Annotated in this window: 51 protein-coding genes, 1 tRNA gene, 2 pseudogenes and 1 riboswitch (2 of these 55 cut by a window edge); of the genes and pseudogenes, 39 read left to right on the top strand and 15 right to left on the bottom strand. The window is 37.0% G+C overall.

What is annotated here, in order from left to right:
• Nucleotides 1-580: the 5' portion of a response regulator transcription factor gene (locus JIN86_RS18810; protein ID WP_004228171.1), read on the bottom strand. Its footprint begins 152 nt before the window's first position; 580 of the gene's 732 nt are visible here — the first part of the coding sequence; its start codon is at nt 578-580; its stop codon lies off the left edge, out of view.
• A 130-nt stretch (nt 581-710) separates the two neighbouring features.
• Here JIN86_RS18810 and JIN86_RS18805 point away from each other — a divergent pair, with 130 nt between their 5' ends.
• Both JIN86_RS18805 and JIN86_RS18800 read left to right on the top strand, forming a co-directional pair.
• The gene (locus JIN86_RS18805) at nt 711-2,171 is read left to right on the top strand and encodes an amidase (RefSeq protein WP_004228173.1); all 1,461 of its coding nucleotides are present in this window, start codon (nt 711-713) and stop codon (nt 2,169-2,171) included.
• A gap of 134 nt (nt 2,172-2,305) precedes the next feature.
• Nucleotides 2,306-3,567: pseudogene (locus tag JIN86_RS18800) on the top strand (MFS transporter).
• Between the two features lie 71 nt (nt 3,568-3,638).
• Here the strand turns inward: JIN86_RS18800 and JIN86_RS18795 are convergent.
• Together JIN86_RS18795 and JIN86_RS18790 are read right to left on the bottom strand one after the other, a co-directional pair.
• The gene (locus tag JIN86_RS18795; protein WP_004228176.1) at nt 3,639-4,079 is read right to left on the bottom strand and encodes a cell wall hydrolase; all 441 of its coding nucleotides are present in this window, start codon (nt 4,077-4,079) and stop codon (nt 3,639-3,641) included.
• Between the two features lie 132 nt (nt 4,080-4,211).
• Nucleotides 4,212-4,766, bottom strand: a complete 555-nt coding sequence (locus JIN86_RS18790; RefSeq protein WP_004228177.1) for an ECF transporter S component — start codon at nt 4,764-4,766, stop codon at nt 4,212-4,214.
• Between the two features lie 178 nt (nt 4,767-4,944).
• Here JIN86_RS18790 and JIN86_RS18785 point away from each other — a divergent pair, with 178 nt between their 5' ends.
• The gene (locus JIN86_RS18785) at nt 4,945-5,793 is read left to right on the top strand and encodes a pyridoxamine kinase (protein ID WP_202342616.1); all 849 of its coding nucleotides are present in this window, start codon (nt 4,945-4,947) and stop codon (nt 5,791-5,793) included.
• Nucleotides 5,794-5,827: 34 nt separating this feature from the next.
• On the opposite strand, the gene JIN86_RS18780 is transcribed toward JIN86_RS18785, so the two are convergent.
• The gene (locus JIN86_RS18780) at nt 5,828-6,373 is read right to left on the bottom strand and encodes a DinB family protein (RefSeq protein WP_202342584.1); all 546 of its coding nucleotides are present in this window, start codon (nt 6,371-6,373) and stop codon (nt 5,828-5,830) included.
• Nucleotides 6,374-6,481: 108 nt separating this feature from the next.
• On the opposite strand from JIN86_RS18780, the gene JIN86_RS18775 reads away from it, so the two are divergent.
• A complete protein-coding gene (locus JIN86_RS18775; RefSeq protein WP_202342583.1) occupies nt 6,482-6,979 on the top strand; it encodes a GNAT family N-acetyltransferase in 498 nt (165 codons plus the stop codon).
• 973 nt (nt 6,980-7,952) lie between these two features.
• On the opposite strand, the gene JIN86_RS18770 is transcribed toward JIN86_RS18775, so the two are convergent.
• The 5 genes from JIN86_RS18770 to JIN86_RS18750 all read right to left on the bottom strand — a co-directional run bounded on the left by JIN86_RS18770 (nt 7,953) and on the right by JIN86_RS18750 (nt 11,842).
• A complete protein-coding gene (locus JIN86_RS18770; RefSeq protein WP_202342582.1) occupies nt 7,953-8,876 on the bottom strand; it encodes a S8 family peptidase in 924 nt (307 codons plus the stop codon).
• 510 nt (nt 8,877-9,386) lie between these two features.
• Nucleotides 9,387-10,067, bottom strand: a complete 681-nt coding sequence (locus JIN86_RS18765; protein WP_016993734.1) for a hypothetical protein — start codon at nt 10,065-10,067, stop codon at nt 9,387-9,389.
• A gap of 1,295 nt (nt 10,068-11,362) precedes the next feature.
• Entirely contained in the window at nt 11,363-11,551 is a 189-nt protein-coding gene (locus tag JIN86_RS18760; protein ID WP_202342581.1) for a hypothetical protein, read from the bottom strand.
• 5 nt (nt 11,552-11,556) lie between these two features.
• Nucleotides 11,557-11,730 (bottom strand): YvrJ family protein, encoded by a 174-nt coding sequence (locus JIN86_RS18755; protein ID WP_016993736.1) that lies wholly within the window; start codon nt 11,728-11,730, stop codon nt 11,557-11,559.
• 41 nt (nt 11,731-11,771) lie between these two features.
• Nucleotides 11,772-11,842 (bottom strand) — tRNA-Cys (locus tag JIN86_RS18750).
• Nucleotides 11,843-11,974: 132 nt separating this feature from the next.
• Between JIN86_RS18750 and JIN86_RS18745 the strand changes: the two genes are divergently transcribed.
• The 3 genes from JIN86_RS18745 to JIN86_RS18735 all read left to right on the top strand — a co-directional run bounded on the left by JIN86_RS18745 (nt 11,975) and on the right by JIN86_RS18735 (nt 13,156).
• Nucleotides 11,975-12,217: a glutaredoxin family protein gene (locus JIN86_RS18745; protein WP_202342580.1), complete on the top strand. Its 243-nt coding sequence runs from the start codon at nt 11,975-11,977 to the stop codon at nt 12,215-12,217.
• Between the two features lie 144 nt (nt 12,218-12,361).
• Nucleotides 12,362-12,952: a sigma-70 family RNA polymerase sigma factor gene (locus tag JIN86_RS18740; RefSeq protein ID WP_202342579.1), complete on the top strand. Its 591-nt coding sequence runs from the start codon at nt 12,362-12,364 to the stop codon at nt 12,950-12,952.
• Nucleotides 12,953-12,955: 3 nt separating this feature from the next.
• Nucleotides 12,956-13,156 carry a hypothetical protein gene (locus JIN86_RS18735; protein ID WP_202342578.1) on the top strand — a complete coding sequence of 67 codons (201 nt, stop codon included), beginning with the start codon at nt 12,956-12,958 and terminating at the stop codon, nt 13,154-13,156.
• 193 nt (nt 13,157-13,349) lie between these two features.
• Here JIN86_RS18735 and JIN86_RS18730 read toward each other — a convergent pair whose 3' ends face one another.
• Nucleotides 13,350-14,249, bottom strand: a complete 900-nt coding sequence (locus tag JIN86_RS18730; protein ID WP_202342577.1) for a 3-hydroxyacyl-CoA dehydrogenase — start codon at nt 14,247-14,249, stop codon at nt 13,350-13,352.
• 435 nt (nt 14,250-14,684) lie between these two features.
• On the opposite strand from JIN86_RS18730, the gene JIN86_RS18725 reads away from it, so the two are divergent.
• Nucleotides 14,685-15,746 (top strand): S-layer homology domain-containing protein, encoded by a 1,062-nt coding sequence (locus JIN86_RS18725; protein WP_202342576.1) that lies wholly within the window; start codon nt 14,685-14,687, stop codon nt 15,744-15,746.
• Nucleotides 15,747-15,786: 40 nt separating this feature from the next.
• Here the strand turns inward: JIN86_RS18725 and JIN86_RS18720 are convergent, their stop codons facing one another.
• Complete coding sequence (locus JIN86_RS18720; protein ID WP_237497361.1) at nt 15,787-16,473, bottom strand: ZIP family metal transporter; 687 nt, start codon at nt 16,471-16,473, stop codon at nt 15,787-15,789.
• A gap of 207 nt (nt 16,474-16,680) precedes the next feature.
• Here JIN86_RS18720 and JIN86_RS23995 point away from each other — a divergent pair.
• From JIN86_RS23995 to JIN86_RS18710, 3 genes and pseudogenes are all read left to right on the top strand, one after another.
• Nucleotides 16,681-16,897, top strand: a pseudogene (locus JIN86_RS23995) (glutathione-dependent formaldehyde dehydrogenase); the annotation flags it as partial.
• 236 nt (nt 16,898-17,133) lie between these two features.
• Complete coding sequence (locus JIN86_RS18715; RefSeq protein ID WP_202342574.1) at nt 17,134-18,822, top strand: FAD-dependent oxidoreductase; 1,689 nt, start codon at nt 17,134-17,136, stop codon at nt 18,820-18,822.
• 133 nt (nt 18,823-18,955) lie between these two features.
• Nucleotides 18,956-20,569 carry a GNAT family N-acetyltransferase gene (locus tag JIN86_RS18710; RefSeq protein ID WP_009373119.1) on the top strand — a complete coding sequence of 538 codons (1,614 nt, stop codon included), beginning with the start codon at nt 18,956-18,958 and terminating at the stop codon, nt 20,567-20,569.
• Between the two features lie 39 nt (nt 20,570-20,608).
• Here JIN86_RS18710 and JIN86_RS18705 read toward each other — a convergent pair whose 3' ends face one another.
• Nucleotides 20,609-21,226, bottom strand: a complete 618-nt coding sequence (locus tag JIN86_RS18705; RefSeq protein ID WP_202342573.1) for a 3-ketosteroid-delta-1-dehydrogenase — start codon at nt 21,224-21,226, stop codon at nt 20,609-20,611.
• A 224-nt stretch (nt 21,227-21,450) separates the two neighbouring features.
• On the opposite strand from JIN86_RS18705, the gene JIN86_RS18700 reads away from it, so the two are divergent.
• From JIN86_RS18700 to JIN86_RS18660, 9 genes are all read left to right on the top strand, one after another.
• On the top strand, nt 21,451-23,052 hold the full coding sequence (locus JIN86_RS18700; protein WP_232735608.1) for a Na/Pi cotransporter family protein: 1,602 nt from the start codon (nt 21,451-21,453) through the stop codon (nt 23,050-23,052).
• Nucleotides 23,053-23,120: 68 nt separating this feature from the next.
• Nucleotides 23,121-23,570 (top strand): SACOL1771 family peroxiredoxin, encoded by a 450-nt coding sequence (locus tag JIN86_RS18695; protein WP_009373118.1) that lies wholly within the window; start codon nt 23,121-23,123, stop codon nt 23,568-23,570.
• 141 nt (nt 23,571-23,711) lie between these two features.
• Complete coding sequence (locus JIN86_RS18690; protein ID WP_004228197.1) at nt 23,712-24,347, top strand: sugar transferase; 636 nt, start codon at nt 23,712-23,714, stop codon at nt 24,345-24,347.
• 10 nt (nt 24,348-24,357) lie between these two features.
• Nucleotides 24,358-25,488, top strand: coding sequence for a glycosyltransferase family 4 protein (locus tag JIN86_RS18685; protein WP_004228198.1), 1,131 nt, complete (start codon nt 24,358-24,360; stop codon nt 25,486-25,488).
• A 1-nt stretch (nt 25,489) separates the two neighbouring features.
• Nucleotides 25,490-27,163, top strand: a complete 1,674-nt coding sequence (locus JIN86_RS18680; protein ID WP_202342572.1) for a GNAT family N-acetyltransferase — start codon at nt 25,490-25,492, stop codon at nt 27,161-27,163.
• Nucleotides 27,144-27,890 (top strand): hypothetical protein, encoded by a 747-nt coding sequence (locus JIN86_RS18675; protein WP_237497356.1) that lies wholly within the window; start codon nt 27,144-27,146, stop codon nt 27,888-27,890. The genes JIN86_RS18680 and JIN86_RS18675 overlap by 20 nt, the downstream gene beginning before the upstream one ends.
• A gap of 4 nt (nt 27,891-27,894) precedes the next feature.
• On the top strand, nt 27,895-28,887 hold the full coding sequence (locus JIN86_RS18670; protein WP_004228203.1) for a polysaccharide deacetylase family protein: 993 nt from the start codon (nt 27,895-27,897) through the stop codon (nt 28,885-28,887).
• 456 nt (nt 28,888-29,343) lie between these two features.
• Nucleotides 29,344-30,330: an agmatinase family protein gene (locus tag JIN86_RS18665; protein ID WP_004228205.1), complete on the top strand. Its 987-nt coding sequence runs from the start codon at nt 29,344-29,346 to the stop codon at nt 30,328-30,330.
• Between the two features lie 115 nt (nt 30,331-30,445).
• Nucleotides 30,446-31,333 (top strand): 5'-3' exonuclease, encoded by an 888-nt coding sequence (locus tag JIN86_RS18660; protein WP_004228212.1) that lies wholly within the window; start codon nt 30,446-30,448, stop codon nt 31,331-31,333.
• Between the two features lie 89 nt (nt 31,334-31,422).
• Here the strand turns inward: JIN86_RS18660 and JIN86_RS18655 are convergent, their stop codons facing one another.
• Complete coding sequence (locus tag JIN86_RS18655) at nt 31,423-31,926, bottom strand: C39 family peptidase (RefSeq protein ID WP_009373110.1); 504 nt, start codon at nt 31,924-31,926, stop codon at nt 31,423-31,425.
• 56 nt (nt 31,927-31,982) lie between these two features.
• Nucleotides 31,983-32,327, bottom strand: a complete 345-nt coding sequence (locus tag JIN86_RS18650) for a thioredoxin family protein (protein WP_081456917.1) — start codon at nt 32,325-32,327, stop codon at nt 31,983-31,985.
• Nucleotides 32,328-32,680: 353 nt separating this feature from the next.
• On the opposite strand from JIN86_RS18650, the gene JIN86_RS18645 reads away from it, so the two are divergent.
• The 14 genes from JIN86_RS18645 (at nt 32,681) to JIN86_RS18580 (ending at nt 49,510) form a co-directional block, all read left to right on the top strand.
• Nucleotides 32,681-35,065, top strand: a complete 2,385-nt coding sequence (locus tag JIN86_RS18645) for a 3-hydroxyacyl-CoA dehydrogenase/enoyl-CoA hydratase family protein (RefSeq protein WP_009371998.1) — start codon at nt 32,681-32,683, stop codon at nt 35,063-35,065.
• Between the two features lie 49 nt (nt 35,066-35,114).
• Entirely contained in the window at nt 35,115-36,287 is a 1,173-nt protein-coding gene (locus JIN86_RS18640) for an acetyl-CoA C-acetyltransferase (RefSeq protein ID WP_202342571.1), read from the top strand.
• Nucleotides 36,288-36,413: 126 nt separating this feature from the next.
• Nucleotides 36,414-38,198, top strand: a complete 1,785-nt coding sequence (locus JIN86_RS18635; RefSeq protein WP_202342570.1) for an acyl-CoA dehydrogenase family protein — start codon at nt 36,414-36,416, stop codon at nt 38,196-38,198.
• A 180-nt stretch (nt 38,199-38,378) separates the two neighbouring features.
• Nucleotides 38,379-38,735, top strand: a complete 357-nt coding sequence (locus JIN86_RS18630) for an arsenate reductase family protein (RefSeq protein ID WP_004228225.1) — start codon at nt 38,379-38,381, stop codon at nt 38,733-38,735.
• Between the two features lie 81 nt (nt 38,736-38,816).
• Entirely contained in the window at nt 38,817-39,197 is a 381-nt protein-coding gene (gene gcvH / locus JIN86_RS18625) for a glycine cleavage system protein GcvH (RefSeq protein ID WP_004228227.1), read from the top strand.
• A gap of 91 nt (nt 39,198-39,288) precedes the next feature.
• On the top strand, nt 39,289-39,630 hold the full coding sequence (locus JIN86_RS18620; RefSeq protein WP_004228229.1) for a toprim domain-containing protein: 342 nt from the start codon (nt 39,289-39,291) through the stop codon (nt 39,628-39,630).
• A gap of 14 nt (nt 39,631-39,644) precedes the next feature.
• Nucleotides 39,645-39,956 carry a thioredoxin family protein gene (locus tag JIN86_RS18615; RefSeq protein WP_004228230.1) on the top strand — a complete coding sequence of 104 codons (312 nt, stop codon included), beginning with the start codon at nt 39,645-39,647 and terminating at the stop codon, nt 39,954-39,956.
• A 56-nt stretch (nt 39,957-40,012) separates the two neighbouring features.
• A riboswitch (SAM riboswitch) is annotated at nt 40,013-40,116 on the top strand.
• A gap of 82 nt (nt 40,117-40,198) precedes the next feature.
• A complete protein-coding gene (locus JIN86_RS18610) occupies nt 40,199-41,227 on the top strand; it encodes a methionine ABC transporter ATP-binding protein (protein ID WP_004228232.1) in 1,029 nt (342 codons plus the stop codon).
• Nucleotides 41,217-41,885, top strand: a complete 669-nt coding sequence (locus tag JIN86_RS18605; protein WP_202342569.1) for a methionine ABC transporter permease — start codon at nt 41,217-41,219, stop codon at nt 41,883-41,885. The genes JIN86_RS18610 and JIN86_RS18605 overlap by 11 nt, the downstream gene beginning before the upstream one ends.
• A 68-nt stretch (nt 41,886-41,953) precedes the next feature.
• Nucleotides 41,954-42,805 (top strand): MetQ/NlpA family ABC transporter substrate-binding protein, encoded by an 852-nt coding sequence (locus JIN86_RS18600; RefSeq protein ID WP_004228236.1) that lies wholly within the window; start codon nt 41,954-41,956, stop codon nt 42,803-42,805.
• Between the two features lie 206 nt (nt 42,806-43,011).
• The gene (locus JIN86_RS18595) at nt 43,012-43,872 is read left to right on the top strand and encodes a response regulator (RefSeq protein WP_202342568.1); all 861 of its coding nucleotides are present in this window, start codon (nt 43,012-43,014) and stop codon (nt 43,870-43,872) included.
• Entirely contained in the window at nt 43,869-44,912 is a 1,044-nt protein-coding gene (locus tag JIN86_RS18590) for a HEAT repeat domain-containing protein (protein ID WP_004228238.1), read from the top strand. The genes JIN86_RS18595 and JIN86_RS18590 overlap by 4 nt, the downstream gene beginning before the upstream one ends.
• Nucleotides 44,913-46,334, top strand: a complete 1,422-nt coding sequence (locus tag JIN86_RS18585; protein WP_004228239.1) for a glycosyltransferase family 2 protein — start codon at nt 44,913-44,915, stop codon at nt 46,332-46,334.
• Complete coding sequence (locus tag JIN86_RS18580) at nt 46,331-49,510, top strand: hypothetical protein (RefSeq protein WP_202342567.1); 3,180 nt, start codon at nt 46,331-46,333, stop codon at nt 49,508-49,510. The genes JIN86_RS18585 and JIN86_RS18580 overlap by 4 nt, the downstream gene beginning before the upstream one ends.
• Nucleotides 49,511-49,548: 38 nt before the next feature.
• Here JIN86_RS18580 and gltC read toward each other — a convergent pair whose 3' ends face one another.
• Nucleotides 49,549-50,451: a glutamate biosynthesis transcriptional regulator GltC gene (gltC, locus tag JIN86_RS18575; protein ID WP_004228242.1), complete on the bottom strand. Its 903-nt coding sequence runs from the start codon at nt 50,449-50,451 to the stop codon at nt 49,549-49,551.
• Nucleotides 50,452-50,606: 155 nt separating this feature from the next.
• Between gltC and JIN86_RS18570 the strand changes: the two genes are divergently transcribed.
• The 5 genes from JIN86_RS18570 to JIN86_RS18550 all read left to right on the top strand — a co-directional run.
• The gene (locus tag JIN86_RS18570; protein ID WP_202342566.1) at nt 50,607-53,552 is read left to right on the top strand and encodes a histidine kinase; all 2,946 of its coding nucleotides are present in this window, start codon (nt 50,607-50,609) and stop codon (nt 53,550-53,552) included.
• Nucleotides 53,524-54,288 carry a response regulator gene (locus tag JIN86_RS18565; RefSeq protein WP_004228246.1) on the top strand — a complete coding sequence of 255 codons (765 nt, stop codon included), beginning with the start codon at nt 53,524-53,526 and terminating at the stop codon, nt 54,286-54,288. The genes JIN86_RS18570 and JIN86_RS18565 overlap by 29 nt, the downstream gene beginning before the upstream one ends.
• A 477-nt stretch (nt 54,289-54,765) precedes the next feature.
• Nucleotides 54,766-55,545: a Fe-S cluster assembly ATPase SufC gene (gene sufC, locus JIN86_RS18560; RefSeq protein ID WP_004228249.1), complete on the top strand. Its 780-nt coding sequence runs from the start codon at nt 54,766-54,768 to the stop codon at nt 55,543-55,545.
• Nucleotides 55,546-55,563: 18 nt separating this feature from the next.
• Nucleotides 55,564-56,871, top strand: coding sequence for a Fe-S cluster assembly protein SufD (sufD, locus tag JIN86_RS18555; protein WP_004228250.1), 1,308 nt, complete (start codon nt 55,564-55,566; stop codon nt 56,869-56,871).
• Nucleotides 56,871-57,671, top strand: the 5' portion of a protein-coding gene (locus JIN86_RS18550) for a cysteine desulfurase (RefSeq protein ID WP_202342565.1). 429 nt of this gene lie beyond the right edge of the window; only the first 801 of its 1,230 coding nucleotides appear in the window; it begins with the start codon at nt 56,871-56,873; its stop codon lies beyond the right edge, outside the window. The genes sufD and JIN86_RS18550 overlap by 1 nt, the downstream gene beginning before the upstream one ends.

Below are 57,671 nucleotides of genomic sequence, written 5' to 3'. Positions count from 1 at the left end.
ATACAAACTTTAAAACTTCTCGTTCTCGATCTGTCATTTCCAACACGATGGAGGGCTGTGAAAAGTGATGTAAGGAATACATATTTTCGATATTTCTTTTCAAATATACTAACTTTAAAATATCTTTTTCATTAAATAGCTTCTCTCCTGTTTTCCTTAAAAAGCCAATAACGGCTACGAGCCTATTGTCTATCCTCAAATACATGGCCATTTCATCTTCATAGCGATTTTCTTTCAAAAATACTTCTTTATAGTGGGTTTGTTTTTGCAGGCACATCACTTCATTCCTACTCATTAGCTGAATGGAAGGCTGTGTATTTATATTTTGGGGGTGCAATGGATCAAAGTTTTTATATCTTTGTAAATAGTCATTAATCGTGTGACGCTCTATATTAAAAAGCACAGGGGCGGTTAGCTCATTATTTGCTATTTCCCAAAATAACATATGGTGATAGCCGAGATGCTGACTAATTGTTTGCAATAGTTCATGTTTAAAACCTTCATTGCTTTGTTTCACATTCATATTCGAAATATGATAGCTTGCTTTAAGAATGTTTTCTAAATCATTTTCTAAAAACATGAAAACACCTCGTTTCTCTATTATGCATTTATATTCTACTTAAAACAGAATTATCCTTTCGGGTAATATCTTAAATTTAGAATATTCAGTACATTATAGTTGCAAGATTACTACTATACGAGGTGATAATATGAATTTACAAGAGTATGCATCCTATGACGGTATTGGGTTGGCAGAGCTAGTAAAATCAAAGGAGGTAACACCACAGGAGTTAAAGGAGCTAGCGTTAGAAGGAATAAAAAAAGTCAATCCATCCATTAATGCAGTTGTTAGTGTGTTAGAAGAGCAGGCTGACAAGGCAATTGAAAAGGTTGATGAAAATGCGCCGTTTGCAGGTGTTCCGTTTTTAATTAAAGAGCTTGTGCTACATGCAGAGGGTGTTTCGCATAGTATGGGGAGTCGTATTGGAGAAAATACGGTTATACCCGTCGATAGTGAATTAATGGCGCGTTTTAGAAAGGCTGGCTTGATTTTAGCAGGGACTACGACAACGCCTGAGTTTGGCTATAATGCAGCGACTGAAGCGGTTATTTATGGTGCAACGCGCAATCCGTGGAATTTAACTCATAGTCCAGGCGGTTCGAGTGGTGGGTCAGCAGCGGCTGTTGCAAGTGGTATTGTGCCAATCGCTCATGCCAATGATGGTGGAGGTTCTATTCGTATCCCCGCTTCCTGTAGTGGGTTAGTGGGATTAAAGCCAACACGGGGAAGAGTTCCAGCTGGTCCATTCAATAGCGAGCCTTTAAATGGTATTGCCATTGAGTTCGCTGTGACGCGTACAATTCGTGATACAGCGGTGCTATTGGATCAAGTAGCAGGCCCGGACTTAGGGAGCTATTCCAAATTAGAAGTAACACATGCACCGTATGGACAACTTATCCAGGAAACAGTGCGCCCGCTAAAAATTGCTTGGACAACTGAAACAAATTCTGGGGCATTTGTCGATCCGGAATGTATAGAAGCGGTTCATAAAACAGTTCAAGTATTAAAAGAACTAGGACACGAGGTAGTAGAGGCGCGTCCGAAATATGAACAAGCATCATTCACAAAGGCGACGGTTGCTATTTGGACAGCGAATATTTATCACATGATTAAGGGGGCTGCAGCGGGAACTGGTAAGGCAGTTTCTCCAGACTATATTGAAGCCGCCATTTGGAAATGCTATGAATATGGTGGTCAATTAAAGGCGGCTGATTTATTAGAAGCTATTCATACAAATGCAGTCGTTTCACGTCAAGTAGCAGGCTTCTTTGAAGACTATGATATTTTATTGAGTCCAACTATTGGCACACTTCCTGCTAAAATTGGTGAGTTAAATGCCAACAATCCTAACATTTCGGCTGTTGAATGGACAGAGCAAATTTTCACGTATGCACCGTTTACAAATTTATTCAATGCTACAGGTCAACCTTCCATATCATTGCCTTTAGCCGAAAGTAAATCAGGCCTACCAATTGGTCTACAAATGACGGGTAAATTTGCAGATGAATGGACGTTATTACAGCTAGGTAGACAATTAGAGGAAGCCATGCCTTGGAAAGATCGTCAACCAGCAGTACATGTTAGTGAACAGCCTCAGCCAGCAGTATAATCTAGCATGAACGCACTTAGTAGAGACTAGGTGCGTTTTTTTGCGGTCGTAATTTTCAAGCTTCCTCAAAAGCAGGTTTTATCCTGACCTCGAACTCATATACATAAAATAAAAGCTAATAGGAGTAGTGATTATTGGACAAACAACAACATAAGTACAGATGGATTGTGTTTGTTGCTGTATTGTTTACCTATTTGTTAATGGCAAGTCAGCGAACTGCTCCAGGGTTAATTACAGATCAATTGATGGAGGATTTTGGGGTAACGGCATCGACAATCGGGTTATTGACGAGTATTCAATTTTTTGTGTACACGAGTTTACAAATTCCAATGGGGATTTTAGCTGATCGATTTGGGCCAAACGTTTTCCTCATCATTGGTGCCACCCTTACAGGTATAGGTACCATTCTTTACAGTCTAGGTACACATGAATTCATTCTATTCTTTTCTTTTCTAGAATACTTACTGGTGTAGGAGATGCCACCATATGGGTGAATATGGTGCTTATTTTGGCACAATGGTTTCATAAAAAGGAGTTTGTCCGACTAATTGGCTTTGCTGGTATGACAGGGAGCTTAGGCTTCTTATTGGCAACAGTTCCTTTTGCTACATTGATTCTTTTATTAGGTTGGCGAATCACCTTTTTCTCTACAGGACTTTTACTATGCTTATGTGGTGTACTTCTTTATTTTGTGCTTGTACAAAACACAAAACGCATTTTTTCAAAGGAATCTGTAAGCATAGCTAAAGAAATAAAACGTGAAAAAAGCGCCATATTATTACGAAGAATATTTTCAAGCAGACAAGCATGGGCTTTATTTTTTTGTCATTTTGGCGTTGTGGGCGGGTATGTTGGCTTTATTAGCTCGTGGGCAGTACCATATGGGATCAATATGTATGAGATGTCACGTTCAGAGGCTAGTCAGCTAATTATGATTGGTCTAGTCGGAGCGCTAATAGGTGCACCTTTAATGAGCTGGATTGCTGGCTGGTTAGGTACGATTAAGAGACCCTATATTGTTGTGCATATTGCGGTTTTAACGAGTTGGTTTGCCTTTCTTTTATTGAAAGGACATCCGTCCATTTGCATGCTCATTGTCCTGTTCTTTCTCATCGGCTTTGGCTATGGTGCAAGTGCTTTAACCTTTGCGGCAGTTCGTCAAACTTTCCCTTTAAATGAATCAGGTATTGTTTCTGGGTTTGCCAATACAGGGGGCTTTCTAAGTGCTGTATTGCTGCCCATTATTTTTGGCTATATTTTAGATTACTTTCAAGCTGCCACAGGCAATATAAATGATGGGTACTACTATGGCTTCATCTCGCCAGTCATATTTTCTATCATTGGCTTGATTGGAGTAATGATGTTTAAGGAAAAGCTTTTAAGAGTGATGGATTAAGCCCTGCTATATAATATGAGCATAAAGGGGATACCTGCAATAGAGGTATTCCCTTTTTAACATTGAACGAATTACCCCATATATACACTGGCACAAGTATCTGGAGCAGGTTCATAAAAGCAATGATTCTTAAATTGTCCTGTAAACGGCTGACCATACCATGTTGGGGGACATGGTGCATATGGATTGAAGTACCAGAGTGCATATTTTGCTGGATGTTCTCGCCAGAAATCTAAGTTTTGTTTCGCTAATCTTTTTTCCGTTTCTCTTGCTCGTTGGTAAAACATATTGCCTTTTTGAACAGCTTCGAAAGAATAGTTTCCGCCTTGTACCTGGTAAATAACCTGCTCAATCGTTCTTACATCATTGAAGTCTAAACAGGACGCCACTGCACGATTCACAATGACATTGCCCACGTAAAGCATACCTTGTTGACCTTCACCCTCTGCTTCTGCTCTCATCATCCTTGCCATTAAAGCAACGTCTGCATCACGGTATTTTACTCTTGGCATTTTTCCACCTCCACCTTATAGTATGAAAAAGAACAAGGCTAGTTTCACTTTATCTTGAAATTCGTTGTTTTTGAATATCACTCCATAAAAAACACCATCTTTCCTGTTCAACAGCAAGATGGTGTATTTTCATTAAAAATTATTTTTGAAGTATGGCGTTTTTTTCAGTACAACACATACTGGGATGGCGATAACTAAGCCTACGATGTTTTGAATGACGTCCCCCGGAATGGATGCCAGCGGGGCAATCCAGCTGTTGAACATAATGGCTTGCCCAACATAGTAAACAGCAATCATCACAGGCATTGATACTACTGCTCCTAAAATATTCAGCCCAAGATTATCACCTTTATGTCCTTTTGACCAAGCAATTTTACCGACAATGAAGCCTTGTAATGCGCGTGAAATAATGGTTGTGGGTGCCCAAATTAACCAGCCACCTACGATATCGAATAAACCCATTCCAATAGCTCCAGCAAGTGCTCCTTTTTTAGGCCCAAATAAAATAGCGGAGATAAACAGCATAGATGTTCCTAAGTGGATAAGGCCCCCTTGCCCAATCGGTAGCTTAAGATTGATAAACATTGTAGCAACGAAAACAAGTGCTGCTAAAATCGCTGTAATGACTAAATCAAATGTTTTTGTACGTGATTTTGTATAGGATGTTGGCCTTTGTATATTTTGCATTTGTCTCTTCCTCACTATGATGAATATTTTGATGATTTTTACTTTAACAAAGGACTGACTATTGTAAAAGTGTCAATTTCATAAAAAAGTTAAGGGTCAGTTTCAGGTTATTTTCGCATCTTTCGAATTGTGATACGATGGGGAGAGTAAAAGCAGGATGAGTTAGGTGGAATGTATGATGAAAAAAGTTGCTGTAATTCAAGATATGTCGTCCTTTGGTAAGTGCTCATTGACGGCTGCGATGCCTGTACTCTCTGTGATGGGTGTGCAAGCAGTCCCATTACCGACAGCTATTTTAACGGCACAAACAGGATATTCAAGCTTTTATTGTGAAGATTTAACGTCAAAGATGGACTCTTTTATAGACGAGTGGAGTAAGCTTGGAGCTACCTTTGATGGGATTCATACAGGCTTTGTTACAGGTAAGGAGCAAATCGATAATATATTTCGCTTTTTAGATGTGTTTCAATCAAATAAGACAACGTTGCTTGTCGATCCAGTAATGGGCGATCATGGTGAGGTCTATAAGATGTTTACTGGTGAATTGCTTGATCGTATGAAAGCGTTAGTAAAGTGTGCTGATATTATTACGCCAAATGTTACGGAATGTTGCTTGCTTACAGGTTTATCCTATGAAAGGCTATTGAGCTATCAAAATGATACAGATTATATTCATGCCCTTAAGGAAGCAGGTCAGCAGTTACAGCAAGCAACTGGAGCAAACGTCATTATTACGGGTTTGAATCCACCAGTAGGGGATACGGACAAGCGTTATGTTGGGAATATGTTTGTCGATTCTGAGCGGTCTTTTCATAATATCCGCAACTATAATGGTGAGAGCTATTCAGGCACAGGCGACCTCTTCGCATCCATCATAATGGGCGGCATGATGCGCGGACAAGATTTAATGGAATCAATGACACTAGCAGAAACATTTTTAGCCGCTGCAATTGAAGCTACTTCGAAGGAGCAAGTACCTCGTGAGGCAGGCGTGCATTTTGAAAAGTTTTTACGTATGCTGCTTTAGAAACTATAGAGTGACCTAAAATGTTAGCATCATTTTAGGTCACTTTTCTTTTAACAGCAATCTTATAGTGATGTCTCTCATGAATAGCCAACAATTGAATAGCTTGAATGAGATTAGGATAATGCGCAATGGGATCAGGAAAAACAATGTGTCCTGCAACATCCTCGTCTATATTTTGTACTAACTTTTGCAAAGCAAGTGTCTCGGTGATAAGTAATTGCTCGATATCATAACTGTTTAATACAAAGCGTATTTTCTTAGGTGGAATCAAAATACTGGGTGCTCGCATTCCATGTCCTTTTTTGGATTGATATTCTTCATAAATATCATGTATTTCAGTAGAGAATGGCTTGTTTCTTCGCATTTTAGCGATAGGCGTAAGGAATAAAGAATATTTGGTTGCTGTGTGGAGCATTTTGAGAATCAAATAAAGGTGATAAAAGTGTTCACCAATGGACCATTTTCCCTCACGTGTTACTCGCCATAGTTCTTCCTGTGAAAGGGAATGAATAGCTGGTAGATAGTGTGCTCGTTGCGCCTGTAATGTAAGAAAGTGTTTTGACATATTAGTAGATTCCATAGATTTTCAGCTCCCTTATTTCCATTTTAAGGATTACTGTTGTAAAAGTACATCAAATGCCAATTGTTATGACCGATAAATAGGAAAAGTATGATAGGAGGAAAAGGCATGGAAATTAGACAATTAACAGCAGCAGATGCTGAGGTATATAGAGATTTAAGATTAGAGGGATTGCAAACAAATCCAGAAGCTTTTGGCGCTAGCTTCGAGGAAGAAAAGGATTTGTCACTTGAGTCGTTTGCAAATAGGCTCGAAGGACAGGGAACATTTACATTTGGGGCATTTGACCAGGAGGATTTACTCGGTGTGGCGACATTGGTGCAAGCAAATAAAATGAAGCTAAAGCATAAAGCGAGTATTTTTGCCGTGTATGTTTCTTCAAAAAAGCGGGGATTGGGCATAGGAAAACAACTAATGGTAGAGATCATCAATCAAGCAAAGACACTTGTAGACGTCGAGCAAATTAATTTAACAGTTGTTTCTTCCAATGAATCAGCAAAAGGATTATACACATCGTTAGGTTTTCACGTTTTTGGAACAGAACGAAACGCCTTAAAAATAGGACAGCAATATTTTGATGAGGATTATATGGTGCTGTATTTCTAAAAATGCTAAAAAGCCTTTGAAGTATTCATCTTCAAAGGCTTCAATTTATTATGGTGAGTAGCAATGGAACAATGAAAAGAAAGCAAGGAATAAAAGAATCACCGTGATAAAAAGAATAAGTAAAGCACTAACAATGCCCGCTTTCTTTATAAGAAACCATATACTTAGCATGATAATAATGACCGAAAATGTGGATGCGAGCCAAAATCCAAGAATCCCCAAGTATTCAATCATAATGGGGAATGAATCGTGAAAGTAATTATACGGAATATCTAGCCTAAGAAAAGTGGTCAACAGAAGATCCATAATATCCCCCCATCTACATATTTGTTCTTACATATATGGTATGCAGAAGCATCTTTAAGTCACACGGCAGTACTCCTTAAAACTGCCGTCATTTCAAATCAAAGCTCCTTACAATAATTACCTCAGTGCCTGTTGTCATCGTGCATTCTGTGAGTATGGAGAAATGAAAAGATGCCTTTGAAGGAATTACCCTTCAAAGGCATTCTCTATAGGTCCTTTTTCAAGCTACGCTCAATAAAAATATATACATATAAACAGATAGATAAGAGTAACATACCTAAGCTTATAACAAATAAGCCTATTCCTGACCAACTACCAATGATCAACGACAGAAGAACAATGACCCCGAAGAAAATAAGGGTTAGCTTAGATGCTTTTCTATTATCTTTTATAAGAAGTATACTTATTCCAAATACTAACATATTAGCGAAAAAACCTATCCCAATTGGAATTAGAATACCCATCTCCTTATTCAAATCCTTTCAATACAATTTGTTTTTGCTAAATACCAAAGATATAAAATATCAACAACTCTAACTATTTATCACTCCCAAAATAGTAATTAGAAGCATAATGAACTAAAAACAAGAAAAATACTCCCCTTAAAAGGCAGATGTTGATGTTTATCTTTTAAGGGGAATGAATAAATTGCCATTGTTACCACAAATTATTTCAACTGAATAAAACCATTTCCTACCTGATTAATGGAGAAACGGTCCAATGAAAGAGCATGAGTTAATAAGTAGTCATATACATACATTGGAATCAAATGGGGTTCACAATGTTTGATTATTTTTATGATAAGTGCAGCTGCACCGGCAACAAATGGAGCTGCCATAGAGGTTCCTGTCAATTCTACATAATCACTGTTTAAATGCGTAGATAATATATTTTCACCAGGCCCTACAAAATCTAAATTAACATTCGTATTAGAAAATTTTGAAGGCGTGTCTGTTTCAGAGATAGAGCCGACTTGAATTACTTCCTTGTAAAAACCAGGGTATGATATTTCGATAGTTGCGCTTTCTCCATCGCCTTCATTACCAGCAGCGGCTACTAATACGATACCTTTTGAACGGGCATATTTTATGGCTTTATGCAATTCTTCATTTGGTTCTGGGCTGCCGAGTGACATATTAATAATGTTTACTTTTTCTCCATTAGGTCCAGTCCAATTAACTGCATACATAATCGCCTTAATCAAACTTTCAAAGCTTCCTCTTCCTTTGTGATTTATTACTTTTAATATAAGAAGTTTACTTTTTGGCGCAATACCTGTGATTCCCTTGCCATTATCAACAGCAGCTAGAATTCCAGATACATGTGTACCATGTCCAAGATAATCTTTAAATATTGAAGGATTACCTTCATCATCATCTGTGAAATTATAGCCATCAATAATATTGTCCTTTAAACTCGGGTGGTCAACCTGAACACCACTATCTAATACAGCAATAACAGATCCTGAACCTTGATCTGTTTCTTGCCACAATTCCCTTGCTCGAATCTTATCTAAATTATCAGGAACTGCATTTAGAACTTTAAACAACTTGACCACTTTTACCCGCTCTAAAATGATTTCATATTTCATTTTGTCATCTCCTTTTAAATAATAAAGTGTTAGAAGGAAGATGATAATAAATAAAAAGGAGAAATTCGCTCAATATTAAACAAAAATCTACCTCTGAAATGTTAGTAAAAGTCTAACATTTTCGGAGGTAGATTAAATTTAATATTTCTCTTATAAAATTGAGTATTCTGTTACTATTATTAAGCAATATTAAAGAATAAATCTTTAGCTTTTTGGACCAATTTTCCCACCTTTTACTAACCAATTCCAATACCTTTCGAAAAACTTCGACTTTGTTTGAAATGCATAAGGTAGTCCAATAAACAACCAAAAAAGAGAAGCATACACCAATAAAAATATAAGTAATCCTATCCATATACCTTTTATCTGAAAACTAATAAAAATGCTAGAAAACATAATAAGTAAATGTATTATAATTATTCTCTTATAGGCTAACAAGAATCTCCCCTCCTATTTTAATTATAACATTATTGGTGGGGAGATATTAACTTTATAACTTGTTATTTCTATTTAGCAAAACCCTAATGATTTACAACCTGGTCCACATGTGATCTTATTTTCGCTAAGGCATACTAATCCAAAAACAGCTGCACAAATAAATGGACACGCTACAGTACCGATTGGAGCACAAGCTACCATACAAGCTGCTGTACCAGCTAAGGTACATCCTAAACCTTGGATAGTGTCACAAACAGTAGTACAGATAGTACAATTTGACCACATTAGATTAAGTTCATTATTTTGTGTAGAAGAACGTAATTCATTGACATCATATAATGGGTTTGTGTGCCATTCATAATCGAAATACTCTCCATTAATCTTAATAGTTACAATTGGGAATAAATTTACTCCAACAGATTGTGTAACTTCGATAACACTTGAATGACCATGGAAATGCGAAACAGCTTTAAATTCTGCGTTTTCGACAGTAAAAGTAATTACTGTCTGAAGTTCTTCCATAACTAAAGTAAGAACTTGTACAGGGGTAGTTCCTTTAGTAAATTCTCCGCCTAATGATTGTGTTATTAAAGCTCGAAGATCAGTATACTTAGCTTTAATAGCAGGGTAATGATTTAGTGAGTTGTTGATAAGCGTCTGCACACTTTCATTTGCCAATGCTTTTTCAACTAAATTGTTAACCTCATTTTTCGATAACTCTTTAATTCCTGATTTAGTTTGTTTTTCAGTCATTGTTTTCTCTCCCTTTTACAGTATTTGAAGCAACATTTAGTATGATGTGCTTCATTACTATGTAAAGTGAAATACAACTGGAGATTTAAACTGCATTTTTAAATTTTTTTCAGGAAATATAAATTAAACCTATAAAACGAAATTATATGCTTTTGAATGGTTTGTTACGTTATGAATAAGGAGGCTAATAGCTCGAATCTATGGAATTTGATAAAACGATTAAAGTAGTACATTTAGAATATAGGTAATATGCATTATAATTAATAGTTATTTTAATTAAATAGAATAGAATGATTAAGAGAGAAATAAAAAGTACAATTTTTTCTTTATATTGTTCTGAAAAATAATTTAGGACCTATTCGCGCATTTATTTTTAACCAATACTAAAATATCTCAAAAACTACGCCTTTTTGGCAATTATAATGAAGGCTCATAAGCACCAAATACAAAAAAGCAAGACCCGAGAATCCAATTATATACTTTTCATCTATTTAGCCTAAAAAATACTATGGATTATTATAAGAAGATATAGTATAGCTATTCTTTGTAGACTATCATAAAATTCCTATCATTCTGACTTTTAAAGATAAACTTTGCTTCTTTTAAGGTTTATTAAATCCATAAAAAGCCATTAGATAAATCCCGATAAACACTACTAATATAAACGAATTAAGGACAACTAAAATCATACGAGTGGGTCCCTTTATCCCTAAAATAGCAAATATTAGTCCTGAAATTCCTAAAATAAATGGAATTGTCATGCTAATTCCCAGAATATATTGAGGAGCCAATCCAATCAGAAATGTTAAAAATAAGAAAATTATTGATAAATACGTAAAAATTTTTCTTTGCAAATAGCACCGCACCTTTGTATGTAAATGAAGGTTTGACTTTATTACAATTATACCACACGTGTTATTTACAGTTTTCATCACATCGAATAAACCATTCCTTGCCTGAAATCAACTTTGCCTTTTTTTATTTATAATAGTCAGTACTTAAAGATTATGAAAAAACCTTATTATCGACATTACATAATAATATAAAAGTTGCTCCATAAATGTTGATTTCTTGTTATTCGACTGTATAAAAAGTGGTATGGTATGAGATGAGGTAGTAGAATTACTTTTAATTATCCTCAATTCCATTTTGCTAATAATATTTCTAATAGCATTTTTAATAGGAACGTTTGGATTTAAAGAAGCTTAAATCACTTATTAAAAATTAAAACCCATCAAATAAAATTAGGTAGTTCTTAACCTAAATTATTTGATGGGTTTATTTTTGTTAATAGATCATATTTCATTAGCATGAATCTGACAATATTCCCTCAATAAATTAGAAGAAATACTGGTATTTTGTATAAGATTTATTAGTAAATCGCGTTCTTTTGGGGACAGACTGTCACTCGCTAAACAATTTGTATAAAATGATTGAACTTCTCTTGCTTTACAGTAACAGGCCATTAATTTTTCAATTTCCATGTGGATTACCCTCCTTTCTTGTAATTAAGAGATTTTATAACTTCAGATAACTCCATGATGACAGCTTCTAATTTATCTATTTTCCTTTCAAAGCGAATGAACAGATAGACTGTTATGGCAATAGGGAATCCGAAATTTCCTATTAGGCTAATCCAAATTGGAACATTTTCTGGTGTCATAATGTAAATCACCCTCCCTCTTACTCCAAATTAGTAATATAAGGTGATACTCGGATTCGAACCGAGGATCCAGGTTTTGCAGACCCTTGCCTTACCGCTTGGCTATATCACCAAAATTGTAACTGTACTATGTAAAGAGGATTCTTCTGTAATAAAAACAACCCTCCTATAAAAAAATGTTATTTTGTCGTGGTTTCATTTCTTATGTTTTAATCCTCTTTATAGAAAAAAGGAGGTCTCTAAGATGAAGTATGATATAACAGTATATTCAAGCGATGGATGTCAATATTGTGTTAGGTTGAAGGAGTGGTTAGAGGAAAATAATATTACTTATATTAATAAGGATATTAATGAAGAGCACGTATTAATGGAGTTTAAGCAATTTAATAGTAGCGCTATCCCATTTACTTTATTAGTTGCTGATAATAAAGTAGAAAGAATTATTGGTTATCAGCCAGAAAAAATAAAAGCTATATTAGATATTTAAATAATTTGGATTAAATCACCTTTTTTGTATAAAAGGTGATTTTTTTTATCTTTTTTAAGAACGTTTGTTCTTATTTTGGTTTATAATATAGATACAACATTCACTTTATATAGAAAGAAGGCGGATAATAGGAGGGATTATTAAATGAAGAATGATAAACAAAAAATAGAGGAATTTTTCTATAGAAATAATGAGCAGGTTAACAATCCAATTATTAAAAGCTTTTTGTCGGATTCCCAAAATCTTTATTTGGTGCAAAAAGCGATCTTATATCCAACTGATTTGAATAAGAAACTCGTTGATGAATCTTTTCAATCGCACTATATAAATGTTAGGAAGATCAAATATGTAAGTAATTTAATTTATTTCTTTAGTTTAGATTTTGATAAAAAAAGAAGAAGGCTGCAAAATCGGTCTTTATTAATATTAGATAAGGGATTATCAGAGGAGGGGGAGACGACCCTAAAAGAGCTAATAGAAGATACACGCAATGAAAATGGGCTAGATCATTTAATTGGTGGAGGATTATTGGACAATATAGAGGATGGACAGCTCTTAAAGTCCTTGCAAAAACTAACGGTAAAACAGCTTCAAATTTTAGAGATGATTTATGTAAAAGAGCTTTCTATAAAAGAGATAGCTCAATTATTACAAACAACTCCCCAGAATATATCCAATCATCATAGAAAGGCTTTAAATAAACTCAATCATTCACTCGGAAAAAAGGAGGAATAAATTATGGGAACTTTAGAAAATCAACATACTGAAGAGACGCTAACAATAATCGAGAATTTCATCCCAAAAATTAAACATTGTTTACACAATACAGACTATCAGGAAAGGGAAGACCTAGAACAAGAAATTAAATTAAAAATTATAGAAAAGCTTGCAACAGTAAAATTTCAAGACGCGCCTAGTTTTTGGGACTTTTTCTTGTGAAAGCTACCAGGCGATTTTCTATTCTGGTGTTCAAGTAGTCACCAGATTACATATACTGTTGTTGCCAGAGTTCATTCCTACATGCATGATGGAATAACTTACGCGGCTTATCTGAAGTTCGGATTGTCACTACGAACATTGGAAAAAAAGATGCACATAGTAAAAGGTACTATGTACATCTTTTTTTTTTTGGTTAGCCTTTTAAGAAATCTGGTTTAGCAAAGCTTGGGTTTGGATATGTGTAGAAGCCTTCACCTGTTGCGCGACCGAGTTTGCCTTTGTCGATATACTCTGTTTTTAAGAGGTTGGCTAATTTTTTCATGTTTTCATCGCCAGTGGCAGTTGCTTTCGCTTCCACAATATTATAGGCAGTGTTAATGCCAACGATGTCTAGAATAGCAAATGGTCCAAGTGGAGCGCCTGTACCAATCATCCATGTTTTATCGATTGTTTCTGGATCAGCCACTTCTTTTACAAGTAAGGATTCAGCTGCATCTAAAAACGGCACTAGCAATGAGTTTAAAATATAGCCAGGTTGCTCTTTATGCAATGGTAGTGGCACCATGCCGATAGCGCGCGCAAATTCAATCACTTCATCAAATACTTTCATATCTGTACCAGGGTGTTTCATAATTTCCGCAGTATTGTTTTTCCAGATTGTATTAGCAAAGTGAAGAGCTAAAAATTTTTCAGGACGGCCAGTTGCTTCAGCAAATTGGCTTGGTAGTAAAGTAGACGAGTTTGTTGCAAAAATTGTATTTGCTGGTGCTACTTTTCCAAGATTCGTGTAAAATTCTGTTTTGATGCTTACAACTTCAGGGATTGCTTCTATAACAAGGTCAGCATTGGCAACGGCTTGCGCCAAGTCACTATTAAATGAAAGACGTACATAGGCTGCATCCACTTCTTCTTGAGTTGCACCTAAGTCTTGTTGATAAAATGGTTTTAATTTTGTAATACGATCCTGCGCATTTTTTAGAGCCTCGTCATTAATGTCGTAAACGGTTACATTAAAACCTTTGAAAGCAGATTGATAAGCAATTTGACTTCCTAATACACCACTACCTGCAACTGTAATGTTTTGATAATTCATCGAAATTCCTCCTTTGGAATTGTTACATTAATATAATAGTGTGGATATGTAGAGAATCCTTCGTTACAATTCCATACTACTTCTACCCTTGAATAAAAATCAAATGAAAGCCTCTAATATTATATAAATATAAAGTTATCTGAAAGAAGTTTCTTTTCAAGTATGTACCCACTGTTAAAGAAATATAACAAAGAACAGCCTTTAAGAGCTGCCCTCATTTAAGAGATATATCTAATTACATATGTAATGGTTGTAGATAGCATTAAGTAAATTGTTCTTCTGTTAAACTAGTTTCAAACTCACAAGTAAAATAGGAAAATTATAATGTGTTAATAACAGGACTTTTATATAATTATTGTATAATTCCCACATTTTTATAGATTTACAAACTGTTGTTTTAGTACACTGAATCTATGAATCGAAGGGGGAATAACAGTGAAGAAAATAATGTTAGCTGGTGCACTGAGTATTGCATGTTTTACAGGAGGGTTTGGTGGACAGGCGTATGCACAGGATGTAGTAAATGTGGCAAATATAATTCATCCAAAGCAGAATGTTGCAGCTACTAGTCAGTTACAAGCCATGCCCTATCAAGATATTTATAAAATGCTTTTGTTATCTAAAATAGGCTTTGAAAATAACGAAGTGTCGATTGTTACAACAAAAAATAGTATTACAGTAAAAATTTCATTAGAGGCGATTCTTCAATCGTACAAAGATGGTACAAACCTCTATCCAGAGGGAGAAAAAGAGTTTAAGGAAAACTATGAAGAATTGAAGAAGTTATTTGGGCAGGCAATTCAAATAAAAATTACACAAACTAGTAATGGCTATAAGAGTGAAGTATATACAGCTGGCAAATGGGAAGCAGTTAGTGCAGAAGATTTAAATGATATGGTACAGGTATTTGCTCGTGCCGACGTTGAGTTAAAAGCAGGTGGATATTTCAAGGATGCTATTGGTCATTGGGCTGAAAGCTATATTCAGTTACTATATCAAACAGATATCATTAATGGGACAACAGCTACTACGTTTAATCCAAATGGACAAGTGACGCGTGGAGAACTGGCGGCTATTATTTTCCGTGCATCTGGCTTAAATGTGAATGATGATTATGAAGGCCCTGCTTCTTATACGGATCTTAATGGTTTCTGGGGTGCTAAGGAAGTAGCGATTCTTGAAGAGTATGGCTTAATTGATATTTTCAATGGTGAAAAATTTGAGCCGAAAAAGCCCGTTACACGAGAGGAAATGGCCTATATTACTGCTAGGTATTTAGAAGGTATGGAAGTGGATGTTGCGCAAGTGAGCAAAAACAATTCATTCACAGATAAAAATCAAATGCGTCAAGAAACAGTAGAGGCTATTGGTCTATTGCAACATCTAGGTATTTTAAATGGTACGAATGGTAAGTTTAATCCAAAAGGTAATCTTACTCGGGCAGAGGTTTCTAAAATTTTAACGCTTACTTTAATGCTAGTTAGTGAAGAAAAATAAAAGAGGAAAGGGATGTCTCTTGTGCGGAGACATCCCTTTGTTATTCAACAAGTATATGGAAAATATAGCTTAGGAAATAACCTAGAAAGAGATACATAAAAAATGCTTTAATTGAGACTTTCTGTAGCTGATGCAAAATGAATTCAGAAATACTAGCTGTAGCAATCAATCCTATCGAAATGCCCATTAAGATCCCTTGTACTTTGTCTGGTAAAGCCCAATACTGACCAAACCAGATGAAAATACTAAAGAAAATGGAGAAGATGAAGAAATAAATGAAAAGTCTCCAAAGCCTTTCACCTTGAGAGATGAGTGCAGTAGATAGAGCAAATCCCTCTGGAACATGGTGAAGAATAATGGAGGCTGTGAGAGAAATACTTAATGCAGCATTTCCAAGTAAATTTCCAACAGTGAGACTAATAGGGATTGTATGGATAATCATAGCTAGTGTTAATAGAGAGACAGAGGGATTTTGTGTATGAGAAGCATGAAATAAGGTATCTAGTAGTTGAAAGATAAAATAACCAAAAAAAATACCTAATATAATCCCAAATGATTGATAGATTTGAAAGGAAGAAGGGATGATATCTAGCACAAGCAGGCCTACTAAAAAACCTCCGCACAATAATGATAATCCCTGTGTTGTATGCTGAAATAGCTTAGAGAAAATCCAGGCAATCGCGCCCCCCATGCTCACACTGAAAAATAGAAAACCGCCAAGTATCATTGCACTCACCTGTAAAATTCCTCCGCCCATCATCAACTTAATGTCTTTATCAAACTATATGCTAAGTAGAAATGAATATGCTTGACCTTGATTTGCCTGCATAAAAACGATAATGATAAAGATGTGCATACTGCAGGTTAGCGAAGGAAAGAATAGAGTCGAAAATCTATGCTTTTTGTGATGATACTATGCAAAGGGAGTGTTGTCGTGAAGGCTGTAACCTATCATGGAAATAAAGATATTAGAGGGTCCAACTGTTAAAAGAAGGATGATATTATTGTGAAAATCACTTCTACTGCTCTTCGTGGAACTGATTTGCATATTTCCAAGGCGCTATTTCTTCACATAAGAATTATGTAATAGGTAAGAGCATGTGACAAAAGTGAAAAAGGGTGACTGTGTCCTCTTGCCTTTTAATGTATCGTACCATTACACATCAATTGCCATTAGAAGAAGCAAATAAGGCCTATGAAATATTTGGTGGACGGGAAGATAACTGTATAAAGGTGATTCTAAAACCTTAAATGGAGAGTAAGTATGCGCCTTTTTTTGTGGAAAAATAGGGAATGGTTTAAATTGACTGAATATTGGTTTAATTCTATACTTTTTAATAGAAAGGACTGATTCATCGATTATGCTCATATAGGGAGGAATGGTTGAATGAAATGGGATGCAAGTTATGATGTAGTAGTAGTAGGCTCTGGTGCAGCGGGATTGACGGCAGGTTTAACAGCAAAGTTACAAGGAATGAAATCATTAGTGATAGAAAAAACAGATCGCTATGGTGGTGCTTCTGCTATTTCAGGCGGTGCCTTATGGGTTCCTAATAATCATATCATTAAAGGTGCAGGTGTCCCAGATACACATGAACTTGCACGCCAATATCTTGATTCAACAATCGGTGATCGTGTGCCAGAAGAGCTAAAGGAAGCTTATATTACGAGAGGGCCTGAAATGTTACGTTTTTTATACAATAAAACAAAGCATATGCGCTTCCAATATGCAAAAGGCTACTCGGATTATTATCCAGAAAAACCAGGTGGCTTGTCACAGGGACGCTCCATTGAACCACTTATTTTCGATTTAACAAAAATGGGCTCTTTAGCAAATTCTATGCGTCGTGCATCTCTATCAACAAAAGGCTTCACGATGAATAGCTACGAGTTTCATAAAGTGAATATGATTACACGGACGCTAGAAGGTAAAACTACTGCACTGAAATTAGGGGCGCGTTTAGTCAAGTCAAAAGTGACTAAGAGCGATCCAGTAGCCTTAGGAGAAGCTTTAATTGCACGTTTACGCCTCTCCCTTGCAGAAGCAAATGGTGAGCTTTGGCTATCTACGGCCTTTAAAGATTTCATTATGGGCAAAGGAAGAGTAATTGGAATTATTGTGGAACGAGATGGACAAGAACTTAAAATTGAGGCAAAGAAAGGTGTTGTTCTGTCATCAGGTGGCTTCTCACATAATCAGACACTTCGGGAAAAGTATTTACCAAGTCCTACGAATGCTGCATGGACTTCTTCTCCAGAAGGTCAAACAGGTGACATCCTTGAACCTAGCGTAAAAATTGGTGCAACGTTGGATTTAATGGATAAAGTATGGGGAGCCCCTTCTGTTATTGATCCACAAGGACATCCATTCTTCCTTGTGGCAGATCGTGGCGTGCCCAATATGATTGTAGTGGATAGTGCAGGGCACCGTTTTGTCAATGAAGCAGCTCCATACCATGAATTCGTGGATACGATGTATAAGCATCAAGAGGTCACAAAGCAGGCTATTCCTTCTTGGATATTAATTGATGCCTCAGCCAAAAGTCGCTATATTTTTACAGGATTGTTCCCAGGACAGGCATTCCCGAAAAGTTGGTTTGAGCATGGAGTCGCCAAAAGTGCGGATACGATTGAAGAGCTTGCCAAACAAATGGATGTGCCAGCGGAGAGCCTAGTAGCAACGGTGAATCGTTTTAATGACTTTGCGCGGAACGGACACGATGATGATTTTTATCGAGGAGATAGTGCCTATGATAATTACTACGGGGACCCGACACTACCAAACCCAAATTTAGCAGAAATCAAGAAAGCACCATTCTATGCATTGCGTCTTTATCCTGGAGACATCGGCACAAAAGGGGGCCTCGTAGTGGACAGATATGCTCGTGTAATAAAGGAGAATGGCGAACCCATTGAAGGGTTGTACGCTTCTGGCAATTGTTCAGCATCTATCATGGGGGAAACGTATCCTGGCCCAGGCGCAACCATTGGGCCTGGGATGACACTAAGTTTTGTGGCGACAGCACATATGGCCAATGCAGTGACAAAAGATGAGGCATCACTTGTAAACGTGTAAATGAAACGAAGCCCTTCCTTTCTAATAAGGAAGGGTTTTTACGTTGGTGTAATGTTCTAATACTTTCTTGCTAGGAATATAGTGGCTACTAAATGTATGGCGATGATCACGTGAAAAGGAGCGATTTAGTTCATTGCTAGCTTATAAACTCATAACGACTATCGAAGAGTTAGAGCCCTATCGGAGCACTTGGTCAGAGATTTTGGAAAAAGAGTATAATAATAACCCTTTTATTGAGTACGAATGGATTTCAACTTGGTGGACAACGCTCGGGATTCATGACAATGTCAAGATTTACATAGTGGAAGATCAAGGTAGAGCAGTTGCCTTTTTTCCGTTAGTGCATTCTGTACGTTTTGGTACAATCCATTATTTCAGCTTTTTAGGACAAGGTTTTGCGACCTATATGGAAGTGATCGCTGACAAGGAGTGGTTAGAACCTTCCATTACGTTTCTTTTGAAGGAGTTTTCACGAAAATATAAGCGTTATTTAATCGTGTTACATGGATTACTAGAAAGTAAAAATACCTCTCAAGAATTAGAAAAATATGCGATTGAATATCAGATGCCTCATTCGATTTTTCGAACTGTCACATCTTATATTGATTTTCAAACCATTCCTATGGAAACATTTCTAAAGAGGCATCGCAAGAAATTCAAAAGTCTTAAACGGCGTGAAAACAAATTAAATTCACTTGGCCATGTTGTCTTTCAAGAAGTAAATCACAATCATCTACAAGACATGTTTACATTATTCAAGAGAAGATGGCAAAAGAAAATTGATAAAAGTGGCTTTACCGAAAAGCAAACTCGTCTATTTTATGAGCAGCTAGCTAAAACCAACAGTAAGGAGCTTCGCGTAGAAGTCGATAGCTTACAATTTGAAGGACAGTGGATTGCTTTTACAATTGACCTATGCTGTAGAGACCGCAATTTTTGTCAGGCAATGGGCCATGAGCCAGATTTTAATCTATTTGGTCCAGGACGCCTGATTGAAAAAGAAAATATGCTAAAAGCACATCAAGCTGGCTATCGTTATTATGACTTAGGGAGTGGCTATGAGCCATATAAGTTTGAATGGTATACACATATTGATTTTACTAGGAAATTTGTGATGAGTACAAAAGGAGTTAAAGAGCGTAGTATTCGATTATGGATGGTCATACGTGATCGCCTAAAAGATCTGTTAACGAATAATCATCAGCTAGTAAAATTGAAGCGAGACCGATTAGGAGAACTACGTTATTTTCTAAAGCATGCAAGCATGAAAGATTGGCTAAGAGCGGTTACGAAAATGTTCCAACGGATGCTAGCCATTCATATTTTAGACGTTTATATTGCAGAGCAACAACAGAATAATAAAAATGTGAGGTTTCAAGAATTATCAATGAAGGACATCATGACAACGAAGGATCGAGCGACAAATGTTACAGATTTCTATAAGGGCTATCGACTCTTTGCAGATAGCGATCATGTCATCTATAAGCGACACGATAAAACGGTAGCGGAAGAAACGGTTAACTATACCTATGAGCTGTCAGACAATATGTCGTTTATAAAAGAATATGATAGCCTGCGACTAGAGGAGATTGTTGCAGATGTGCAGCGGGAAGGGAGAGCAGTCTGTACAATAGCTCCGTGGTATGAGAGATCCCGACGAAGAAAGCTCATACAGGCAGGCTTCCATAAAGTAGCTAAAATTAATATAATAAAGATTTTCAAGTGGCAAAAAATATACCATATCTAAATAACAACACCCTCAGCATATTTTGCTGAGGGTGTTTCATTAAAAATGAATACCAGGTTTATCAATTAGCATACAGCCTGTACCATACTTGGCTTTTAAGGCACCTTTGAAAAGAGTGTGCTCCAGCTCTGGGAATGTCTGTTTCCAAAGTTCAAAAACATTATGGCTAGATGCTTTGCCGTCCTTTGTTAGTCGCGCAATATGGAAGCCATATTCATCATTACAGCGAGCCAATGGGCGGTTTTCTCTTACTGTAATAATTCGACCACTTGCAGTCATTTCATATAAGCCTTCATAGCCAGCAATCGCACGGCTTTCTTCTTGTCCTTCAACTAAAGGCTTTTCTTCATTTGGTGCTACTTTTTCCTCTATCGTTGCTTCCTGTTCAGAAGATTGAGTTTCTTTAGCACTGTTTCCTTCTGGTAGTTGTTCAACAATCACAAAATCTTTCTTAGAAGCTTTATCGCTCATTGTCGCCATCACGTTCATGATAGAGCCTACATAGCGTAATGGTTTTTCTCTTCCTTCTTCGAAAACAAAAATATTATACTCGGTTTTATTAATCTTTTTCATAATAATATTACCAGTTGTAATAGTAAAACCGATGAATTTGTTCTTTTTAAGTGCCTGTATTGCTTCTTGCTTTGTTAAAATCATTTGAAAATCTCCTAAAGAATTATTTATTCTATTCTACCATAAAAATTATCATATTGTTTTTCGTAAAATAATGGTTGATTTTGTACAATGCAGGGAAATATCCCTATTTTCTCAAATTTAATAATGGTACTATTAAGAATGTTTGGGGAATAAAACTCCTTTAAAAAGGAGTCTTTCACAATAGAGATACAATTTTAGTAGGGAGTGTTGATAGGTTGATCAATGTGCTTGGGGGCATCGGTTTATTTTTACTTGGAATGACGATGCTAACAAACGGTTTAAAGGAATTGGCAGGAGATGCATTGAAAAAATGGCTCAATCGTTTTACAGGTGGGACCATTAGCTCGGTATTATCTGGTACATTTATGACAATGCTTGTACAATCCTCCACGGCCACGACCTTGATTACGATAGGTTTTGTCAGTGCTGGACTTCTCACATTTGTCCAATCGATTGGCGTTATTATTGGCGCCAATATCGGGAGTACGAGTACTGGTTGGATTATTTCATTAATCGGCTTTAAGATCAATATGCAGACAATGTCCTTGCCTTTTATTGCGCTTGGTGTATTTGTTCAATTGCTCGCACCGCGAGATTACAAAGCAATTGGAGGGTTAGTGACTGGTTTTGGCTTATTATTTTTAGGCATTGATGTTCTTCAGGGAGGAATGGCTGCGGTACAAGATAAAATTCCATTCGATGCATTTAGTCCAAATTCTATTAGTGGAAAACTAATTTTAATTGTTTTGGGTCTTATCATGACGGTTATTATGCAGGCTTCTAGTGCTGCAATAGCAGCCACTTTAACAGCTTTATATGCAGGTGCCATTGATTTTGAACAGGCTGCTTATTTAGTCATTGGTCAAAATATCGGGACGACAGCTACAGCGTTATTTGCTGCGATTGGTGCATCAACAGCTGCAAAACGAACAGCTGTGACACATGTAATGTTCAATGTTGTCACGGCTATACTAGTGACATTCGGTGCAAGATTTATGTTTGCTCTTACAGAGTTCGTCACGAAATCCATCAATGGTAGCTTTGATGAAACACTGGGCATTGCTGTTTTCCATACATTATTTAGTGTGATTGGCGCGATACTCTTTGTACCATTTGTTCGCCCTTTTGCAAAGACCATTGAAAAAATGATACCTGAAAAAGGAAATTATTTAACTCGTAATTTAGATAGTAGTGTTGCCAAACTACCTGGGGTTGCTGTAGAGGTATCCTTTAATACATTGCAAGATATTACTAAGGAAATGACGACTGTACTCGTTTCACTTATTCAAGGAAAAAAACGCACAGCTGAAACAGACAGTAGATTGGCTCAAATAGATGAGGCAATCGAAAAAACACGTTTATTTATGGATGCTATCCAATCTTCCTCTCAAAAAGAACGGTATAAGCATATTGCCCTTTTACATGCTTTAGACCACTTATATCGTTTGTCAAAGGCATTACGTGAGCAACATCCAAATGCCTTTCAATTACAGGAGACATTAACCCAAAAGTGGTTAGAGGTATTGGGAAAAGTACTATTAATCATTGATGAGGATGAACGTCTACCTGAGATTGCTACCTTGCTTGAGGTTACTTCCTCTGAAATGGCTGCGGTGCGTCGTGATAAACGAAACGCATATTTTGAGCATACTGTTGAAAATGTGGTAGAGTTAGAGACAGCCGTATCGAAAGTGGAGACTTTGCTGTGGATTGATCGACTTGTCTATCACTATTGGCGTACAACGGCTCGTCTTGCGGAGTACCAAACCGTGACTAAGAAAGGTCGTCATATTGAGACAGAAAAAAATACAGTAACAGTTGAATAAAAGGAATGCTCGTCTTACATTTGTAAGCGGGCATCTTTCTTCGCTTCATAAATAAAGGAGGATCTAGAATGGTTCAGCATAAATTTATAATGGACTTAACTTGGTCAGAAGGAAGAAACGGTACAGGAAATATCCAAGCTAGTAATTTGCAAACACAAATTTCTATTCCTCGGGAAATGAATGGACCTGGCATTGGTACAAATCCAGATGAAATGCTTTTAGGGGCAGCTGCAACCTGTTATTTAATTACACTAGCTGCTTTATTCGAAAGGTCAGAAATCGATGTGCTGGAATTAGCCATGCAGGCACACGGATTTGTTAGTGTAGAAAATGGCATTTTTACGTATGAAAAAATTGTGCATAAACCGACTATTATTGTGCAAGAGCTAACAGAACATCTTGAAAAAAGACTTCTACGCTTAGCACACAAGGCAGAACAAACATGTATGATCAGTAAAGCATTGAAAGGTAATGTTGTGATTGAATGTGATGTTCAAATTTTTGAAGCAAGCATATAATAAGACAGCAAGAGTTATTCAGCAAGTAACGCTGATATAACTCTTTTTTTCATAAAATAAGCACTTTTTCTAAAAGAGTTCTAGAAATGTTCAAAATGAATATATAGAGTTAAGTGCTAAAAAAATGCAAAGGATGATGTATTGCACGTTCAGACAGCTCAGAATCTCACATTCTATGGTCAGTACGGCAAAAGAATATTTGATATTATTGGGGCATTATTTTTGCTTTTTATAACGATACCTCTAATGCTAGCTATATTCCTCATTTTACTCATAACGACAGGTCGCCCCATTTTTTTTAAACAAATCCGAACTGGCCTCGATCATCACCGCTTTGTGATTTGGAAGCTACGAACAATGTGTATTCAGGCAGTTCCAGTCAATATGCCGACTATTTGTGCTGATGGTATCCCGGATGATTATTATTTTAAAACAGAGCAAGATACACGCATCACAAAAGTTGGCGCTATTCTTCGAAAACTCAGTATTGATGAAATTCCACAACTTTTAAATGTGTTAAAAGGTGATATGAGCATTGTAGGTCCACGTCCTGAAGTACCAACGATCACGAATGCATATAATTCCTTACAGGCTCGGCGTTTGGAGGTAAAGCCAGGATTAACTGGCCTCGCTCAAATTAATGGTAGGTCGAATATTTCACATGGTCAAAAAATATCATATGACATTGAATACGTTGATCATTATTCCTTTTGGTTGGATGTCCAAATTTTGTTGAAGACAATTTATGTTGTAGCTACACGCACAGGTGCTTATTAAAACATAAGGAGTGGCCATACTGAAGATCGTTCAGCTTATTACACGAATGGATAAAGTTGGAGGTGCGCAAAAACATGTGGAGGCACTTGCTATCCACTTAAAACAGGATGGGCATGATATCACAGTAGTGACGGGCTCCTATCAACCATCACTGTGGCACTTACAAGAACATGAAATTCCAGTTATTAGTATATCTGCTCTTCAACGGGCTATTCATCTGGCAAAAGATTTTCAAGCATTTTGGCAATTAAGAGCCGTTTTCAAACATCTACAACCAGACGTTATAGCCACCCACTCCTCTAAGGCTGGTGTGATTGGACGCGTAGTGGGTAGGTTGTTACAAATTCCAACTATTTTTACGGCACATAGCTGGAGCTTTACAGAAGGCGTTCCTTACAAGAAAAAGCTGTTCTATCAACGGATGGAAAGATCCATTCAGCCATTTACGACAAAAATTATTACGGTGTCTGAATATGATCGGGAACTAGCACTACTGAAAAAGGTCGCTCCTGCTCATAAATTGCTGACTATTCACAACGGCATTGACCCAATAGAGAGAAATGAGACAACTGAAAAGATATGCATGGAGCAGCCAGTCATTGTCATGGTTGCTCGTTTTGAAGTGCCTAAAAGACAAGATGTCTTGTTAAAGACTTTAGCAGAACTGACAGATATCCCTTGGCATCTTCAATTGATTGGGGATGGTTCTCTGCGTCCAGCTTTAGAACATCTTGTTGAACAGAATGGTTTATCAAATCGTGTAACATTTTTAGGTAATCAATTAGACGTTCATTCTTATCTTGAGAAATGCCATCTATTTGTTCTGTTATCAGATTGGGAAGGCTTGCCGATTTCGATTATTGAAGCGATGCGGGTAGGACTTCCTATTATTGCAACAAATGTAGGTGGTGTGAAAGAGCTTATTATTGATCATGACAATGGGTTTTTAGTGGAGCGAGAGAATAATGAATTATTGAAGAAGAGGCTGCATCAATTATTAATGGATGCTCCTTTAAGAGGGGAAATGGGGGCGGCCAGTGAGCAGCGTTATTTACAGTACTTCACCTTCACCCCCATGTATCAAAAAACATTAATGGTTTATCAACAGGCTATTTCAGAACTAGTGAAGAAAGGGGATTAAATTGCAATTAATTCGCATTAGAACTGATGATGAGCTTATGTGGTACAAGGAAATTTGGGACGCCATTTTAGAAGAAGAGAACAATGATAATCCATTTATAGAATTTGCGTGGTTTTATAATTGGTGGCAAATTGTAGGACGGAAAGAGCGTGTAGAGCTTTACGCCATTGAACATGAGGGGACGATTAGGGCCTTTTTTCCTTTTACAGTGTCTATTCGTTGGGGGATAAGGGTGTATGCTTTTGCAGGAGAAAACATCGCCAATTATACAGGGGTTGTGGCTAAAAAGGAATGGTTACAGCAAGTTACAACCTTTGTATTTGATGAGCTAATCAAAAAGCATCGGCATATTCTTTTTTCCTTGCATGGGTTATTAGAAAGTAAGGTGTCTACTAAGATCTTAGAGCAATACTTTGTAGAAAGACAATTACGTACAAGCCTGTTCCGAGTTGTGACACCCTATCTTGCTTTTTCAGAAATTGATTTTCATCGCCATTTCAATCAACGTCGAAAAATGCATGGCGTTGATCGACGAGAACGAAAACTAAGAAATTTAGGCTCCTTAGAAAGACGAGAGGCTTCACAGGATGAGCTTTGGCAAATGTTTCGGTTATTTAATCGACGTTGGGCAAAAAAACTAGATACAAGTGGCTTTACAAAAGGCAAGAAAAGAGATTTTTTTGAGCGTTTAACGATGCTTAAAGGTGAGGCGTTACAGGTAGAGGTCGATGCACTTGTCTTTGAAAACCAGTGGATTGCTTTTACCTATGGAATATGCTGTCGTGGCCGCTATGTAACATATGCTCTTGCACATGAGCCAACATTTAATTTATTTGGTGCTGGTCGGATAGTCACTCAGGAAGCCATCCAGCGAACGTTTACTGCTAACTATCGCTTATATGATATGAGCATAGGCTATGAGTCTTATAAATTTGACTGGCGCTCAGACATTGATTTTACAAGACAGATGCTTGCTAGCAGCGGTACGAAACGTACAAATCTACTGGCAGGTTTTTTATTGTTAAAGCAAAGGCTCAAAGAATTTATGAAAGGGAACCAACGAGTCGTAGATTGGAAGCGTAACACACTGGGCTATTTACGATACTTAGTAAAGTATGGAAAGGTAAAAGATTGGCTAGAATATGGACAACAATTCGTAGAAAAATTTATTCGTTTGAAACAAGTGGAGCTGTATGAATTATCCCCATCAGAGGACGTATCACCGCAGCAACCTGTCGGAAACTTATTTGAAGAGATGTCGATTCAGGAAGCGATGCAACTTGATCAGGAAGAAGTCATGGCCCTCCTTTATAAGGGCTATACGATTTATAAAGACTCCTTTGCGGAAACGAATAAGCTGGCGTTTGCATTACATGCCACAAACTGGCGAGTAGATTCAATGCAAATTGTAGAAGCCTTACCGAAACAAACCTATTTTTTAGCCTATGATGTTTTCAAACAAATCGATATTATTACAGCTTTTTTACGGAAAATAAAACCAGCACAAACATTGTGGATAACGGTAAGATTTTGGCAATGGCGCAAGCGCAAGCGCTTAGTACAGCTAGGCTATAAACCTATTTCTCGAATGAAACATTATAAAATTGCTCGTTTTGAGCGACACCGTGTAGAAAAATATACAGAGAGTGGGGGCGATGTACATTCTGTCCATTAAAAGTAAGCGATGGAATATCGCAATGCAGCATTTTTATTTTCTTGAAAAGCCAGCCAATTTTCGAAAGTCTATGAAAGTTGTAGGCTATACGCATTCATTAGTACCAAGTCGGAAGCTTGTAAAAAGCGAAACGATTCACATTTCTTTGCAAGAGCATGAGCTTTCATTGTATTTAGCACTGTCTGAAGGGAATCGTAAAATCTTACGACGTGCCCAAAAAGAATCCTATCAAGTCATTTTGTATAAAGAGCCATCCATAGAAAATTTGAAATCCTTTCAGCAATTTTACAATCAATTTGCCAAAAGAAAAAAAATTGAAGCAATCAGCAAGTCGCAAATGGAAACGATTCTGCTCCTCAATGAACAGGGTGCATTATTATTATCAGAGATCCAGAGTTTTTGTGGACAGACATTATGTTATCGATTAGATATTGTGCATGAGAAAAAAGCGATGTCTTATTTCGAGGCAACATGTCATGGAACGGCATTGCCTGCACAATTAAAACGTCCTTTCCGTTATGCAAATCGGTTTTTAATTTGGCATAATCTGCTACACCTAAAGGAGCAAGGTTTTGTCTTATATGATATGGGAGAATTAACGGACAATCGAAATGTACGAGCCTTTAAATTAAGCTTTGGTGGCCAGGTTGTTCATGTTTACTCAGGCTACATTATCCAATCAAAAATACGTGCACTACTACTAGGTGTGCAAAAATGGAGGAAGTAGCAACATGAATGGTGGGGGTCTCGTTATTTCATTAGATTTTGAGCTGAATTGGGGTGTCCATGACGTATTTCGTTATGGCCAATACAATAAAAACCTATATGGTGTACGTAAAGCCTTGCCCAGGATACTAGCGTTATTTGAGCAATATGACATCCATGCAACTTGGGCTACAGTTGGATTATTGTTTGCTGAATCAAAGGCAGAAATGGCTCATTATTTGCGAGGTATCCCTGTGAAATATGAAAATATGCGCTTTGCAGCACATACACAGCTAGCAAAAGTTGGCGAAAATGAACAAGAAGATCTACTGCATTTTGGTAAATCCTTAATAGAGGAAATTAAACGTACACCACATCAGGAAATAGGAAGTCATACCTTTTCTCATTTTTATTGCTTGGAGAAGGGCCAAACAGAAGCTGCCTTTTGTGCAGATTTACATGCAACCAAAACAATTAGTGACGGTTATACTGCGCCCATGAAATCCATTGTCTTTCCTCGTAATCAAGTAAACAAAGACTATTTTACAGCATGTTTAGAAGCGGGGTATGTTTGTTATAGAGGCACAGAAAATCATATGCTATATGACGCGCAAAAGTTTACGAAAAAGGGAAGACTTTTAGGTGCTAAGAAGTGGTTAGATAGCTATTGGAATATAACTGGTCATCATATAGCCACCCTGGAAGAAATGCAAGAGGAGCAACTGATTAATATTCGATCAAGTGCTTTTTTAAGACCATACTGTAGTCCATTGCGTATATTCGAAAATTTAAAAGTAAAGCGAATAAAGGAAGGCATGCTCAAGGCTGCACAGGCACAAGCCTTTTATCATTTATGGTGGCATCCTCATAATTTTGGCAAGCATATTGATAAGAATTTGGCGATGCTAGAAGAACTATTAAGTTATCATCAAGAACTGCGTAGTCAATATAATTTTCAAAGCTATTCCATGTATGAGGTAGCGGAACTTTGCGATAGCCTTTCGAAACAGCAGAAGTAGACGAAATGGAAGAGTTCTCTGCTTGAGTAAGAGAGATTTCTGGACGAAGAGTTGGTAAAAAAGAGGTTCGCTCTCTGAAGAGTATTGACAGTACTCGCACAAGAGAGAAAGCCACTCATAAAGAGTCTCAAAGTGATCACAAAAGAGTGGTACCCGCTCATTAAAAGTGTCAAAGCGCTCAAGGTCGGTGAACAACACTCAAAAAGTTGAGAAAAGCAACAATCTCCTAACAAAAGAAACATGCAATTTCTGAGCAAACTGATTTCAAGTTTGCTTTTTTTATTTGATCAAAAGAATATTTTCAATAAAAGAGGAAAAAAGAAAAACTTTGACGAAAATCATTGTACGAATGGTACTATTACTATAAAGAAAATATGTTAGGACATTTACAGGGGAGCACCAATTGATTTAGGTCAATTGAACTTGAAGGAAAAGAGAAGAAGGTGGTAGATGAATATGTTTACACAGTCAGAATGCCAATGGAAGCAGGAAAATGGATCAGCTATGCATCAGTGGATAAAGCAACAAACAAATCCGAATCCGAATGAGGTGGATATTGTCGTATATGGCGCTCTTTTATCATATGCCAATGGTGCGTCATCAAAAGCGCAATACCCAACAGCCTTTCGTAAGGCTTGGCCAGGTTTTCAATCGTATAATTTAGATGAGCAGGTGAATTTACGTGCCCTTTCAGTTGTGGATATCGGGGATGTAGCGATTCTAGAAAATGATAGAATGCTTTCGGAATCTGCCATCGAGGCTGCTGCGGAAAATTTAAGTATAGCCTTTCAAAGAAGTTTTACTTGTTTGATAGGGGGAGATCATACTATTACCGCACACTCCATAAAAGGTATAAAAAATGCCTTCCCACAAGATCGCATTGGCATCATTCAGATTGATACGCATTTAGATGCAAGGAACCAAGAGGAAATTGGTTTAGCGCAAGATTCTCCAATTCATCAGTTAATTGCAGCAGGGGTTGTGGAGGGGAGACATGTCTATAATGTCGGTTTGCATGGCTTCTTCAATTCACCCGAAATGATTCATTATGCTAAAGAACAAGGCATCCATATGATTACGTTAAAGCAAATGCGACGTGATGGTATTCAACTCACAATACGTGAAATGCTGCGTCAGCTTATGTATGAAGTAGATCGCATTTATGTATCAGTGGATTTAGATGCACTTGATATTGTATTTGCCTGTGATGTTCCTGCAGCTTCACCTGGTGGTTTAACGGCTTATGAGTTATTTGATATCCTCAAGCTTATTGGTGAAAATGAAGGTGTGCGTCATATTGATTTTGTTTATGCTGATCCTAAAGAAGGTATACTACGTCCAGAAACTGTTAAAATCGGTGTAACCGCATTTTTACAATGGTTAACAGGCATTCAGCTAGATCATCGCAATCGTATCTCGAAAAAGGGAAAGGTTATGTTGTAAAGCAAGTGTATTTCCGAGTATTAACAATGCTGATTTTTAAAAGTTTGCTATAATGTTTAAGTAGAAAACAATAAATAAATACAAACTTTGTATTGTAATAGAGAGGAAATTTATGATGACAACAAAACCAAGATTATTGATTGTCGACGGTATGGCACTGTTATTCCGTTCTTTTTTCGCTTCGGCTGCCATGGGGCATTTTATTCGCTTGGCAGATGGAACACCAACGAATGGAGCCCAAGGGTTTGTGCGACATGTTCTAACAGCACAAACTATTATGAAGCCAACACATATGGCTGTTTGCTGGGATATGGGCGCACACACATTCCGCAATGATTTATTTGATGGCTATAAAGCGAATCGCCCAGCACCTCCAGAGGAAATGCTACCACAATTTGATATGGCGAAAAATTTATCGCAGCAAATGGGCTGGCAAAATTTCGGCGTGAAGGGCATGGAGGCAGATGATTTAATTGGCTCCATGATAACGAAATGGCAGGACGAGGCAGATATTACGGTCATTAGTGGTGATAAGGATTTACTTCAGCTTTTAAGACCATCTACAGAAATTGCGTTTATGAAAAAGGGCTATACAGAATATGATATTTATACACACGCTCGCTTTAAAGAAGAATATTGTATTGAACCATCACAGTTTGCACAGGTGAAAGCCTTTATGGGTGATTCAAGTGATGGCTACCCCGGTGTGAAAGGGATTGGTCCTAAACAAGCATTAACGCTTATTCAAACATATGGCTCAATAGACAAAATCCTGGCATCTCTCGGTGAATTAAAGCCAGGTCAAAGAACAAAAATTCAAGATAATTTAGATATGTTGCAGCTATCACATGAGCTTGCAACGATTCAAACCAATGTACCAATTGACGCTGATTTTACAAGCCTTGTGTTACCAACTTACGAACCACATATTTTTAAAGCAATAGAAGAGCGTGGCTACACGCTAATTGCCAAGCATGCCCGTTCTTTGTATTCGCTTATTTAATCAATCATCGCAGAGTATAGTCATATGCTCTGCTTTTTTATTGTAAGGAAAAGAATAGAAAACAAATAGAAGGCTAATCGATATTTGCTCTAGTAAGGAACCATTTTTACGAAGGATAAAACCTTGTCGTTGTCTTTATAGAGAGCCTGACGAATTTGGCTATCACGTTGTGGACCACCATTATCATGGAATATTAGCCATAGCTCATCATTTTTTATCTCATAGCCAATAAGCGGTACCCAATGATAAGCAAAGGCTGATCTTGTATCTCGCCACTGAAGGCTAAAGTAGCGATCAAAACGCATAGCAACTGGTCGACCTGCATCAATTTCCTGTAGAGCTTCCTTTAATGAACAAGTTCGAATATCCCACTTTGGAAGCAGTTGACGAAGATTGTGTATCAGTCTCCATTTGAATAAGCCTATTTTTGTACCACCAAGCAGTTTATAAAGCTCATTAATGGAAGGAGTTGACTCATTTAAAAAATTTAAGATGACATGAATCGTAGTAGGTCCACAGGCAGAATTGCGATAGCTTGGTGCAATGGAAATCCCATATTGTGAAGCCCCTCGTAGTGCCAATTGTTGACGCATAATAAACTCCTTTCAAAAAGAGCTGCATTTCAAGAAGAAATGCAGCTCTCTCGCCATTATTGTTGAGCAGATAAAAATTCTGTTACTTGCTGAGGTGTTTTTGCATTGGCACTATGTAAATGTGCAAGTTTTTCACCATTTTGGAAAATCAATAGGCTTGGAATTCCCATAACATCGTACTTATCAGCAATTTCTGGAAGCTCGTCACGGTTTAGCTCATACCAGTCATATTGGTTGTACTCTTCAATGATTGGATCGATGAACATATTCATACGTGTGCAATCAGGACACCAGCCAGCATAAAATTTCACTAAAACTTTTTGGTCGCCAGCGATTAATTCGTTAAATTGTTCTGTAGTAGTAATAGTTTTCATTAAGTATTCACTCTCCTTGCTTTCCATTCTACACATTTTTCTCGCAATCTGAAAGTTTTCTGTTTGGCCGTTTCGATCGCTACCTCTTGTCCTTTTTTAGCTCGTTAAAAACAAAAAAAGATGTATACTGCAAAAATAATTGTTGAAAAAAGATTGCTAAATTAGACAAAATAATCTACACTAAAAACAGAAAAGTAGTTTTATCTTCATTCATTGAGAAGTGTCATTTTGGAACGAAGATAAACCTTAGTCGTGCTTGGTTGAGTGGAGGGAATCTCTTTCAACAAAAGGACAAAAAATTTACTAAGGTACACTTGATATTTTTTTGGCCAAAAAATGAATGGCTATTCATTCAATGGGAGAATAAGGGGGAATTGCTTGTGACTTACAACATTAAAAAAGCAGCTGTTCTAGGTTCTGGGGTGATGGGCTCTGGAATTGCAGCACATTTAGCAAATATCGGTATACCAACATTACTATTGGATATTGCACCAAAGGAACTAACGCAAGAGGAAGAAGTAAAGGGCCTTTCTTTAGAGCATCCAGCTGTTAGAAATCGTATTGTAAACGGAGCTTTGCAAAAGTTATTAAAGCAAAAGCCAGCACCACTTACTTCTAAGAAAAATTTATCACTACTATCAGTTGGCAACTTTGAGGATGATTTAGGGAAACTAAAAGATGTAGATTGGATTATTGAAGTTGTTGTAGAAAACTTATCAATTAAACAAAGTCTGTACGAAAAAATTGACGCAGTTCGTTCACCAGGAACAATCATTAGTTCAAATACATCTGGTATTAGCATTAATGCAATGGCAGAGGGACGTTCAGCTGATTTTCAAAAGCATTTTCTTGGCACACACTTTTTCAACCCACCTCGCTATTTAAAATTATTAGAAGTGGTTCCTGCCAATACAACTGCTCCTGAAGTAGTTAGCTTCATGAAAACGTTTGGGGAAGATGTGCTTGGTAAAGGAGTTGTACTTGCAAAAGATACACCAAACTTTATTGCCAACCGCATCGGAACATATGGTCTACTTATCACTTTACAGGAAATGTTAAAAGGTGGTTACTCTGTTGGTGAGGTAGACTCTGTAACAGGTCCGCTTATCGGCCGTCCAAAGTCTGCAACTTTCCGTACGCTAGATGTAGTTGGTTTAGACACATTCATTCATGTAGCGAAAAATGTTTACGATCAAACAACAGGTGAGGAGCAGCAAGTATTTGCAGTACCTGAATTTTTACAAAAAATGGTCACGAACGGTTGGTTAGGTGCAAAATCGGGTCAAGGTTTCTTCTTAAAACAAGGAAAAGAGATACATGAGATTGATCCAGCAACCTTAACGTATAGTCCAGCCAAAAAATTAAAAACACCTTCTATTGAAATGGCAAAACAAACTCGTGGATTGGCCAATAAAGTGAAGGCGTTAACCTATGCAAAGGATCGTACAGGCGAGCTATTATGGGGGATTTTTGCACCAACGCTCCTTTATTCTGCACAGCTACATGGGGAGATTGCAGATGATATCGTAGCCATTGATAACGCGATGAAATGGGGCTTCGGCTGGCAACAAGGGCCATTTGAGATATGGGATGCTATAGGCGTAAAAGATTCTGTGGCGAAAATGGAGGCTGAGGGCCGAGAGGTACCTGCATTTGTCAAAGAGATGTTAGCAAATGGCGTGGAGACATTCTATACAGAATTAGACGGAGATTTAGCTTACTATAATGGTTCACAATATGTGAAAGTGCCAGTCAATGAAAAAGAGATTAATTTAAAACGTTATAAGAAAAAGCATGGTGTGATTAAATCAAACACAGGTGCTAGTTTAATAGATTTAGGGGATGGAATTGCATTACTTGAGTTCCATTCGCAATCCAATGCAATCGGTTTGGATATTATCCAAATGATTAACTTTGCGGTAGATGAAGTAGAGGCTAACTATAAGGGCTTAGTCATCGGTAATCAGGGGAAAAACTTCTGTGTTGGGGCTAATCTAGGAATGATTTTAGTAGAAGCACAGGATGATAATATATTTGAGCTAGATTTCGTCATTAAGGCATTCCAAGATGCTATGCAGAAAATTAAATATTCACGTAAGCCTGTTGTAGCAGCACCGTTTGCCATGACATTAGGCGGGGGAGCAGAGGTTTGCTTACCAGCAGCACATATTCAAGCAACAATGGAAACATATATGGGCTTAGTGGAAGTAGGGGTTGGATTAATCCCAGGTGGTGGCGGAAATAAAGCGCTCTATCAAAAATTCCTCAAGGGCTTACCAAACGGCGTAGAGGTAGACTATCAACATATTGCTAATAAAGTATTTGAAACAATTGCGATGGCGAAGGTTTCAACATCTGGTGAGGAAGCACGTGAAAATAATTTCCTAAACTTTGCGGATGGTATTTCAGTTAATCCAGATCATCAATTGTATGATGCGAAGCAGGCGGCCTTAGCACTTTACGAAGCGGGCTATCAACCACCTGTACCAACTAAAGTGCCAGTGGTCGGTGCATCAGGCTATGGTACATTACTCATCGGTGCGCAAGGGATGTTTGAGTCAGGCTTTATTAGCGAACATGATTTAAAAATTGCTAAAAAATTAGCTTATGTTATTGCAGGTGGAAAAGTTCCGTACGGCACATTAGTCGATGAGCAATATTTATTGAACTTAGAGCGTGAGGCATTCCTTAGTCTTGTTGCTGATCCGCTATCACAGCAAAGAATGCAACACATGCTGTTAAAAGGTAAACCACTTCGTAACTAATTGACGAAATAGATCAATCTTGCACATGAAACAAAGGGGGATTAATACGATGCGTGAAGCCGTTATTGTAGCAGGAGCACGAACTCCAATTGGAAAAGCAAAAAAAGGTTCTTTAGCAACAGTAAGACCAGATGATTTTGGTGCTGTTGTAGTCAAGGAAACATTGAAAAGAGCAGGCTATGAAGGGCCAATTGATGATTTAATTTTAGGCTGTGCAATGCCTGAAGCAGAGCAAGGAATGAATGTAGCACGTAGTATTGGGGCACTTGCTGGATTACCAGATACAACCCCTGCTCTGACAATTAACAGATTTTGCTCATCAGGTTTACAGGCAATTGCCTATGCAGCAGAGCGAATTATGTTAGGACACTCAAAGGCAATTCTTGCTGGTGGTGTAGAATCTATGAGTATGGTGCCGATGGTAGGGAATACACCACGTTTAAATCCGACTTTAGCAGAAACGGCTCCACAATATTATATGGGCATGGGGCATACAGCTGAGGAAGTAGCTCGTCAATATAATGTTAGTCGTGAAGATCAAGATGCTTTTGCTGTTCGCTCGCACGAGCTTGCTGAAAAGGCAATTAAAGAAGGTAAATTCAATGATGAAATTGTACCAATCGAAGTGGAACAGCATTACGTAGACGATAACAATAAACCACAGGTGAAAAAATTCACATTTAGTATGGATGAAGGTGTACGTCCAGGTACATCAGTTGAAGGTTTGGCAAAATTGCGTCCAGCTTTCCACGTAAAAGGCAGTGTAACGGCGGGTAATGCCTCTCAAACTTCCGATGGTGCAGCAGCTGTACTAGTAATGGATCGTGAAGAAGCTGACAAGCATGGACTGACACCAATGGCAAAATTCCTAGGCTTTGCAGTTGGCGGTGTACCTCCTGAAGTAATGGGTATCGGGCCTATCGTGGCAGTGCCAAAAGCGTTGGAAATTGCAGGTTTATCCATCGAAGATATTGATTTATGGGAAATCAATGAAGCATTTGCTTCACAGTCATTACAGGTAGTACGTCATTTAGGTATCGACCAAGAGAAAGTCAATGTCAATGGTGGAGCGATTGCATTAGGGCATCCACTAGGCGCAACGGGAGCTATTTTAACATTAAAGCTAATTCATGAATTGAAGCGTCAAGGGAAGAAATATGGCGTAGTGACAATGTGTATTGGTGGCGGCATGGGTGCTGCTGGTGTATTGGAAATTCTATAATTTTTGCTAGATCAGCTTGAGGTGTACTGTTTACGGTTGCCTCCGAACATTGTATACGTCAAGCTTTTCTATACATGATCATTAGGGGAATCAACTAACAAAAAGATATATTGGGAGGAATTAATCATGACTGAAAAAACAACTGATTTCATTAAAGGCGGCGGATTTCTTATTGAAGATGTGGAATTAGATCGTGTATTTACACCGGAAGATTTCACTGACGAGCATAAAATGATTGCTAAAACAACAGAGGAATACGTTACAAATGAAGTTTTACCAGTAGTGGAAAATTTAGAGCACCATGAATTTGAACATTCAGTGCGTCTCCTAAAAAGTGCAGGCGAATTAGGTTTACTTGGAGCAGATGTGCCTGAAGAATACGAAGGGCTTGGATTAGACAAGGTTTCTTCCGCTTTAATCGCTGAAAAAATGTCTGTTGCAGGTGGTTTCTCTATCACACATGGTGCTCATGTTGGTATTGGGTCATTACCAATTGTTCTATTCGGTAATGAAGATCAAAAGAAAAAATATTTACCTAAGCTTGCTTCAGGTGAATTAATCGCTGCCTATGCATTAACAGAGCCAGGTTCAGGTTCAGATGCTCTAGGTGCAAAAACGACTGCAAAATTAAATGAAGCTGGCACACATTATATTTTAAATGGTGAAAAACAGTGGATTACGAATGCAGGCTTTGCTGATGTATTTGTGGTCTACGCAAAAATTGATGGCGATAAATTCTCTGCCTTTATCGTAGAACGTACCTACAATGGTGTTTCAGTTGGTCCTGAAGAAAAGAAAATGGGGATTAAATCATCATCAACTCGTACATTAGTATTGGAAGATGCGGAAGTACCTGTAGAAAATCTATTAGGCGAAATTGGTCGTGGGCATATCATTGCGTTCAATATTTTAAACATTGGTCGTTATAAACTAGGCGTGGGCACAATTGGCGGATCGAAGCGTGCATTGGAGTTAGCTATTCAGTATACAAACCAACGACAGCAGTTTAAGACAAAGCTTTCTGATTTCAATCTGACAAAAGAAAAATTATCAACAATGGCTTCTCAATTGTATGCTTCTGAATCATTAAACTATCGTACTGTTGGACTATTTGAGGATCGCTTAAGCCAGTTAAGCCTGGAAGAGCAAAAGCAAGGAAAAGTAATTGCAGGTGCGATCGCCGAATATGCGATTGAATGCTCTATTGCCAAAGTATTCGGTTCAGAAACATTAGACTATATTGCTGATGAAGCTGTCCAACTTCATGGCGGTTATGGCTTTATGGCTGAGTATGAGGTAGAGCGTATTTACCGTGATTCTCGTATTAATCGAATTTTTGAAGGTACAAACGAAATTAACCGCATGATTGTACCTGGTACATTTATGAAAAAGGCGCTAAAAGGTGAGCTGCCATTATTACAAGTGGCTCAAAATTTACAGCAAGAGCTGCTTATGCTAATGCCAGAGGAAATCGGTACAGAGCCGTTAGCACAAGAAAAATATTTAGTGAAAAATGCCAAGAAAATTGCTGTCTTAGCTGCAGGCTTAGCAGCCCAACGCTTTGGTGCAAAGCTTGATCAAGAGCAAGAAGTATTGGTAAACATTGCGAATATAGCTAACCAATTATTTGCAATGGAATCAGCTGTCTTACGTACAGAGAAGGCAATTGCTCGTGACGGTGTTGAAAAAGCACATCAAAAATTGCTATACACACAAATTTTCTGCCAAGAAGCATTCGCAGAAATCGAAAAGGAAGCAAAAGACACAATTCTTGCATCAGCAGATGGCGATGCTGCCCGTATGACATTATCTGCACTGCGTAAGCTAACGCGTAATAATCCATACAATCTAATTGTGAAGAAGCGTGAGGCTTCCGTTAAATTAATTGATGCTGAAAAATATATTGTTTAGTGCAAATTTAACCGAGCTATCTGCAAAAGATAGCTAGGTTTTTTTTATGAGATGGATAATCGTAAAAGGAGCGGATAAATTTGCACAACTGGTGGATAAACTTACAATAAAGAGTGAAGTTCACCATTGAAAACAACTATGATGGTATACTACAGAAAAAGACAGAAGAGGAGCATTGTAATGACGATTCAATTTTTCCATTATCCGAAATGTACAACATGTAAAAAGGCACAGAAGTGGTTAAATGAGCATGAGGTTTCCTATGAAGAGGTACATATCGCAGAGCAACCTCCCACTAAAGAAGAATTAACAGCTATTTGGCAGGCTAGCGGACAGCCTTTGAAGAAATTTTTTAATACCTCAGGTATGAAATATCGTGAGCTTGGCTTAAAGGACAAGTTAGCCGAAATGACGGAGGATGAGCAGCTTGAGTTATTAGCTTCAGATGGTATGTTAATTAAACGTCCCATCGTCACAGATGGAAAAAAAGTTACTTTAGGTTTTAAAGAAGTAGATTTTGAGCAAGCTTGGAAATAACCGTATTAAACCTTGTATTTAGAGGAGAAGTATGGCACACTGAAAGTGAATATATTACATATTTATGGAGGGGTTTTTTGCATGAGCACACCTAAAGACTTACGATACTCTGAAGAACATGAATGGGTAAAAGTAGAAGATGGAAAAGTACGTATTGGTATTACTCACTTCGCACAATCTGAATTAGGAGATATCGTATTCGTTGAGCTTCCACAAGTTGGCGACGAAATCAAAACAGATGATCCATTCGGTAGCGTAGAATCAGTAAAAACTGTTTCTGAATTATATGCACCAATCTCAGGTACTGTAGTGGAAGTAAATGCAGATTTAGAAGATAGCCCAGAATTCGTTAATGAATCACCATATGAAAAAGCATGGATGATCGTTGTTGAGCCTGCTGATGCATCAGAAGTTGAGAAACTAATGACAGCAGAGCAATACGAAGAAATGATCGCTGAATAAGACAAGCCATAATCGAAAAACGTCGGCAACTACCGGCGTTTTTTGTTATATAATGACTTATAAGTGGGGATCTCTAAATGGAGGTGGCGTAATGTTCGAGGGAAAATGCTTGATAGTAGAAGGGCGTTCAGATAAGCTACAAATTGAGCCTATTTTGAATGAGAATGTTACAATACTATGTACGAATGGTACAATTGGTGTGCATCAATTAGAAGAACTACTGGATCCCTATGAGGGCTGTGAGCTATTTACTTTTTTTGATGCAGATACTTCTGGGGATAAGCTACGTGCATTAATGGACAGACATTATCCAGAAGCTGAGCATCTGCGCACAATGCCAACATACAAGGAAGTAGAAACGACACCAAGAAAAGTCCTAGCGATGATTTTACTGCGTGCACATTTTTCAATCCATAATGAATATATTTTGTAAGGTTGCGTGAGTAAATGGAAGAATGGTCAACAGAGCAGTGGGAAACGGCTAAACAGTCGGGAGAGAAAACTGCATTTTATTTATATACACCGATGTGTGGAACATGTGCAGTGGCATCTAAAATGATGTCCGTTATTGAACAATTACTGCCACAGCTACAAATTGGGAAAGCAAATATCAACTTTTTGGAACACATTGCCTATGAGCATCAAATTGAAAGTGTTCCATGTCTACTCATCACTGATGGCGGAAAAGTGACAGAAAAAATTTATGCCTTTCAATCCGTACCATTTTTATATGAATTGTTAAAAAAATCAATTGACTGAACTTTACTAGCGTGGTAAAGTATCAAATATATTACTAAAACATTAAATATATCGAACTCTTATGAAGAGTGGCGGAGGGAAGTGCCCTATGAAGCCCGGCAACCATCACAATGTGAAAAGGTGCCAAATCACTCAAAGATTTTTCTTTGAAAGATGAGAGAACGGTTTAACGTATCATACGTGACCCCTTCTACTTGTCTGTGAGTGAAGGGGTTTTCTATATGAGAAAAGGAGTATTCGCTATGATCCAGCTTCAAAATATTACAAAGAAATACAAAACAGCAAATGGCGAATTAACGGCAGTCAAAGACGTCAACCTTACTATTAATAAAGGTGAAATTTTTGGCATTATCGGCTATAGTGGTGCTGGTAAAAGTACCATGATTCGTTTATTAAACGGTTTAGAGAAACCGACAGCAGGAACAGTAACGGTGAACAATCAAGAATTTTCATCGATAAAAGGGCAAAAGCTTAGAGCGGCTAGACAAAAGGTAAGTATGATTTTCCAGCATTTCAATTTACTTTGGTCGAGAACAGTTGCCGAAAATATTGCATTCCCTCTAGAAATCGCAGGCTTCCCAAAGGCTCAACGTGAAGCACGTGTGAAGGAATTGATTGCCCTTGTAGGCTTAGAAGGGCGCGATAAGGCATATCCATCCCAGCTTTCTGGTGGACAAAAGCAGCGTGTAGGAATTGCACGTGCATTAGCGAATAATCCAGAGGTTTTACTATGTGATGAGGCGACTTCCGCACTCGATCCTGAAACAACGGATGCTATTCTTGATTTACTCGTAGATATAAATGAACGCTTAGGCTTAACGATCGTCCTGATTACCCACGAAATGCATGTCATTCGCAAAATTTGTCATCGTGTAGCGGTGATGGAGGCAGGCGAAATTGTGGAACGTGGTGAGGTATTGCAAGTCTTCCAAGCCCCACAGGCAGCTATTACTAAGAAGTTTGTATCTCAAATTACAGACACTAAGGAAACACAAGATACGGTAGCACAAATTAAAACAAACTATCCAACTGGGCAACTTGTCAAACTTATTTTTGTTGGTGAAAAAACAGAACAGCCTGTCATCTCACATCTTGTGAAACAATTTGATGTAGAAGTAAGTATTGTTCACGGAAATATTTCGCAAACAAAAAATGGTGCATATGGTACATTGATTGTGCAAATTGATGGCTCTCAGACAAACGTCACTGAAGCCCTTCGTTATTTAAATACAGTGGAAGTACAGACGGAGGTGATTGAAAATGCTAACTAATCTCTTTCCGAATGTAGACTGGGAAAATATGTGGCAAGCTACGTATGAAACATTATACATGACAGCTATATCAACGGTTGTGACATTTATTCTTGGGTTAGTCATTGGTATTGTTCTATTTTTAACTAGTCCCAATCAGTTATGGGCAAATAAAATCGTTAACTTTTTAACAGGATCACTCGTAAATATTTTCCGTTCCATTCCATTTATCGTATTAATTATTTTATTAATTCCATTTACGAAATTTTTACTAGGTACAATTAGAGGAGCGAATGCGGCGTTACCTGCATTAATTATCGGTGCAGCACCGTTTTATGCTCGTATGGTATTAATTGCGTTACGTGAAATTGATAAAGGTGTGATTGAAGCAGCTCGTTCAATGGGGGCGAAAACTTCTACAATTATTTGTAAAGTATTGGTTCCTGAATCATTACCAGCCTTGATTTCTGGTATCACTGTAACGGCTGTTGCTCTTGTAGGTTATACTGCGATGGCAGGAATTATTGGTGCAGGGGGTCTTGGTAACTTAGCTTTCTTAGACGGCTTCCAGCGAAATCGCCAAGATGTGACATTAATGGCAACTATTTTGATCTTAGTAGTCGTATTTATTATTCAATGGATTGGTGATTTAATTACCGAGAAAATTGATAAACGCTAGCAAGAAAAAGAGGTTATTTCGGTTCTTACCGCTAACATATTTTAAACAAATAAAAGGGAGTGTCATAAATGAAAAAGTTATTAGCAGGATTATTTTTATCCATACTTGTACTAGCATTAGCAGCTTGCGGTACAGATAAAAAAGAAGATGAAAAATCAGCATCTGGCGATCAAACAGATAGCAAAGAAAATGTAACATTAAAAGTAGGTGCTTCTAATACACCACACGCAGTCATTTTAGATAAAGCAAAACCGATCTTAGCTAAAGAAGGCATAGACCTTGAAATTGAAACGTATACAGATTATGTTCTACCAAACCAAAATTTAGAGTCAAAAGATATTGATGCAAACTATTTCCAGCACATCCCTTATTTAGAGCTACAAATTAAAGACAATGGCTACGATTTCGTCAATGCAGGTGGCGTTCACATTGAACCAATCGGTATTTACTCAAAAAAATATAAAACGTTAGAAGACCTGCCAGAAGGCGCAACAATCTTACTTTCTAACTCAGTATCTGACCATGGTCGTATGCTGTCATTATTAGAGGCTAAAGGCTTAATCAAATTAAAAGAAGGCATTGATAAAACAGCAGCAGAATTAAAGGATATTGAAGAAAATCCTAAAAACTTTAAATTCGATGCAAACACTGCACCAGAAATGCTTGTACAAATGTACGAAAATGATGAAGGCGATGCAGTGCTTATCAATTCTAACTTTGCCATCGATAACGGTTTAAACCCAATTGAAGATGCTATTTCTCTTGAAGATAAAGAATCTCCATATGTTAACATTATCGCTGTACGTGCAGGTGATGAAACAAAACCTGAAATTAAAAAATTATTAGAAGTATTAACATCTAAAGAAATCCAAGACTTCATTTTAGAAGAGTGGAAAGGTGCAGTAGTACCGGTAAAATAAGAATCAAATAAAAAGGGTACATAAGTTTAACGACTTATGTACTCTTTTTTATTTGTAGTTAAATTGATGAGAAACTATGTATTTTTTATGACGTCTATTTATGTTTAGATATTGTTTAGTCACATTTATTACTATAGTAATGTTGTTAATATACGAAATAAATGATAGAAAGTAATAATAAGAAAAAACTAGATGGAGTGATTCTAATGAATGATATAAAATTCACCCATGATATCATGCAAGAACATGAAGTAGAACGTTACTTTAAAATATGGCGAGAAAATGTTATTAGATCACGCCTTACCATAACAGCAGTCTTTTTAAAAACAGCTAATTCTACACCACTAAATGATCAAGTTACCTCGTTTTTACAATCAAAAATACGCAAGACAGACTTGCTTTTTCAATTAGCCGATGGGGATCATTGGGGCATCTTCTTTTTACAAAGTAGTGATGTAGAAGCTAGGGCGTTTTTAAAACGAATATTTGCCATCTTAAAAGCAGAACGGAAGTTCCAACAGATTACATTAAAAGCCTCTATAACAGAAATAAGAAATAATAACGTTATTTTTGAAGAGCTGTTAAATAAAAATAAACAGATGTTACTAAGGGATGAGCAATTGATATGGAGTATAGCAGAGGTAAAGGATTACTGTGAGCAACCAACTGAATTAGTGAAAGTTAGTATTATTGAGCAAAATGCAATTTTTAGACAAGTATTAGAGTCAACGCTTAATCAAATAAATATCCCTTATTTTTCTTTAGATGTGAAGGTTTATGAGGATGGCTATAGCTTTTTGCAATCGGATGATTATAAATCAGGGCATATGCATCTAATTCTTATGAATGATATTTTACCTCTAAAAAATGGCTTAGAAATATTGCATATCTTACGACATATGCCCAATGAAAAGAAATTTATTATTTATATGATGTCAGAACGCAATTCTGAAGGGGCAGCGCTTAATGCTTATGAAGGCGGTGTTGATGAATATATTGTCAAACCATTTAATTTACGTTTGCTAGAAGCCAAAATTAAAAGAACGTTTGCGAGGTTTTGGCTATGATCAAGCTGACTATTTCGACGCTTTTTACAATAATTTTCTTCTTATTAGTTGTGCTCTTTATCTTTTTAATGTATTTACTTGTTCAGCGACAGCGTGAAAGCTATTTTGAAAAAGTTCGTGACCGTTATTTACAAAATTATTCTCAACTTTGGTATGATTACTTATTCAATAGCGCATTATTTAGTATCGTATTGGTACCTCGAGGAAGTGCCCAAGTAGAAGCTATTGAAAAAATTTTTTCATCCTATTTAAAGAATATAAGGAATGAACAGGTGGAACTAAAAATTAAACAATTCTCCAATCAATATTTAAAAGCATTCTACGAAAAAGATTTATCAAGTAGACGATGGAGTATTCGAATGAATGCCCTCTATCGAATTGCGGACTTACAAATAGAGGAATTGCTAACGAAGTGCCAAGATTTCGAAAAAAATAACAGTACAGATGAAGAACATTTCCAGTTATTAAAAATATACTCCCTTTTCCAACCAGATTTATTTATGGAGAAAATAAAAAATTCCAATGTAAATTACGCTGAAAGTGAATATAGAAGACTATTTGTATTATTAGATGATAATGTATTCATTCGATTTTTCCATGATTTTAATAGTTTGTCAGCCAATATGCAATTTGCTGTTATTGATACTGCTGCTGTAAAAAGAAAGATGGAGTATCTGGATGAATTAAAAAAATTATTAGATCATGATACACCGGAAATTAACATCAGAGCATTAAAAGGGCTTTATGAAATTGGTATTATTGATGAGATTGATCCCTTGATACCTTTTGTGACTTCAGAAATGTGGGAAGCCAGGTTAATGGTTGCTAAAATTTTTAAGCATGTACCGCTAACTTACACTTATAGTTATTTAGAGCAGCTTCTTCAAGATGAGAATTGGTGGGTACGTTCCCAAGCGGCAAAAACGATTGTAGAAGATCGACAAGGTATAGCCAAATTACAGCAATTCATTGAATCCTCAAATGACCAATATGCAATTGAAATGGCCCAGGAAATTGCAGCAAGAAAAGAGGGGAAGTAAATGAAAATAATTGACTATTGCATGATGTTTTTTGGGGGCATCATTTTATTTTATATGCTGTTCGTTATCGTGTCATATTGTACAATGTTCATCATTGCTATGCTAGATTTAAGAAAACGCTATCGTCTCGATCTATCAGAGTATGATGATGCGCATATAGATGCCTTTTATTCAAAACCCGTGTCCTTACTTGTTCCTGCTTACAATGAAGAAGTAGGGGTTGTAGATACAGTTTATTCATTATTGAATTTACGTTATCCTCAAACTGAAATTATCATTATTAACGATGGGTCTACAGATCAAACCCTTCAAACGGTCATCGAACATTTTCAAATGAAGCCAATCAATAAAATTGTCCGAACTAACATCCCTACAAAAGACATTAAGCAAATATATGAATCAGAAATCTATAAAAATTGTATTTTAGTTGATAAAGAAAATGGTGGTAAGGCTGATGCACTAAATGTGGGTATTAATGTATCTCAATATCCATATTTTTGCTCTATTGATGGGGACTCCATTTTAGATGAAAAATCCTTGCTGCGGGTGATGAAGCCTATCATTTTATCTGATGGTGAGGTCATTGCAGCAGGAGGTAATATTCGTATTGCAAATGGTGCAAAGATGCAGTTTGGCTCTATTTATGAGACTCAATTACCTAGTAATTACCTAGTAATCATGCAAGTAATCGAATATTTGCGGGCATTTTTAATGGGGCGAATAGCTTTAAGTAAATTCAATTTAGTCCTTATTATTTCAGGAGCATTTAGTGTTTTCTCTAAAAAATGGGCTGTTGAAGCAGGTGGATATTCAACCAATATTATTGGGGAAGATATGGAACTGGTGGTGAATATCCATCGACTTATAAAAGAAAAAAAAGAAAATAAGCGTATTGAATTTGTACCTGACCCAGTTTGCTGGACGGAAGCACCTCAAACATTGGGGGTACTGCGCAATCAACGAAGAAGGTGGCATCAAGGGTTATTTGAAAGTCTATGGAAGCATAAAAAAATGACCTTGAATCCTAGATATGGCATGATTGGATTTCTTTCGTTCCCATATTTTTGGTTAGTAGAATGTCTAGGGCCTCTTGTCGAGTTAGGTGGATATATTTATATTGTCATAGCCTTTTTCTTAGGGAAAATTTATTATGAGGTTGCTCTTATGTTGCTATTACTATTTGTGATTTATGGTGTTATTTTTTCAATAGCGGCAGTATTGTTTGAATCATGGAGTATGAATACGTATCCGAAAAAACGAGAGTTGTTCCGCATGATTCTTTTAGCGTTTACAGAAATATTTTGGTATCGTCCACTAACATTATTCTGGCGCTGTGAGGGATTAGTTCGTTTTGTCTTAAGAAAAAGTGACTGGGGTAATATGAAACGTGTCGGCATTGCTGAAAAGGAGAAAAGTGTATGAAACGAGTCTATATAGGGATTATGGTCGTTCTAGTCCTCATTATAATCCCTATTGCATGGTGGTACTTGGAAGATGAAAAACAGCTAAATGTGGCCATTATAGATAAAACGGTTCCGAATGAATCTTACCGAGAGCACTTAGGGGTGAATTGGTTTTTAAACCATTATAAATATAGATTGAATAATGAACCTTATAAAGTGGAACGCAATTTCTATGGAACCGTTCCAAATGATGAAACTAAAAGCGTTGTAGAAAAGAATTTGCCAAATGATTATAGTGACTATGATGTCATTTATTTGGCAGATACGTACGGAGTTTATAAAGATGATTTACAACAAGCAAAACGTTTAGGTGAGCGTTCTGAAAAAATTGTTGGAGGACTTGAACAAAAAGAATGGCAGGCAATCGTCGAACGCTTAGCCAGCAAAAAGAAGAGTATGTTAATTGCCGAGTATAACACGTTTGCTTCACCAACATCAGGGGAAGTTCGTAAAGAATTACAGGATTATTTAGGAATCACATGGTCTGGCTGGATCGGGCGTTATTTCGATGAGCTTGATTATCATAAAAACTTAGAAATACCGCAATGGGTTATCGATGAACATGGCGATAATTGGTCATATAAAGGTGGAGGCTTTTTACTATTTAACGAAATAACTGAAGAGCTCCTTGTTCTAGAAATGGACAGGCATGTTAAATCTGAAGGTATTCAAGTGCAGTTTACTGAAAATGGGGAAAAATTCTTTCATTCATCTGCAAGGGCGCAATACAATTATTGGTTTGACATTATTACACCCAAATATGCTGAAGATGCTCTAGCAAATTATAAATGGGATTTAACGAAAAAAGGAACAGAACTGTTAAAGGATAATGGCATTCCAGAACAATTTGCAGCAATTGTAGGCCAAGATAAAAGCTACACATCTAGTTATTATTTTGCAGGAGATTTTAATGATATCGCACGGGTACCGAATATTTATAAAATAAAAGGGTTACCTACAATCTATAAATATGCTGAGAAGTATGCGGACAGTTCGTTTTATTGGTCCATTTACATCCCAGTAATGCATAAAATATTTGATTCATTTGAGCACAAAGAGGTTCAGGAAACAGTAAATTATGAAAAATTAAACTATAATGCAAGGATTCAGGGACAATCTTTTGAAGTGCTAAGAGATGGCAAATGGGAACCAATCGTATTTAAGGGTGTCAATATCGGAATGGGGAAACCTGGTGCCTTTCCTGGAGAAGCAGCAATTACAGAAGAGGAATATTATCGATGGTTTAAACAAATAGCAGAAATGAATGCCAATACGATACGAGTCTATACATTACATCCACCTGGCTTTTATAGAGCACTTGCTAAATATAATGAAGAACATTCAACTAACCCATTATATGTTTTACATGGGGTTTGGATTAATGAAGAAGGTTTAGCAAATTCATTGGACGCCTACGATAAAGAAACGTTAAAAGATTTTCAATTAGAAATGAAACGAATGGTAGATGTCATTCATGGAAATATCTATGTGGAGCCTCGACCAGGACATGCATCTGGCTTGTATGATGTAGACGTATCAAAATATGTTATAGGATGGGTACTAGGAATTGAATGGTATCCACATATGGTTGCTGGAACGAATGAAAAACATGCAAATATTGGTCAGTACAATGGTACTTTTTTTGAAACCAAGAATGCCTCTCCATTTGAGCATTGGCTAGCAGAACAAATGGATGTTGTGTCAGTTTATGAAAAGGAAAAATATAACTGGCTACGTCCAATGAGTTTCACGAACTGGGTCACAACGGACATTCTTGAACATCCGTCAGAGCCATCTGAGGAAGAAGATTTAGTAGGGGTCAATCCAAATGTTATTTATACGAAAGGAGAGATGACTGCGCCGGGACAATTTGCTTCCTATCATGTGTATCCTTACTACCCTGACTTCTTTAATTTCGATAAAGATTATTTAAATTATGTCGATTTCCGTGGGAACAAAAATAGCTATGCAGGTTATTTAAATGAGCTCCATGAAGCTCATACTATGCCTGTTCTTATTGCGGAATTTGGTATACCAGCATCACGTGGGAAAACACATGATAATGTATATGGTTGGAATCAGGGGCAAATGTCAGAACAAGCACAGGGAGAAACACTTCAACATTTATTTGAGGATATTATGCATGAAGGGCTCATGGGAGGACTTGTTTTTACATGGCAAGATGAGTGGTTTAAACGAACGTGGAATACGATGGATTATGATGATCCGAATCGTCGACCATTTTGGTCCAATGCTCAAACAAATGAGCAACAATTTGGTTTATTAAGCTTTGATAGACTGAAGGTAAAAGTAGATGGAGAGACAACGGAATGGACAGGTAAACAGCTATATGATACTGCACCAAACAATCCAACAGATTTTGCAGTAGACTATGATGAGCGCTACTTGTACATTAAATTAAAAAGTGAGGAGTTAGCCAATACCTCTCCTCGCATTTTATTAGATGTTGTACCAGATCAAGGAAATACGTCTGCTACATCTATAAAAAATATGAAGTTTTCAAATGGTGTTGATTTTATAGTTGAGCTCAACAAAAATGGTCAATCTAGAGTTGTTATTGATGAATACTACGATTTCTATGATTATTTATATGGCCACCGTTTAAATTTAGTTGCTCCCCGAATGGCTAATGCTATTGAAAATAGTGGAAAGTTCTCTCCTATTTATTATGTGTTAAATAAACAACTATTTTTACCTGAGCAAAATAGAACGACTGATTTTAGTATCTACGAAACAGGGAAATTACTTCAAGGAAATGCTAATCCAGAAGCAAAAGATTATGATTCTTTAGTTGATTATACTTGGACCGATGACAATGTTATCGAACTTCGCATCCCTTGGCTATTGATTCAAGCTAAAGATCCGAGTCAGCGTGAGTTTATAGGTAACCTGTATAAAGATGGCGATAAAGCGGCCGTTAAAGTAGACAATATTTATATAGGTGCTTTATTTGTAGATAAAGAGAACAACGTTGTTCAATCTATGCCAGCAGCTACTAATGGTATTTTACCACCACTGTCTGCTTATACATGGGAAACATGGCAAGTTCCCAAATATGAAGAGCGATTAAAACAATCCTATTATATTTTACAAAAATTATTTAAATCATATTAAAGGAGCTAAGGGTTGATTCTTCTACCCTTAGCTCTTTTTTATTGAAATTGAGAAAGGCGGGAAAAGAAGTTTTTCACAAAGTCTAAAAATATAGCTTCTGAAGGTGCGATTTCTCGATTAACTGGTGAAATAATACCAACTGTTCTAGGTATTGTTGGAGATTCGATAGGGACCTTAATGGTAAAGCGAGCTGCTGAATCATAAAGAGAGCTCTCTGGTAATAGACTAACACCTATGCCAGCTGCGACTAAGCCCTTTAGTGCATCCAAATCTTCTCCCTCTGAAATGACATTTGGTAAAAAGCCTGCAGCTCGACAAGCATCCATCGCTACCTTATGCAAAATGTAACCATCTGGAAATAACACAAATAGATCATTTCTCAACTCTGCAAGCTGTATGCTTTCTCTTTTAGCTAATGGATGATTGGCTGGTAAAAGAGCAGCAATATTTTCAGTAAACAGAATGGTTGATTGGATGGATTCGTCCTTCGGGGGCAGGGGTCCCAAAAAGGCGAGGTTCAACTCCCGATTTTTGACTGCATCAATCAAAAATCGATAAGACCCTTGACGTAGTTGAAATTGTAAATCAGGATATTCGCGTTTAAAGGCTGAAATAACGGTTGGCAGAACATAGCTAGCTAAACTTGTTGGAAAGCCGATTTTAATTGAGCCCTTTGCAGGATCAAGATATTCTTCTATTTGCTTTGCTGCAAAATCGATGGCCTTTAATGCCGTAATGGTATGTTCAAGAAATGTCTTCCCTATTGGTGTTAATTTGACATTTCGTCCCACTCGTTCAAATAACGGGGTGCCTAACTCATCTTCAAGATTTGCGATTTGCCGACTAATGGCAGATTGGGCTACATGAAGATGCTCAGCTGCCTCTGAAATATGCTCACGTTCAGCAACCTCTACAAAATAGCGTAATTGACGTAACTCCACTAACATTTCACCTCTATTAATCTAAAAATAAGATTGATTATACCTTAATTATATATTATTTAAGATGGAAAATAACTGTTCATGTCAAAATAAAAATTATAAGCTGTTAGATATTTGAGAGTTTGCTATTGTAAGATGAGGAGGAGGTGGGATTCATGATAAAAAAAAGTTTAAGTTGGTTATTTATTTTAGTAGCCATCACGATGCTAACTTATTTAATTTTTAACGATCAAGATACAAGCAATACTAAGTTACAAGCAGTGGATGGTCAATTAGATTTATCAGAAATAACAAAAGAGGAAGAGATTGTAGCATTGTCTGGAGAATGGCGTTTTATAGGCAATAAATTTCTTGAACCTGCTAATTTTCCTGATCATGCTCCCATTGAAAAGGTTCCTGGACCATGGCAGGCCGATGCAGAGTATGGTACTTATCAACTTAAAATTAAGCTACCCCCTCATTTCAAAAAAATAGGTATTCGGGTACGAAATATTTGGTCATCTCATCGACTTTTTATAAATAATGAGATCGCTGCCTCCTATGGTAAACTTGCTACTGCTCGAGAAGCATCGGAACCAAGTAATCCTGTTTATGAAGTGTATTTTTCACCTTCTTCAGATTCGGTGATCCTAACAATACAAGTTGCAGATTTTTATAATGCAAGGCATGGCATTATATTTCCTATAGATATTGGAGATGCGGATGCTCTTGCAAAAGATGTCATTCAAGATGTGTACTTGGAAAAAACAACGATTATCATGTTATTAATATTTTCAATCTTTCATTTTAGTTTGTATTTATTAAGAATAAGAGACAAAGCGTTTTTTTATAGTGCAATGTATTTTTTTACGTTGGCAATTTTGGTATGTACAAGAGGCGAACGAACTCTTTATAGAGAGTTTCCTACTATAGAATTTGAATTTTATTTTCGTTTGCAAGATTTTATAACATATATAAATGCAGTGATGCTATTCCTGTTCTTTGCCTATACGGTAACAGCTATGATGAAGCGTAGGACAGCTTTATTATTTGTGTCACCACTACTATTATATGGTGTTGGAACACTGCTTTTACCAGCAAGATCCTTATCAGAGCTACAATATATATTTTTTACCTATATAAATTTCCTAGCATTTTTTATAATAGGACGATTATTGTATTTGATCATGACGAAAAGTACTCATGTTCCGAAAAATGAACTGATAATATTAAGTGCCACAATTATATCTCTATTAATTTTTAGCATAAGTGGAACCTTTGATCAGCTTTTTTTCTCTGGACGAAATGTTTTTAATCGTATTGGTCTGCTATTCTTTGTAGTATGTATGAATATTTATTTGGCAATGCGACTAATTAATCGAACAAGAGACGCTGAATTATATAGTCAACGTCTAGAAAAGGCGACAATCGGTAAGGATTCCTTTTTAGAAGTGACAACAAATGAATTAGAACAACCTCTTTATCATGCATTAAATATAATAAAATCCTTATCAAATCAATCTATGACGGATAAGCAACAACTACTAGAACAACAATTAGAACGCTTATTATATCTAGTAAATGACTTAAAAGATTTTACTAGAATAAGATTTCAGGATTTCAAAATAGATGTACATCCAGTTAATATACAAATGATTATTCAGCATGTACTAACTATGCACGAAAAGAAAATAAAAAAAACGCATATTCGTTTATACAAGCACATGAATCCGAAATTATTAGTTCAAGCTGATGAGCAGCGTGTAGGACAAATCTTATACAGGGTACTTGAAACAGCTATTGCTCACGCTGGGAATGGAGATGTGATTCTAACTGTTTTACATTTTGATACAGACGTAAGGATTTTGGTAGAAGGAGCTGGCCCTGAGCCTATACAGCAAAAAGCAGCAGATGAGACAGGACAGTCGATAGGGAAAGCCATCATTGAGCAGATGGGTGGTACATATTCGATAGATTTATTACATAATGGCATTCGATTTATCATCACATTGCCATTTGGGGGCTATGAGCAAGTGCTAAAAGACAACGAGAAGTTTATCATTACGAATGATCAGCCACTGTTCAATGAAAATTTGCCAAGATTACTCATAGTTGAGGATGATGTCATTCATGCAGAGGTTTTACAAACATTACTACAAGGCCAATATGCGATAGAGGTAGTGCATTTTCCTGAGGAGGCACTCAGCGTTATTCAGCAAAAAAGACCTGATTTTTTATTAATAGATGAAGTGATGCCTGGAATGGGGGGCATTGCCCTAACCAAGTATATACGTCAGTATTATAGCTATATAGATTTACCGATTATGATGTTAGTAGCCAATGAATATCCAACGAATATTTCACTTATCCTGGAATCAGGGGCCAATGATTATATCCGTAAGCCAGCTACAAAAGAAATGTTACTTTCGCGTTTATCGGCTATAGCATTAACGAAAGAGGCGATGGGCAAAGCGATACAGCATGAAATGGCTTTTCTACAGGCACAAATCAATCCTCATTTTTTATACAATGCACTCAGCAGTATTATTTCGTTTTGTTATACAGACGGGGAGCGAGCAGGGCATTTATTAACGATGCTTTCTACCTATTTACGTTATATATTAGAATCAGGTAAGGATGGACAACGCGCAACGTTAGAGAAAGAGCTTGAAATTATACATGCCTATGTAGAGATTGAACAAGCACGCTTTGGTGATAAGTTAACGGTTATTTTGACAGTAGAAGAGACATTAGATGCTGCCAAGGTAGAAATTCCAAGTTTACTGATACAGCCTTTAGTTGAAAATGCAATTCGTCATGGGATTTTTGAAAAGGATGGAAATGGGACAGTCTTTATTGAAATTAAAAGGCAGCAAAATAATCTTAGCATTCAAGTGAGAGATGATGGCGTTGGTATGACTGAGGAACAGGTAAAAGCTTTAAACAATGGAGAAAATATATTTTCAAATGGCATCGGATTTACTAATGTTCTACGTCGAGTAAAAGAAATGCCGAGTGCTACTCTTTCTATTACTTCTAAAAAAGATGAAGGTACAACAATGATATTTATACAACCTTTAAAGGAGCTTCAACATGTGGAAAATTATTATGGTAGAGGATGAACAGCCAATTTTAGATTTGCACAAGCTATTACTTGAAAAAGAGGGACTTTTTCAAGTTATTGCCACCTTTACATCACCTTTAGAAGCAATAACTCAAATTTTGTCCATTAAGGGTGAATATGATGCGCTAATTTTAGATATAGAAATGCCTAAGATGAATGGATTAGAGCTTGCGGCTATTTTAGTAGAAGAAGGCATTGATGTCCCTATTATTTTTTCAACAGCCTATGCAAAATATGCTGTTGATGCTTTTCGAGTACAAGCATTAGACTATGTATTAAAGCCCATGACACCAAGTATTGTACTACAAGTAAATGAAAGACTTACAAAATATTATGGGCGTCAAACACAGCGAAACACTACGAAGTTGGTAGTTAGTTTAAAAGGTGAGGTTGGAACAAGGATACATGACAAAGCTATTAAATGGCGAACAAAGGTTACGGAGGAGCTATTTTATTATTTATTAGTCCATGAAGGAATCGTAGTATCGAAGTATCGTATTTTAGATGATATTTGGCCTAATATAGATGAGAAAAAAGCGTTAGCTAATCTTTATAATACGATTTACCGTCTACGTCAGCTTTTTATAGAGCTAGGTTTACCTATTCAAATAGAGCGCGTGAATGAGGGCTATGAGCTGAAGACAAATGATGCAATTGTTATCACTTCTACCTCAGAGTCAGATGCTTTTTTACTGGAATCAAAAGGATATTTATGGGCATATCATCTAAATTAATGGAGAAATGGCAGAAATGTTGGATACAATCTACGTTTCTGTCTTTTCATTTAACTAAATTTACTTTTCTGAGGATACAATCCATTAATTTTTATAGCAAAATTTCTTTCTTCCAATATGAACTTAAATTGATTCCATTTTAATGAAATAGGTTATAGTATAGATATGTTGTTTATGCTAATTTGTCACAAAACAGCTACAATTAGCACTTTTCTCGAGGTTTTCACTATGTAGCTAGATGAAATCAATTCTCAATTAGGGATATTTTATTGAAAATGAAGAAAGTCTATTCTCATTGTTTAGGTGAAGTAGTAATAATCTGAAAATGCTTACAAAGTCTTTATTTTTAAAGATTTTATTTAAGGAATGGGAAAGTAATTGAAATGGTTTGCATAGAGAACGATTTTCAGTTAAGATTAGAATGATGATAATTAAGGAATGGTTGACCCATTCACTGAACACTATGGAGGTATTTTCATGTCAACTTTAGTTATTAAAGATCTTCACGTTGCTATCGACGGAAAAGAGATTTTAAAAGGCGTAAATCTTACAATTAATACAAACGAAATTCACGCAATTATGGGACCAAACGGAACTGGTAAATCAACACTAGCTTCTGCTATTATGGGTCATCCAAAATATGAAGTAACTTCAGGTACTGTTGAGCTTGATGGCGAAGATGTTCTTGAGATGGAAGTAGACGAGCGTGCTCAAGCTGGTTTATTCCTAGCTATGCAGTATCCTTCTGAAATTGCTGGTGTTACAAATGCTGATTTCCTACGTTCAGCAATTAACGCGCGTCGTGAAGAAGGCGATGAAATTTCATTAATGAAATTTATCCGCGAATTAGATAAAAACATGGAATTCCTAGAAATGAACGAAGATATGGCACAACGTTATTTAAATGAAGGTTTCTCTGGCGGTGAGAAAAAACGTAATGAAATTCTTCAATTAATGATGATTAAACCAACGATCGCTATTTTAGACGAAATTGACTCTGGTCTTGATATTGATGCTCTTAAAGTAGTATCTAAAGGAATCAACGCAATGCGCGGTGAAGGCTTTGGCTGCTTAATGATTACACACTATCAACGTCTTCTTAACTACATTACACCAGACCATGTACACGTAATGATGCAAGGACGTGTTGTGAAATCAGGTGGTGCAGAGCTTGCACAACGCTTAGAAGCAGAAGGTTATGACTGGATTAAAAAAGAATTAGGAATCGAAGAAGAAACAGAAGAACAAGAAGCATAAAAAGGAGGACGAACTAGCATGACAGTGGAACTTAACTTGCCTGTAACAGTACAGGACGTGCGCTCGTTCTCAGAAGCAAATGGTGAACCTACTTGGTTTACAGAACTTCGCGCGGCAGCACTAGACAAAGTAACTGGTTTAGATTTGCCAAAACCAGATAGAACGAATATTACAAAATGGGATTTCATGAACTTCCCAGCGTTGGCAGTTCATAGTGAGGCATTCCCTTCATTGGATGCTCTACCTGAAGAAGCAAAAGGTTTAATTGACCTTGAAGCACAAGAAAACCTATATATTCAACGTAATAATACACCAGCATATATTAAGGCATCACAAGAACTTGCTGATAAAGGTGTTATTTTTACTGATATTTTCACAGCAGTTCGTGAACATGGCGAACTTGTACAAAAATACTTTATGACAGAAGCTGTTAAAGTAGATGAGCATAAGTTAACAGCACTTCATACAGCACTTGTTAATGGTGGAGTGTTTGTATACGTACCAAAAAACGTGATCATTGAGCAACCACTTCAAGTTGTTTTCCTTAATGACAATGCGGAAGCTTCATTATATAACCATGTTTTAATAGTAGCAGAAGCAAATTCTGCTGTAACATACGTGGAAACATATATTTCAACGGTTGAAGAAGCAAAAGGCCAAGCAAATATTATTGCAGAAGTAGTTGTCCAAGATAATGCGCAAGTAACATATGGAGCAGTGGATGTGCTTGCAAAAGGCTTTACGACATATGTAAATCGTCGTGCACGTTTAGCACGTGATGCAAAAGTAGATTGGGCTCTTGGTTTAATGAATGACTCAGATACAATCTCAGAAAATATTACTCATCTAATTGGTGACGGTTCTCATGCAGATACAAAAACAGTAGTTGTTGGTCGTGGAGAACAAAAACTTAACTTCACTACTGAGGTTCGTCACTGGGGTAAAAACTCAAACGGGCATATCTTAAAGCATGGTGTCATGAAAGATGCAGCTCAATCTATCTTTAATGGTATTGGCTATATCGAGCATGGTGCAACAAAAGCCGATGCACAACAAGAATCACGTGTATTAATGCTGTCAGAAAAAGCTCGTGGGGATGCAAACCCAATTTTATTAATTGACGAAGATGATGTAACAGCAGGACACGCAGCATCTGTTGGTCGAGTAGATCCATTACAGCTTTATTATTTAATGAGCCGTGGTATCTCGAAAGCAGAAGCAGAGCGCCTTGTTATCCATGGATTCCTTGCGCCAGTTGTTACGCAATTACCAATTGAAGGCGTTCAAAAGCAACTGACGGAGGTTATTGAAAGGAAAGTTCGCTAATGATGAATAAAGACATTAAAAGCTATTTCCCAATTTTAAATCAGGATGTAAATGGTCATAGACTTGTATATCTTGATAGTGCAGCGACGTCTCAGAAGCCTGTTCAAGTGATTGAAGCGATTAAAGCTTATTATGAATTTGATAATTCCAATGTTCACCGTGGGGTGCATACACTAGGAAACCGTGCAACAGATAAATATGAAGGTGCTCGTGAAAAGGTTCGTAAGTTTATTAATGCACAATCAACACAGGAAATTATTTTTACGCGTGGTACAACAACCGCTTTAAATACAGTTGCGACAAGTTATGGACGTGCAAATGTTGTCGAGGGTGATGAAATAGTCATTACTCATATGGAGCATCATTCCAATATTATTCCTTGGCAACAATTAGCCAAAGAAAAAAATGCAACTTTAAAATACATTGAGCTTGAAGCTGACGGCACTCTTAGCCTAGAGAAAGTACGTGCAACAGTCACACCTAAAACTAAAATTGTTTCGGTGTCTATGGCATCAAACGTACTTGGAACAATAAATCCAATTAAAGAAATTGCGCAAATTGCACATGCTAATGGTGCTGTCATGGTAGCCGATGGTGCACAAGCTACGCCACATATGAAAATTGATGTGCAAGATTTGGATGTAGATTTCTTAGGTTTCTCAGGGCATAAAATGTGCGGACCAACTGGAATAGGTGTACTATATGGTAAAAAGGAACACCTTGAAAAGATGGAGCCAATTGAATTTGGTGGCGAAATGATTGATTTTGTTGGGCTTTATGAATCAACGTGGAAGGAATTA

This window comes from Lysinibacillus sp. HST-98 (assembly GCF_016757845.1).
Classification (GTDB): Bacteria; Bacillota; Bacilli; order Bacillales_A; family Planococcaceae; genus Lysinibacillus; species Lysinibacillus capsici.
This window is presented reverse-complemented; position numbering and strand designations above follow the sequence as displayed.

What these genes read in the sequence shown, in the direction of transcription:
- JIN86_RS18805 (WP_004228173.1), top strand. Translation starts at nt 711, where the DNA reads ATGAATTTACAAGAGTATGCATCCTATGACGGTATTGGGTTGGCAGAG.
- JIN86_RS18795 (WP_004228176.1), bottom strand. Translation starts at nt 4,079, where the DNA reads ATGCCAAGAGTAAAATACCGTGATGCAGACGTTGCTTTAATGGCAAGG.
- JIN86_RS18790 (WP_004228177.1), bottom strand. Translation starts at nt 4,766, where the DNA reads ATGCAAAATATACAAAGGCCAACATCCTATACAAAATCACGTACAAAA.
- JIN86_RS18785 (WP_202342616.1), top strand. Translation starts at nt 4,945, where the DNA reads ATGAAAAAAGTTGCTGTAATTCAAGATATGTCGTCCTTTGGTAAGTGC.
- JIN86_RS18780 (WP_202342584.1), bottom strand. Translation starts at nt 6,373, where the DNA reads ATGGAATCTACTAATATGTCAAAACACTTTCTTACATTACAGGCGCAA.
- JIN86_RS18775 (WP_202342583.1), top strand. Translation starts at nt 6,482, where the DNA reads ATGGAAATTAGACAATTAACAGCAGCAGATGCTGAGGTATATAGAGAT.
- JIN86_RS18770 (WP_202342582.1), bottom strand. Translation starts at nt 8,876, where the DNA reads ATGAAATATGAAATCATTTTAGAGCGGGTAAAAGTGGTCAAGTTGTTT.
- JIN86_RS18765 (WP_016993734.1), bottom strand. Translation starts at nt 10,067, where the DNA reads ATGACTGAAAAACAAACTAAATCAGGAATTAAAGAGTTATCGAAAAAT.
- JIN86_RS18760 (WP_202342581.1), bottom strand. Translation starts at nt 11,551, where the DNA reads ATGGAAATTGAAAAATTAATGGCCTGTTACTGTAAAGCAAGAGAAGTT.
- JIN86_RS18755 (WP_016993736.1), bottom strand. Translation starts at nt 11,730, where the DNA reads ATGACACCAGAAAATGTTCCAATTTGGATTAGCCTAATAGGAAATTTC.
- JIN86_RS18745 (WP_202342580.1), top strand. Translation starts at nt 11,975, where the DNA reads ATGAAGTATGATATAACAGTATATTCAAGCGATGGATGTCAATATTGT.
- JIN86_RS18740 (WP_202342579.1), top strand. Translation starts at nt 12,362, where the DNA reads ATGAAGAATGATAAACAAAAAATAGAGGAATTTTTCTATAGAAATAAT.
- JIN86_RS18735 (WP_202342578.1), top strand. Translation starts at nt 12,956, where the DNA reads ATGGGAACTTTAGAAAATCAACATACTGAAGAGACGCTAACAATAATC.
- JIN86_RS18730 (WP_202342577.1), bottom strand. Translation starts at nt 14,249, where the DNA reads ATGAATTATCAAAACATTACAGTTGCAGGTAGTGGTGTATTAGGAAGT.
- JIN86_RS18720 (WP_237497361.1), bottom strand. Translation starts at nt 16,473, where the DNA reads ATGATACTTGGCGGTTTTCTATTTTTCAGTGTGAGCATGGGGGGCGCG.
- JIN86_RS18715 (WP_202342574.1), top strand. Translation starts at nt 17,134, where the DNA reads ATGAAATGGGATGCAAGTTATGATGTAGTAGTAGTAGGCTCTGGTGCA.
- JIN86_RS18705 (WP_202342573.1), bottom strand. Translation starts at nt 21,226, where the DNA reads ATGATTTTAACAAAGCAAGAAGCAATACAGGCACTTAAAAAGAACAAA.
- JIN86_RS18695 (WP_009373118.1), top strand. Translation starts at nt 23,121, where the DNA reads ATGGTTCAGCATAAATTTATAATGGACTTAACTTGGTCAGAAGGAAGA.
- JIN86_RS18675 (WP_237497356.1), top strand. Translation starts at nt 27,144, where the DNA reads ATGTACATTCTGTCCATTAAAAGTAAGCGATGGAATATCGCAATGCAG.
- JIN86_RS18670 (WP_004228203.1), top strand. Translation starts at nt 27,895, where the DNA reads ATGAATGGTGGGGGTCTCGTTATTTCATTAGATTTTGAGCTGAATTGG.
- JIN86_RS18665 (WP_004228205.1), top strand. Translation starts at nt 29,344, where the DNA reads ATGTTTACACAGTCAGAATGCCAATGGAAGCAGGAAAATGGATCAGCT.
- JIN86_RS18660 (WP_004228212.1), top strand. Translation starts at nt 30,446, where the DNA reads ATGACAACAAAACCAAGATTATTGATTGTCGACGGTATGGCACTGTTA.
- JIN86_RS18655 (WP_009373110.1), bottom strand. Translation starts at nt 31,926, where the DNA reads ATGCGTCAACAATTGGCACTACGAGGGGCTTCACAATATGGGATTTCC.
- JIN86_RS18650 (WP_081456917.1), bottom strand. Translation starts at nt 32,327, where the DNA reads ATGGAAAGCAAGGAGAGTGAATACTTAATGAAAACTATTACTACTACA.
- JIN86_RS18640 (WP_202342571.1), top strand. Translation starts at nt 35,115, where the DNA reads ATGCGTGAAGCCGTTATTGTAGCAGGAGCACGAACTCCAATTGGAAAA.
- JIN86_RS18635 (WP_202342570.1), top strand. Translation starts at nt 36,414, where the DNA reads ATGACTGAAAAAACAACTGATTTCATTAAAGGCGGCGGATTTCTTATT.
- JIN86_RS18630 (WP_004228225.1), top strand. Translation starts at nt 38,379, where the DNA reads ATGACGATTCAATTTTTCCATTATCCGAAATGTACAACATGTAAAAAG.
- gcvH (WP_004228227.1), top strand. Translation starts at nt 38,817, where the DNA reads ATGAGCACACCTAAAGACTTACGATACTCTGAAGAACATGAATGGGTA.
- JIN86_RS18620 (WP_004228229.1), top strand. Translation starts at nt 39,289, where the DNA reads ATGTTCGAGGGAAAATGCTTGATAGTAGAAGGGCGTTCAGATAAGCTA.
- JIN86_RS18615 (WP_004228230.1), top strand. Translation starts at nt 39,645, where the DNA reads ATGGAAGAATGGTCAACAGAGCAGTGGGAAACGGCTAAACAGTCGGGA.
- JIN86_RS18610 (WP_004228232.1), top strand. Translation starts at nt 40,199, where the DNA reads ATGATCCAGCTTCAAAATATTACAAAGAAATACAAAACAGCAAATGGC.
- JIN86_RS18605 (WP_202342569.1), top strand. Translation starts at nt 41,217, where the DNA reads ATGCTAACTAATCTCTTTCCGAATGTAGACTGGGAAAATATGTGGCAA.
- JIN86_RS18600 (WP_004228236.1), top strand. Translation starts at nt 41,954, where the DNA reads ATGAAAAAGTTATTAGCAGGATTATTTTTATCCATACTTGTACTAGCA.
- JIN86_RS18595 (WP_202342568.1), top strand. Translation starts at nt 43,012, where the DNA reads ATGAATGATATAAAATTCACCCATGATATCATGCAAGAACATGAAGTA.
- JIN86_RS18590 (WP_004228238.1), top strand. Translation starts at nt 43,869, where the DNA reads ATGATCAAGCTGACTATTTCGACGCTTTTTACAATAATTTTCTTCTTA.
- JIN86_RS18585 (WP_004228239.1), top strand. Translation starts at nt 44,913, where the DNA reads ATGAAAATAATTGACTATTGCATGATGTTTTTTGGGGGCATCATTTTA.
- JIN86_RS18580 (WP_202342567.1), top strand. Translation starts at nt 46,331, where the DNA reads ATGAAACGAGTCTATATAGGGATTATGGTCGTTCTAGTCCTCATTATA.
- JIN86_RS18570 (WP_202342566.1), top strand. Translation starts at nt 50,607, where the DNA reads ATGATAAAAAAAAGTTTAAGTTGGTTATTTATTTTAGTAGCCATCACG.
- JIN86_RS18565 (WP_004228246.1), top strand. Translation starts at nt 53,524, where the DNA reads ATGTGGAAAATTATTATGGTAGAGGATGAACAGCCAATTTTAGATTTG.
- sufC (WP_004228249.1), top strand. Translation starts at nt 54,766, where the DNA reads ATGTCAACTTTAGTTATTAAAGATCTTCACGTTGCTATCGACGGAAAA.
- sufD (WP_004228250.1), top strand. Translation starts at nt 55,564, where the DNA reads ATGACAGTGGAACTTAACTTGCCTGTAACAGTACAGGACGTGCGCTCG.